The sequence below is a fragment of the Symploca atlantica LB2515 genome, assembly GCF_052546295.1.
Genome location: NZ_JBQWMT010000001.1, coordinates 461,374 through 519,044, shown reverse-complemented (window position 1 = coordinate 519,044; position 57,671 = coordinate 461,374). Strand labels below are relative to the sequence as shown.

Sequence of the window (57,671 nt, the reverse complement as noted above, 5' to 3'; positions counted from 1 at the left end):
CTCAGGAGCCAAACCTCTACGTGCTACCCGAAACAGATTTGGAAGAAGTTCTCCGGGAGTTGGAGTCCCTCAAACCTCAAGTAGCGGTCATTGACAGTATCCAAACACTCTACTTTGCCGCCCTAACTTCGGCTCCCGGTTCTGTGGCGCAGGTTCGAGAATGTACCTCAGCTCTGATGCAGGTGGCAAAGCGGGCCAACATTACCCTGTTAATTGTCGGACACGTTACCAAAGAAGGTGCGATCGCAGGGCCAAGAGTACTAGAACACCTAGTAGATACCGTACTCTATTTTGAAGGCGATCGCTTTGCTTCTCACAGACTGCTGCGCTCGGTAAAAAATCGCTTTGGTGCCACTCATGAAATTGGTATTTTTGAGATGGTGGACAAAGGCTTGCAGGAGGTGGCAAATCCTTCCGAGCTGTTTTTAGGTAGTCGGGACGAAATGAGTCCTGGTACTGCGACTGTCGTTGCTTGTGAAGGCACTCGCCCCATTCTTGTGGAGTTACAAGCACTAGTTGCTCCTGCTAGTTATGGCTCACCTCGCCGCTCAACTACAGGTGTAGATTACAGCCGTTTGCAGCAAATTTTGGCGGTACTAGAGAAGCGGGTGGGTATTCCGCTATCGAAACTAGATGCTTATGTGGCTACCGCTGGTGGTTTGGGTGTAGAGGAACCGGCCGCAGACTTGGGTGTGGCGGTTGCAGTTGTAGCCTCTTTTCGCGATCGCATTGTTGATCCGCGCACTGTCCTGATTGGAGAAGTGGGCTTAGGAGGGCAAGTAAGACTGGTTTCTCAGATGGAACTACGCCTCAAAGAAGCTGCTAAACTTGGTTTTAAGCGAGCAATTATTCCCAAGGGTCAAACTTTACCTGATCTGGGACTAGAAATCATACCAGTATCGAGAGTTTTAGACGCAATTATTGCTGCCTTACCTGGTGGCCTGCGTCAGCAGCTAGTAGATAATTTTGATGAAGATGGGATGACGGAGAACTAAGAGACATCAAGCACTAGAGCTAGGGATTGGGGGAAAGGCAGTGGGAGAATTAAGAGTAACTGGCAGCAATTTCTACCTACTCCCCACCCTTAGCGTCTAATTCTCGGTTAACTTACTGAGCAGCTACCATACTCATCAGGGAAAGGGGTTCTACTTCCTTAACCTTTGCCATGGGAACGCAAATCACAATAAAATTGCGTCTGGGTCGGGAAATAATTCCTTCTCGCTCAAACTGGTTAAGTATCCGCGTAACTGTGACTCGTCTAGTGCCAATTGCTTCTGCTAGTCCTTGATGGGTCAGTCGCAGGTCAATTAGTCTTCCGGAGTTAACGTCGCGACCAAACTTGTTACCTAACCAAATGAGAAGTTGATGCAAACGGTAAGGCATCCGTTCGTGGCGAATAATATTCAACATCTCCTCTGATTGTTGAATATTGGACATAATGGCATCTAAGGCTTGGTAATACTGATGAGAAGGGATATAGCTAACTTCTACACTAGTTAAGCATTCCACTTGGTAAGGCTGGATCTTAGATAGAGGTTGGCCAACTACATCTCCTGGTCCCCAATATCCCAGAGTGATTAGTGTTCCTTCCTGATTCCAAGTCAAGGTTCTCACTGCTCCTCTGGCAATTTGCCATAAACCGTCTGGTCGCAGAGGTAGTGAGTCACGACGGCTGAAGGTGCGCTGTCTTAAATTAGTGGGTGAGCCAAAAGCGTAAGTGCGAGTAGTCATAGTAGTTGAGTCTCAAAAGAATTAAAACTAAGTGAAAATTAAAACTAAATTCTTAACAGCCTTTTCTAATTGGCTTCGTATCTGGGCTGTTTAAATTTAGTGGTGGTAGATGCTTGCCCAGCGATGGTGTCCTTTTCTGTTAACACCGAGGTTAAGGATGATCAGTGCAGCCTTTAGTAGTCAGTACTAGCTGTTCTCTCACTCTCCGGCAACAAACTCTAAGTAGTAATTGCTCAGTTCCTTAACCGCTAGTTCATAGAACTGCTTGCCGTGTTCTGGCTTCGCTAGTGCTGGGTTAGAACCCATGCGTCCATCTGGATAACGCCGCCGAAAGTCAGCTGCGCTGTAGATTTTGTTCTCAGAGCAAACCTCAGCTGAGAGGTGGACTTCCTTAATGGCCTCTGGATAAAAGTACTGAGTAAATGCCACCTCACTAGGGGTTGCATGGTCACCTTCTTGGTCGCCATACAAATCTTTAGCTAGTTGGTAAACTGAGCTACAGGTGAACCAGTTGGCTAACCGGCACTTAACCAGGGAAGCGTTAGGTAACCTTAAATCAGCTAAGTGACCATAAGTTTCTGCAAAAGCTGCTTTAAGAGTCGCTATATTGCCGCCGTGACCGTTAATAAAGAAAAACTTAGTGAATCCAGCTGTAGTCAGACAGGTGAGATAGTCTTTAATCACCTGAATCAATGTAGTCGGTCGCAAGCTAATTGTGCCGGGAAAATCACAATGGTGTAGCGCCATTCCTACATGAATTGTCGGTCCGACTAGAGCACCAGTAGCATCGCCGACTCCCCTAGCACTCTCTTGTGCACAAATCGCATCAGTGCCAATTAATCCCATTGGGCTATGTTGTTCCGTTGAACCAATGGGGAGAATGATCGCTTGCGAGTGCTTCAGGTACGCCTCAACTTCTGTCCAAGTACTCAAATGTAGCAGCATGGTCTTTTCATCCGGGTCACTATTTGTTTATCTATCTCTGTGTGCTCTACTTGCTCTTTCTAAAATTGCTTGAGCCAACTAGGCAAACGGTTAAACACTGACTGTTTTTAGATTGACGATATTTGTCAGACAGTAAGTCTTAGTCGCAGCCATGGCTCAAAGCCAGAACAGGAATAGAGACTAATGAAATGGATTGGTAAACGGTGGATGACCCTGGTGTAATTCACTAAATCCGGCAGATTTTTTTCAACCTATCTCCTCTAGAGATGAGGGTTAACGCTGGTCACTAAAGCCAACATGCTAGGTTTTTTTTTGAGTTAAATAGCCGGAAGGCTCAAGTACTAATTAATTGCTCCTTTGCTACTGTTCATAACCAGATTTCTTGTCTGTAAATACCTCTGGGCTTTGGCAGCGCCTTTGGTGTTAAGAGATGCCAGAGGCTGGTGTGTCTCATCTGAGTCAGAAAAAACAGCATCAGCACGTCAAGCCCCTTGAAGGAAAGTTGCTAGTTAGGGATTCCTGAGCCGTAGAACTTACCCTCGATACTTGACCAAAGTCAGTCCCTTTCTCAATTGAGCGGATTGATTGGTCTTGTAGGTCAGGTTGGGCGGCAGGAACGTGGTTGCTAACCCACTAGTGCAATTTGGTGAGTTATTTCACCTGTCATACTAGCGTACGACATGTATTACACAATACGAGCATAATATTTCCCAGGCTTAACAGCAACTCTGTTGAGCAAATTGTGATCAAATCTTTAAAATTTTTAACTAGCTATGGGCTGAAACGAGGATTTAGCTGAGTGAACACACCATGAGGAACATTTGCCTCAACTCAAAGAGACAATAATGGTGTATACCTTGGCTTATAGCCTCTAATAAATGAGTACCCAGTTTTTAATTTATGCTTTCTCTAGATCAACAGCAAAGCTCTTCTAGTACGGGGCTGACGCAAATGAAACGTATCCTGGTGGTAGAGGATGAAGATTTAATTCGAGAAATGCTTACCTTCGCTTTAGAAGGGGAAGGGTATGAAGTAATTACTGCAGCTGACGGACGCGCCGCCCTAGAGATCCTCCAAGATGCTGAGGGGAGGGAAGGGGATGACCCTTTCAATTTACTAGTTCTAGACTTAATGTTGCCCCAAATTAATGGTCTAGATCTGTGTCGGCTGCTACGCTACCAAGGTAACTTGGTGCCAATTTTGATCCTCAGCGCCAAGTCTAGTGAAACTGACCGCGTTTTAGGTTTGGAAATTGGTGCAGATGACTACCTCACCAAGCCCTTCAGTATGCCAGAGTTGATTGCTCGTTGCCGTGCTCTACTGCGTCGCCAACACTTTAGCTCTTTGCCTCAAATGCCAGTGTTGCAATCTCGAGATATCAAGCTTTATCCTCAAGAGTGCCGAGTCACTGTTCGAGGAGATGAGGTGAACCTTTCTCCAAAAGAATTCCGACTTTTGGAATTATTTATCAGTAATCCCCGCCGGGTTTGGTCTCGTGAACAGTTAATTGATCAAGTCTGGGGACCAGATTTTGTGGGAGATACCAAAACAGTAGATGTTCATATTCGCTGGCTACGGGAAAAATTAGAGAAAGACCCTAGCCAGCCAGAGTACTTGATTACAGTACGGGGTTTTGGCTACCGATTTAACTGAAAATCAACACAAGCTAATCAAATAGGGTTATGTTTACGCAGGGTGTGCCTATTTTTTTGCCAAATTTAAAGCTTTGCCAGTCATAGAAGAATATTTGACCCCAGGCTCAACCCCACAGCTTCTAATTTCCCCAAAAACTAGACCACAGTAAAAGCCAGACTACACATCAGAAATTGATAGGATGTGTAATGCTTAGTTAAGATTGAGTTTGCCAGCAGGTTGGGTGGATTGCTCTAATTTGCGCCGCCTAAGTTAGCCTAAACATCTCATTAAAAGGCGATTACACTTATAGCAGAGCACATAGCTTGAGGTGGGGTAGAGTTAAATGACCCTCCTGATGTTTTTATTGGGTTTGGCTTTAGGGACTGGGATTGGGTTGTGGCAGCGGCATCTATTACAGAGACAACTGCTCAAAATATTGGGTTCGCTGCACACAGATCCCATTAGCAGTTCCATGCGGGTAGTTTCTCGCTTACGCCAAGAGATTAATCTAGCCAACCAGTACCGTGAAGCACAAGAATCGGCACTGCAAACCAGAAAACAGTTGCTGGATATCATGCCAGTTGGTTATTTGCTCTTGGATGCCGAAAATCAGCTTCTAGAGTGCAATCAGCAAGCGCGACAACTGTTAAACATCCATCGCTGGGAGCCAGAGAAAGTGCGTTTGCTGCTGGAAGTAGTACGTTCTTACGAACTCGATCAGCTCATAGAAAATACTCGTATGACTCAACAACAGGAAATCTACGAGTGGGTATTTCATCCTGTCTGCATGGATGGGGCTGCGATGGGCGAGTTGCGACCACTAATCTTGAGAGCTTCTAGTTGGCCTCTTGCTGACGGAGAAGTAGGCGTCTTTCTAGAAAACCTACAACCTTTTATGGAACTTAAGCAATCCCGTAACCAATGGTTTTCTAACTTAGCCCACGAACTGAAAACACCTCTTACATCGGTTCGTTTAGTAGCAGAAGCCCTGGGGGGAAGTCTCGAACCCACTGCTAAACGCTGGGTTGAGCAAATGCTGCGGGAAACTGATAGACTAATAAACTTAGTAGAAGACTGGCTGGAACTCAGCCAAATGGAAAAAGACCCTAGCACAATTTTGCGATATCAAACGGTAGAACTAGGTTCTCTAGTACAGTTAGTTTGGCAAACTTTGGCACCTTTGGCAGAGCAAAAGCAAATCAGTCTTTCCTATTATGAACCTGAGGTTATTTGCCTAGAGGCAGATCAATCCCGCCTGATTCAAGTATTTCTCAATTTATTTGACAACAGTATTAAACACAGTCTGTCCACATCGGCAGTTCGTGTAGAGGCACACCGCATTACCACCACAAGTATGGATGTTAACTCATGGTCTCCCACCTCTAGTGAACTTATGGTCAACAGCCTGGATCAGGCAGGAGTTCTGGCGAGTAACAGTATAATCAATGAAGTGGTCAAGACCCCTTGTATTCAAATCGATATCATTGATTCAGGATCCGGCTTCTCACCATCAGACTTGCCCCATGTTTTCGAGAGACTCTACAAAGGAGACGCTTCTCGGCAAAAGGTGAAAACAGACTCGGAGGCTTCAGGAGCCTTCTTACCAAGTCGAGGTAGTGGTTTAGGCCTATCCATCGTGCAACAGATTATCCAGGCTCATGGTGGCACGATTGAAGCTAGAAATCATCCCGAAATTGGTGGTGCCTGGTTACAAATTAAACTGCCTGAGCGCCAGATTTAACCCTTGTTTAACTTCTACTTGCTAATTTATTTATAAACGTTATTGTTATTGATAGTGAATGCGAGGTGAAACTGTACTCTCCCAAGAAAAACTCCGAACTTTCTCATTTCCAGCGATGTGTGAGGCGTCTTGAGCAAGATGTCTTGCGAATGGGGGCATTAGTAGAAAAATCTTTCCGGCTCAGTCATCAATCACTATTTGCCCGCAACTTAGAGGCAGCTTCACAAATAAGCTTAATCGATAAGCGAATTGATCGCTACTATCGTCAAATTGAGTCCGAGTGCAGCATACTGCTAACTTTGCAAGCTCCAGTTGCCCAAGACTTACGTCTTGTGAGTGCCTTGATGCAGTTGGTGAGAGACTTGGAGCGTATTGGGGATTACGCCGAAAATTTAGCCGAGATTGCTGTCAAACTTTTTCCTTACCCACCTCCTGATTGTTTACCTGAAATTGAGGTGATGTCTCATCATGCCCAAGCGATGCTAGCGACAAGTTTAGAGGCTCTGGTTGATTTAGATGCCAATGCTGGAAAAGCAGTTAGGGATCTCGATGAGCAGGTAGACAATGCCTACGAAAAAGTTTATCAAACCCTAGCCCAGCAGCGTGATATAAAAGGGGTTATTGAACCAATTCTGCTTTTAGTGTTGGTCATTCGTCATCTAGAGCGGATGGCTGATCACGCTACTAATATTGGTCAAAGAGTAACGTACATTGTCACTGGTCAACGTTGGTAATTGTCAAGCTTGACGAAGCAAGCAAAAACCACCGAAAGTTAATCTGGCTTGCCCTTGCTTAGGGGCATAACCTGCCAAGATTATGCCTGATGCTACTTACTTTTTGTTTGACCACAAATGTATAGCTTGTAAATCAAGATACTGTAGGGGCTAGTCTGTCCTAAGATCTAGATTTCTTGTTAATCAGCAAGATTACGATAAGGAACTTTGATGTCCCTGAAAAAAATAAAAAAAAATAGTGTATAGTCTACTCGAAAGTACCGTTGCTGACAAAATCAACTTTCGTGTTTTACTAGTAGATTGGCTCAGGTGTGAGGATTCTTAAGCGATATGTCAAAATTTTTTTGGAATACTTTGAAAGTCAGTCCAGCGCTTCTGGGTGCTATCTTCGCAGCTAGCAGCGCCTACGCTACCCCAAGCGTCTCTGACCAAAAGGCGGTAACTGTGGAAAACACCACGGAACCCTCAGTTAAACTGCCGGAAAACACAGTCCTCGAGGAAGACTTTGTTTCTCAGTCGAATCAGCCCCAAAACAATGCTGGCTTTGATCTTGCTCAACAGATGCCAGTTGTAGATAGTACAGATGGCAATGCCAATTCTGAAGTTTTAGAGCAAATCGAACTCTACAATAGCAACGAAATTAACGGTGATCCCCTTGGTCAAGTCACCAACATCAATCAGTTAAGAGATGTCTCTCCGGGAGACTGGGCCTATGAAGCCCTACGCTCACTAGTTGAACGCTACAACTGTATTGTTGGATATCCTGATGGCACTTACCGGGGTCAGTCGCCAACGACACGCTATGAATTTGCTGCTGGTTTAAATTCCTGTTTAGACCAGATTGTACGCATTATCGAGCAACAGGGTGGTGGGGTAAGCCGTGAGGACTTAGAAACCCTGCAACGGCTGGTTCAAGAGTTTGAGGCTGAACTGGCAACTCTGGGTACGCGAGTAGATAATCTTGAAGGTCGTGTATCTTTCTTAGAAGACCATCAGTTCTCGACAACCACCAAGCTCAATGGGGAAGTTATCTTCAGTGTAGCCAGTGCCTTCGGTGAAGATACCAAGGTTGATGGTAGTGGTGAAGACGTTGATGATAACGTCACCCTAAGCAACCGGGTACGTCTCAACCTGGACAGCAGCTTCACGGGTAAAGACCGCCTCAGGGTTCGTCTAGAGTCGGGTAACATCACCCGCTTTGATCGTGCTACTGGCACAGATATGGCTCGTTTGGGCTACGACGCCAATAACGGTAACGATATCGAAATCAACGACTTAATTTATCGCACTCCCGTAGGTGATAACCTTCGGTTCTGGATTGGCGCTAGTGGCTTTGAATTTGAAGACATGGCAGATGTCTACAACCCCTTATTGGAAAGTAGCGGTACGGGTGCCTTGAGTCGCTTCAATCGGCGCAACCCTGCTGTCTACCGCAACGGTTCAGACATGGGAGCTGGTTTGAACATCAAGTTCAGCGACTCTCTAGGTTTAGATGTAGCTTATCTGACCAGCAGCAATGGTAGTGACCCTAGTGACAAAAATGGGCTTTTCGATGGCACCTATACTGCCCTAGCTCAGCTGAACTTGGGACTAGGTGAAGCTTTGGGTCTAGGCTTAACCTACGCCTACTCCTACTATCCTGGCGGAGAAGTTGATTTCTCCGGTAGTGTTGGTAGTCCTCTTGCAGAAGATCCCTTCGATGGTGTCGCTGCTTCAGCCCATCGCTTCGGTGTACAAGGCGACTTGAAGCTCGGTTCTAAAGTTAGCCTTGGCGGTTGGGGCGGTCTGGTACTAGCAGAAGCTGAAGCCGGAGCTAGAGAAGGTGATAACGCCGATATCTGGAACTGGGAAGCACGTGTAGCCTTCTCTGATTTTGGTAAAGAAGGTGCCGTACTAGCCTTCGCTGGAGGTCAGCCACCTAAAGCGACCAATGTCGATGGAGGACCGGAGGATGAAGACACCTCTTACCTAGTGGAAGCTCTGTACAAATTCCCTATCACCGATAACATCTTGCTGACACCGGGAGCCTATGTGATTTTTAATCCTAATCACGACGACGGCAACGATGAAATTTGGGTGGGAGTACTCCGTACCACATTCAAGTTCTAGGTACTCTTCCCGGCTTCAGTTGTCTGACGCTCAAATTCTCAATTAATCTAGGGACGTAGCTTGCTGCGTCCTTTTTAAGCTGAGTAGTTATGTTTTCCCCATCAAAGGTTTCTAAGTCTAGACTTCGTACCAAGCATTGAGATATGATGGGAGGCTGTGATTTTTATTAAAAAAAATGAGTGCTCAAGGGATTATTAGCTCAATTGAAGCCGAACAGCTAAAATCTGACTTGCCAACTATCTACGTAGGCGATACTGTTCGGGTGGGAGTCCGCATTCGAGAAGGCGGCAAAGAAAGGATACAGCCTTACGAAGGTACCGTAATTGCCATGCGCAATGGCAGCATCAACGAAACAATTACAGTAAGACGCGTTTTTCAAGGAATCGGTGTTGAGCGGGTTTTTCTCGTACACTCCCCCAGAATCGCCGAGATTAAAATTGTGCGCCGTGGTAAAGTCCGTCGAGCCAAGCTTTACTATCTGCGCGATCGTGTCGGTAAAGCTACCCGTGTCAAACAACGCTTTGACCGGAGTATCTAGTCTAAAAAGCGAAAAGCCACACTTGGTATTAATACGCTCATTGCGTTAGAATAAGAAAGTTGGGGGTTAGAGCTGCTCACCCTAACCAATATGTGCGCTCTTAGTTCAGTTGGTAGAACGCAGGTCTCCAAAACCTGATGTCGGGGGTTCAAGTCCTCCAGGGCGCGCTCTCAACTAATATGGTGTGCTAATTGGGAACTGCGGGGCTGCCCGGAGACTGTATTGCACTTGTCCCTCACAAAAGACCCAAAATTTTGTGTATAATTGCCATGTAAACGGCTGTAGGATCCACCCTTAGCAGATGAGCGACGCCTGTATTCAATAGCCTGACGAAGTTAGGGTATTTGACACAGTAAAGTTTCAAGACTAGCTATTGCCTAACGCTTCCCAATTCCTCTCGTGGCATGTACTGTCGATAGCGGAATTGAGTCTGCTAGCGCCCAATGCCTCTCTGGCTCAGATTAGGCAAAACGCCTTCTGGCTGTGTTAGCGCAAAGGACTTGCCCGAGGCGAGGTAGCGCTTGCACAAAAGGTATCTAGTGTAGGGACAAGAAAGAAATAACTTAAATGCAGCTTTAGCTTCCCTGTTAATAAGCTACTCAAAAACCAAGCATACTTCCCTGCTGAAAAAGTAGCATCCGGGTCTTTCCTAGCTAGAGAGTGAGGAAAATCCTACCAGGTTTAGTTGAAGGGGGAAATGAAAAGTTGTGGCGAAGAAAACTAAGAGTGAAGCAGAGATCAAAGAAACCACCTCTGGGTTTAGTCTAGTAAAGTTTCTACAGGAAACTAAAGAAGAACTCAGTAAAGTGGTTTGGCCTAGTCGGCAGCAGTTAATTAGTGAATCCGCTGCTGTGCTGCTAATGGTGATCCTCTCTGCCACCACAATTTACTTTGTGGATGGCTTTTTTGCGTGGATATCACAGAAGGTATTCTGATGAGTTTTGCGGCAGACGAATCCTACGATGATTCAGAGCAACAGTCGGAATCTATTCCGAAACCCCGCTGGTACGCAGTTCAGGTAGCGTCTGGCTGTGAAAAGCGAGTGAAAACAAACCTGGAACAGCGCGTCCAAACTTTGGATGTGGCTGACCGGATTTTGAGAGTGCAAATTCCTCAAACGCCGACCGTGAAAATCCGTAAGGATGGTTCTCGGCAACATACAGAAGAAAAAGTCTTCCCTGGCTATGTACTAGTCCAAATGCTAATGGACGATGAAGCATGGCAGGTTGTCAAAAACACCCCTAACGTGATCAATTTCGTTGGGGCAGAACAAAAGCGTCGCTATGGAAGGGGACGTGGACACGTTAAACCAATGCCCTTGAGTCCTGGAGAAGTCGAACGGATCTTCAAACAATCCCAGGAACAAGAACCAGTTGTCAAAGTTGATATGGCAACCGGCGACAAAATCATCGTTCTATCTGGCCCGTTCAAAGACTTTGAAGGCGAAGTCATTGAACTTAGCCCCGAAAGGAGTAAACTCAAAGCTCTACTCTCCATTTTTGGGCGGGATACGCCAGTGGAATTAGAATTCACTCAAGTTGAAAAAACAAGCTAGAAATGGCAAAAAAAGTCGTGGCAATGATTAAGTTAGCTCTCCCTGCGGGGAAAGCTAACCCTGCCCCGCCAGTTGGACCGGCGTTGGGTCAGCATGGCGTGAACATCATGGCGTTCTGTAAAGAGTACAACGCCAGAACCGCTGAAAAAACAGGCATGGTAATACCGGTAGAAATATCGGTTTTTGAGGATCGTAGCTTTACGTTTATCCTCAAAACCCCACCTGCATCGGTTCTGATTAAGAAGGCAGCTGGTATTGACAAAGGAGCTAGTGAACCCAACAAACAAAAAATTGGGTCGATTAGCCGTGCACAACTTCAAGAAATAGCCCAGACAAAGATGCCTGACCTCAACGCTAATGATATTGAGGCAGCAATGAAAATTGTTGAAGGCACCGCCAAAAACATGGGTGTGGCAATTACAGAGTAATGATTGGGAGTCGGTCGTTTATCAAAGATGACTCACACCTCCCAAAGAGCAACCAGTAAACAGTTCAGTAACAACCTAACAGGGGGAGAAGCACTAGCTTCGCTAGTTACCCCAGGAGATATAGATGGCAAAAAAAGTATCGCGCAGACTACACGAGCTGCAAAAGCAGGTCGAACCTCGGCCCTACGAACCATTAGAGGCTCTTAATCTCTTAAAAGAGACAGCCACAGCCAAGTTCCCTGAGTCAGCAGAAGTACATATCCGCTTGGGAATTGACCCGAAATACACAGACCAACAGTTACGGACAACTGTGGCACTCCCCAAGGGAACTGGTCAAACAGTTCGTATTGCTGTAATTGCCAGGGGCGAAAAGGTCACAGAGGCTACTAGTGCCGGTGCAGACATAGTTGGTTCTGAGGAGTTGATTGAAGAAATCCAAAAAGGCATGATGGATTTCGACCGACTGATTGCAACACCAGACATGATGCCACAGGTAGCGAAGCTGGGACGTCTTTTGGGGCCAAGGGGTCTAATGCCCTCGCCAAAAGGTGGAACAGTTACCTTTGACGTCGCTCAGGCGATTGAGGAAGTTAAAGCTGGTAAACAAGAGTTTCGGGCTGACCGTACTGGCATTGTTCATATTTTGTTTGGCAAGGCTTCCTTCGCGGCAGAAGATCTACTCGTGAACCTCAAAGCCCTACAGGAAACGATTGATCGTAACCGTCCTTCTGGCGCAAAGGGTCGCTATTGGCGTAGTATGTACGTATCTGCGACCATGGGTCCATCGATCGAGGTAAATATTAGTACCTTGCGGGACATGAAAGTCGGTGAAGCTGCCTAACTGGAGATTTTAAAACTCAGAGAAATTCAAACACCCCACACTAAAAAACTGAATTGGCTCGTGCCCAAGACAGCAGGTGCAAATCGCTTAATACCCTGCCGAGGTCAATGCCCTGAGTATCTGTCCTGCCACTGGCAATAAAGTTGAGTGGCTTGGCGCTAAAGATGCGAAGTGCAACCCCGGCATAGCGACCGGGGTTTTGCTTTGAAGAGTTGAAAGCTTTTGAACAAAGGAGGTGAGATAAAAGATGGGTAGAACGCTTGAAAACAAAAAGCAAGTGGTTGCTGACCTCAAGGAACTCTTGAGTGATGCTCAGCTAGCTATTGTCATTGACTACCAAGGGCTAACTGTTGCCGAAATTACAGACTTACGGAATCGTCTGCGCGCGACAGGCACCACTTGCAAGGTGACAAAAAACACACTGATGCGGCATGCGATCCAGGAAGATGAAAACTGGCAACCGATGACAGAATTCCTCTCCGGCGCGTCAGCATTCATGCTGGTGAAAGATGACATTGGTGGTGCGATCCGGGCTTACCAAGAGTTCCAGAAGGTCACTAAGAAGACGGATTTTCGCGGCGGCGTGATGCAAGGTCGCGCCTTAAGTCAAGAACAGGTTAAAGCGATCGCTGACTTGCCGTCGAAGGAAGAACTAATTGCCCAAATTGCGGGTGCAATTAATTCCTTGGCAACCAAACTTGCCGTCGGCATCAACGAAGTACCAACTTCACTGGGTCGCAGTATCAACGAAGTACCAGCTTCCCTTGGTCGCTGTATCCAGGCGGTTGCTCAACAGAAAGAAGGCAACGACTAACACGATGCTCCTAGTTTCTTTACCAGCTGGCAAAAGAAAAAGTTAGGCATCTAGTTTCTTCCGTCCGCCCTAGCGTGGACTAACTAACCAATTAACCTCAAAGGAGTTTATCAATGTCTGCTACAACCGACGAAATTCTCGAAAAACTCAAATCACTGACCTTACTCGAAGCCTCTGAGCTAGTTACGCAAATTGAAGAAACCTTCGGCGTTAGTGCTGCGGCTCCTGCTGGCGGTATGATGATGATGGCTCCTGGCGCTGCTGCCGGTGGCGCTCCCGCTGAAGAAGTAGAAGAAAAAACTGAATTTGACCTCGTGTTGGAAGATGTTCCTGCCGATAAGAAGATTGCCATCCTTAAAGTAGTGCGGACACTGACAGGATTGGGTCTCAAGGAAGCCAAAGATTTGGTGGAATCTGCTCCTAAGCCAGTTAAAGAAGCTATCTCTAAAGAGGCGGCAGAAGAAGCTAAGAAGCAAATTGAAGAAGCTGGTGGTAAAGCTAGCGTGAAGTAAGAGGAATACTCTGAGTAACTGACAGTTCCCCTCTGATAAACCCCTATTCCCTACAAGGAAGAGGGGTTTATTGCTAATCCGTTGCTCTAAGAAGTTGAGTTTATTTCAAATCAGCTTCCCAAACGGCAATGTAGATGCGATTTTGGTCATTGCGTTGAATTACGCCTCGGAGACGACCGCCTCGACCACTAGTAAACTCGTACTTCCTAGCTTGACCCTGATATACGGCTTCTAGTCCCTGCTCAATGTCTTCCGAGGCATTATTATTGAGCATCTGATCCAGAGTCTGTGATATTGTCTCAAGCCCGACAGATGGGGAAAAGGTCGCTTCACTTTGGCGCAAACGCCCGGAACTAGGGTCAAACAGATATCCTAGACTTACCTGATTTGGTACGTACTCCTCGTAAAGTAGGGCGCGGGTATTCCATAAGCCTCTGGAGGCTTTCGTGGGATTGCCTAAAGCATATTCCACAGAATCTTTCTGTGTTCCCGGTGCAAAGCCAGGAATTTTTTGAGAAGGATTAGAATTTGGGTTGTTTCTTGGCGGTGTTGGAATCAGAGAAGGCTCTGATGAAGATGATTGCTCTGGGATCGTTTGTGGTCTTCGGTCGAAGGAATCGCTTGGAGATTGGGAGATATTCGGCAAAGAGGCTTGATCTGTGGATTCTTCTGGCAGTTGTGAGCTATCCGGCGCGGGGAATTGGTTTGTAGGTTCTTCAGTCGGTTGTGAGCTATCCGGCAAAGAGGCTTGATCTGCGGGTTCTTCAGGTTCACTGGGAAGTGTGGGGGAAGAGGATGGTACAGCAAGAGGTGCTTCCGAGATTGGCTCAGAAGAGGCAGAAATTGGACTAGAAGTTTCAGGAGAACGACTTAACCCCAAGACAACTGCCACCGCTGTGATCAACAAACCAGCTGCGAGCAGAGAGCCGATAATTATTGGCTGACGCCCACTTTCTTTCTTGTTGGGACTTGTGTTCAGGGGAACGGTGCGCCCAGAACCAGAAATGGGTTTTTGGGCTGGTGGAGTGGAAGGGTTTCTCAAGGGTAGTGAACCTTTGGGGGAAACCGCCACAGTATCTATCTGGGAAACAGAAGCGTCCGACTGTAGAGCATTCAGCATTGCTTGAGCAGTGGCAAAGCGATCGCTCTGATGGGAGCGAATCGACTGATCTAAGACCATTGCTAAGTTAGAGTGAAGGTTTGGGGCATGCTGACGCCACAAAATTTCGCCCGTGCGGAGATCTGTTTCCAACTCTTGAGGCAATTTGCCTGTGAGCAAAAACACTGCTGTGAGCCCTAAACTGTATAAATCGCTAGCATATGTTGGGCGTCCTGCTGCTTGCTCACTGGGCATAAATCCGGGCGTGCCAATCACCATTGATTGGGTGGAGTTGCCTTGGGAGTTCACTACCGTACTCATCGCTTCTTTCACGGCACCAAAGTCAATTAGTATTGGTAATTTATCCCGTTGCCGGATAATAATGTTGTCTGGCTTGAGGTCTCGATGAACTATACGGCGACTGTGGACATAATCGAGTACTGGCAACAGACTGAGGAGTATCTCTCTCACCTCACCCTCAGAAACTCTGGCCTTGTTCTCTACCTTTTTGGTCAAAGTTTCACCTTCAATCCACTCCTGCACCAGGTAGAATTGCCCTCCTTCGGAAAAGTAGGCATATAACCGAGGAATTTGAGAGTTTCCTTCCCCCAACTCTTCTAGAACAGCCGCTTCTCGTTGGAATCGCTCTTGCACCTTTTGGTAAACTTCTGGGTTATGGGTTAAGGGCTTAAGTTGCTTGATCACGCATCGGCGTCTCGAAGGCATGTAACTATCTTCGGCAAGAAAGGTATTACCGAAACCACCAGAAGCGAGCGTCTGGAGTACACAATAACGGTTATTTAGTAGCGTTGGTGTCATCAGCAATTTGGCAATAGATCTCTAGCCGCCTCCAAGTCACAACCACTCAAACTTAGTTAGGCTTAAGTGGCACTGAACGGTTGTTGGGCTTTTAGTCGGCAGCCACTGGCACTGAAGTTTTCTGTCCATTGAAACCTAGTGCCTCCGTCCTGGTTTGGGGATGCTCCAAATGATTGATATAGTTAGTATCTATAACATTAACAATTTTTTATATCAAACCCCTTAGAGACAAGAGTCAGTTATTCTTTGGTAATCAAATAGAAATCAACCCCTGTTTTAGTTTAAATGTCCTAGCTAGGTGAGAATTAGTAATGTCAGATTCATCTTCCGACCAGCAAAAAACTCGAAAAGCATCTTTAGATTTTGATGAATGGATTGCAGTTATTGTCGCCTTTACAACTATTGGGATGATTCTCTATTGGGCGATGGGCAAAAAAAATGACTGGCTTAACCTCCCCAATTGGCAACGGCTATCATCTCCATCAACCTCTGCACCGATACAACCGCTAGTTGTCCAACCAACTACTCCCACAGGCACCGTGATCTCACCTGAGACTGTTACCACTCCGACACGTACAACTAGCGAATTCTCATCACCAAGAGTCCCGGCTAGCCCTAGCCCAAATACGAGGATCTTGCCATTACCTCTAATTAAAACCAGTCCTAACCTCACAGCGGGTCAACTTTCATCACCTGAGGCTACTACTGGCACTTTAGAGCTGCCCAAAACACAAGTTGTACCAGAAAAGACTCCTTTGCCTTTAACACCTCCCACAGCTACCCCTACTTCAGCTGTGAAATTTTCTGATGTTCCTGATAGTTACTGGGCAAGTCCTTTTATTCAATCTCTTGCCGCTACCTACATGGTAGCTGGTTTTCCTGATGGCACCTTTAAGCCTAACCAACCACTAACACGAGCACAATTAGCAGTTCAACTGGAAAAAGTATTTGACCAAGAAAGTAAGCTCAACGCAACAAATTTTCAGGACGTCACTAATGATTTTTGGGCTTCCAATTCCATTAAAGAAGTCTCCAAGAGTGGATTTTTAAGAGGGTATCCGGGAGATGTTTTTCGCCCCGAACAACCAGTCTCTCGCTTACAAGTCTTAATTGCTCTCGCTAGTGGTTTAGAACTCAAACCACCAGCAACGCCCGCCAAAACCATAGAGATTTTCCAAGACAGAGAGCAAGTTCCTCAGTGGGCAATTCCTAAGATAGCAGCAGCCACGGAAGCTGGTATTGTGGTCAACCATCCTAACCGAGAATTGCTTAACCCAAATCAAACTGCGACTCGTGCTGAGGTAGCTGCAATGGTTTATCAAGCTTTAGTAAAATTAGGCAAGGCAGAAAATCGCTCTTCTGAGTATGTCGTTTCTCCTCCCAAAAATAACTGAATAATTACTTCAAATCCAGTAAACCTTTTTCTTTCAATTTAGGATTGAAGCGAATTTCTGTGTTCACCCCGCGAGATTTTAGTTGCTCTAAGATTTGAGTTTCGACTCTTCTGGATATTTTTTTCAGTAGTTTAATTTGTGTTATCTCATCGATTCTTTCGTAACTAGATTTTTCTTCCTCAGTCATCGTCAATTTAGCATCTATTGGCTGATTCCAGGCAGTTTCTTCTGAACTATTGCCAGGGGGTGTCGCACCATTTTCTTCAATCCAGGCTTCTCGAATGTTCTCTAATCGGCTACGGTTAGGGCGATCAATGGTTTCTACCTTTAGCCAATAACAAGATTGAGGCTGACGGATTAGGTATTGCTTGAGACTCAAATAAACGTCGCGAGAATAGCCTACTAGTTGCAGTTTCTTATCTTGATTAAAAATTGCGTATACGCCGATTTTGCCTTGCAGATTTTCAGGTAAATTGCCAGATTTATCAATATAAGAAATATTCTCTAAATCAGCGAGAGAGGGAATTTCTGTTTGAGTTGTCATCAGTTAATTGGTCAAGAATTTTATAGCAATTGACGATAGATGGCGCAGAGGCGGCTTGGTTTAAAGATTTTAGCTTGGAACATGAAGTTAGGCGGCACGTTAATAATTACGTACTCGTCAGATGTGTGATATTGCTCATACTCAACTGGCATACCTTTAGGGGTAGAAGTTGTGTAAGGAACCGGCTGAAAAAGTAATTCTGTAAACTCAACTTCCTGGCAGGGTACTTGTCTAGCTACTTGATTGAGGAAGTTTTCACTAGTTAACAAGCTAAATAACTGCTGGCGGGCTTCCGGATCAAGAAAAAAACTGCTGTCGAAATTGTTAATTATCTTTAATCGAGCCATTTTCAAGGACAGTTTTTACTTATTCACAACTGAAGGTGATTATACCTGAGGATAAGTTCGTTTAATCAGTTCGTTGATAATCTGTAGTTTTTGTTCTTAATAGTAGATGACTTATCATATCTGTTAGTCTCTAGAGTTCAAGTATATGATAAGCCAATTAAAAATATTGCCGTGCCTTGCTGCCTAGATGATACGGCTCAACGACACAGTTTAATTCTGTCTTTCTCTAATTTTATCCCTTTCTCCATGACAATCTCGATCAACACTGTCAACCTTTTCTTGAGCTTTACATTGCTCATAGACCATTTGCGCCACTGAATAATTGGGAAGTTGAGCCTCTTTTTCTAAAGCTTTTTGAAAAAAATCTAGACCTTCTTGTGGTTTGTCCTGCTTGACAAAAATTTGCGCTTTCAGGTATAGAAGCTCTGGGTTATTTGGCGTCAAAGCTAAAGCTCGATTGACAAATTCCATTGCTTCTGGATATTTTTTTAAATCCCGATAGCCAACGGCAATACCTCGATAAGCCAAGTAAGAAGGTGAACCATACGTTTCTAATTTTTTAACTGCTTGGGTTGGGTCAGAAAAAGGTAAATTAACAGCCAACATCAAATCCATATAGCCTGAAATTAAGTTCAATTCCGGGTCGTTAGGATCAATTTTTTTCGCTTCGTCTAGATTTTGGAAAACTTTTTGCAATTTGCTCAGGGTGCTGAGGGGTCCTTGCTTTTCAAAGTCGTAAGCGCCTTCTAAAAAATGACCAACTGCTGTGTAAAGATGACCACGCAATGGGTCAGTATCTATCATTTGCTCGGCAGTTTTTCGAGTTTTGGAGGCATATTTGTTAAGGTTTTCCCAATTATTTTCAGTGTAAGCCAGAGATGCCAGCATCGCGTAAACGAGAGGTTCACTTGCCTCGGCTGATTCTGCTTCCTTAAGGTAGAGCTTGGCTTGTTGGTAGTTTCCCTCCTTAAAGATAGACTCGAAAGCGGCTTGGGTGTTATCGCCGATTTGGTGAGGTTCCGTGGTGCGAAAGGGATCTGCTCCGAAGGTGGGCGTTGTCCACACACCAAGGAGCAAAGTAGCTATACTGGCGAAAGCTTTTGCTGTTCGTTTTGCTGAAGGAAACCAAGTTATCATTGTCATCCTTACCAAAAATTATGCTCCCTAAAGTCTGACGTTGCAGTTGATTTCAGGTTCCAAGGCTTGACACTCCCATAAACCAACCTGGAGAATCAATGTTTATTTTGTCAGAATTGAGGGAAATTAATCGAGTACTTTAGTGGCTTCTACCAAGCTAGGTTAACCAAGCCCTTTTCTTTATCTAGACCTTGATGTTGTATCTTAAAGACCTGACCTATCACCCGCCTGCAACTCCCATCCCGATTTTAAAAAATATCAAGCTGGAAATTGCTCCCCAACAAATAGGGCTAGTGATTGGTCCTTCTGGCTCTGGCAAAACCACCCTACTGGAAATTTTAGCAGGGTTAGCACAGCCGACAAGTGGTAACATCTACTGGGGAGAGCAAGAACTGACCAGCGAACAACTGCAACAGTTGGGGGGGTTAGTGTTTCAGTTCCCAGAAAGGCATTTTTGTGGCGGTACGATTTTGGAAGAGTTGCGCTTAGGACATCCAGAGTTAGGTTCCGGGAAGGTTCACGAAGCTTTGAATGAAGTTGGACTCTCTAGTCTTTCCCTCCATCAAGCACCCCAATCCCTCAGTGGTGGCCAGCAGCGACGCCTTGCTCTGGCAGTGCAACTGATTCGGCAACCTAGTATTCTGATGTTGGATGAACCGACGGCAGGTCTAGATTGGTCAATGCGACGACAGTTAGTAAGTCTTCTAGGAAAGCTTAAGGCTCATTGGACTTTGTTGGTTGTCACTCACGATGCTGGCGATTTATTGGAAATTGCTGATCAGTGTTGGACCATTAACCACGGACAACTACAAACTGTCGAAGCCGCTACGCTGGGAAAAAAAGCAGTCCTGTCACAATTGGGTTGAAGGGAAAGCAGGTTGAAAATTGAAATCCCATCGAAAATCCAAAACCTGTCATGAGGGGAGCGAACGGAGCCAAAATTGAGTGACCAATGAATGACCAATAAGCAAAAATTTTTAATGCTGCCAGAAATGAACCAGTTTTGGCAGCAAACACTTAACTGGCAACCAGATACAGCACAACAGGAACTTTTTCAGCGTCTTTATGAAGGGGTTTTGTGGGGTAACGACCAGTTTAATTTAACTCGAATCACTGCACCAGAGGATTTTTGGGAAAAGCATTTGTGGGATTCTTTGCGGGGAGTAATGCCAAGATTGCCATCTTTGAGTTCACAGCAGAGGGTAATTGATATTGGTACTGGTGCAGGATTTCCCGGATTACCAGTTGCGATCGCATTTCCTGAAAGTCAGCTTATCTTACTCGATGCTACCCGCAAAAAAATCAATTTTTTGGAAACATTAGTAACCCAGTTGGGTATTGAGAACGCTACTCCTATTGTGGGTAGAGCAGAAGCAATTGGGCAAAAACCACAGCATCGAGGAACGTATGATATTGCTTTAGTTCGCGCCGTTGGGTCAGCATCTGTTTGTGCAGAATACGCTTTGCCACTGCTGAAAACCGGGGGTTTAGCTGTACTTTATCGAGGTCATTGGACACAAGAAGAAACAGACTCTTTGCAACTAGAAGTCGAACATTTAGGTGGAGTAATTGAATCAATTGAGCAATTTACAACACCATTGAGCAATAGCGTACGTCATTGCCTTTATTTGCGGAATAGTTAATGGTTGATTGCCGCTACGCGTGTTACTAGAAAATCGAAAATTGAGCTTTTACATCAAGAGTTGACTAATAGCATCTATTTTTCATTTTCAATTTACAATTTGCAATACCTATCTTTATCAGCAATCATTTTAGCTGGAGGGCAGAGTTCCCGCATGGGTAGGGATAAAGCCTTGATTGCTTTCCAAGGTATAACTTTACTAGGACGGGTTGCTCAAGTTGCTCTCAATTGCACTGAGGAAGTCTATGTTGTCACCCCCTGGCCAGAACGCTACCAGGACATCTTACCGGATGCCTGCCATTTAATTGAGGAAGTCTCTTTACCAGGGCAAGGCCCCTTGATAGGATTTGCTCAAGGACTAGCTTACATGAAAACAGATTGGGTGCTCCTACTGGCATGTGATCTTCCGCAACTACAGGTTGAAGTTTTGCAAACTTGGGTAACTAGATTGGAGGAGACTACAGAAGAGTATATTGCCTTGCTACCCCGACAAACTAAAGGTTGGGAACCTCTGTGCGGTTTCTATCGACGCCGATGTTTGCCGATACTTAATGAGTTTATCAACCAGGGGGGACGGTCTTTTCAGCGCTGGTTAGCAGAACAGCCTGTGCAGGAATTGCCCGTAAATGATGCCCAAGTATTATTTAATTGCAATACTCCAGCAGAATTGGATTTATTGAACAGGGAAAATTGAGCTTTAACACCATAATCTGGCTTATATCCTCAATTTCTAAGAGCAGTTTTAAATGATTCATGAAAAAGTTTAACTACAAATGGACACAGATACACACAGACGAAATAGTTAGCTCTCACGATTCATCGAGGATTGCTATATCATCTAATATCGATTACCCATTTTTATTACTTATTCAACCGCTAAGGCGGTTAGCATACCAGATTCAGGACACACTCCATCGCATCCCGTAGACAATTAAACTGGTCAAGTTGCTTGCGAATCCGAACAGAATACTGAGGTAATTTCAGGGTCAAGAAAATTAATAAAGGTTAGAGTTTTTTAGGTAGAGTTTTTTCCTAGACAGCCGATTTTGCTAAGAACTGTTCAAAAATTTGTATAAATCCAATCGCTCCTTGAATTAGAGGCCAACCTACTAAACAAATTAATACTGCTGTACGATTCCTGATATCTAAGCCTTCTTGCACCGCCACAATTACTGTTAGCAAACTCCAAATAGCTAAAACCAATTCTATGGGTCGCCCTAGCAAGGGAATCAGTGTCAAAAAATTTAGCACCTGGGGAGCATAAGCAAAACCAATTGGACTCAATAAATCTCTGTAAGTTGGGTCAATTTGCTTTAACCGCTGCCCAATTTTGAAAATAGTGAAAGTCCAAAAATAATAGCCTGTCACTACACTAAGAGTATCAATTATAAGTGCCAATATCAGGATAGGAAAAGGTGCTCGATTAAGTAATAAGATGAGTCCACTACCTAAAGCATGAGATAAAGCTGCCAAGATGACAATGGTCAAGGCTCTCTGATGCGTTTTAGGAGTATTACAAGCATCTTCATAAAAATTGCTATTCAAACTGAGTGCCTTACAAAGCGTTGTCTGCAGTTTTCTTGGTTGATTTTTCGCCACTCAGACTGCTCCCCTAATGCTTCAGGTAGGTGACAGCTCCTCTAGGAGATGATTCTATAGAACAAGCCACAACAACTACAACCAAATGTTATACCTATCCGAGCAGAAAAATCTGCAATGATGTTTAAATGCTTCAGTTAATCCAGCGGATACTCTTGTGGTTCCGGGGTGGAACCTTAAATCTGTTACTTTTGGCAGGATTAATACTCCTGGCTTGGGGAGTCTTCGCGCCGGTAGGAACTCTCATCTGGTGGCTGAGTCAAGATTCTGAGAGTCTTAATTTGAGGAGAAGTCGCTCCCATAGCTTACCTTCTGACGAAAACTCTCATTCTGTTACTCAATCCTCAGAGATCAATTGCTACGTTGTCTTTCTGACAGGAGTAGGGGATTTTTCAGCTAATCAATTAGCTCCTGGAGAGGAAATATTTGTAGACCGTTTAGTTGAACAACATCCCAACTGTGTGGCAGTTAGAGACGTTTTTCCTTACTCGGCAGCAAATGAGAGTTTGGGGGGTCGGCGATTGCTGGCTCCCCTGTGGCGTGCCGCAGAAGAGGCTAGTGGTTGGCTAGAAAACGCCGATATTCTGATCAAAATTCGTAATCTCTGGCGATTTGCCATCTCTGTAGACAGTCGCTACGGCCCTGTTTATAACGAAGGAATTGCGATCGCTATTGTGGATCGGATGAATGCCGCACAGCCAATGTCAAACTCTCAAGATTCACCTCTCAAGCTGATTCTGATTGGCACTAGTGGTGGTGCACAGGTGGCTCTCGGTGCAGCGCCGTATCTTAATAGCTGGCTGGATGTTGAGCTAATTGTAGTTTCTATCGGGGGTGATTTTGCCGGCACGAATGGTTTTAAGGCAGCAGATCACATCTACCACCTACAAGGTCGTCGAGACTGGATTGAAGATATCAGCAGGATGATATTTCCAGGACGCTGGCCCTGGACGATTGGTTCGCCATTTAATCAAGCTCGTCAGCAAGGTCGCTATACCGTTCTCGTCAGTGGCCCTCATGGCCATGATGGATCTACAGGCTATTTTGGGAGAGATTCAGTGGGTAATAATGGCACTACTTATGTAGATCTAACGCTGCAAAAAGTTAATCAACTGCCAATTTGGTCGAATCAAAAATAGCTGGATAGACCTGAATATTAGCAATCAATTTTGCTGTGAGAGGTAAGGAAGAAAACTTCAGCGGGCAAAGTATTGAGCAGTACAACCTATCGCGCACTTATGAATAGAGTATTTTTCCTGGTATTTAGGCTTTAAATACTAGGAAAAATCAGTAAAAATACTGTTTTAAACTTATTTTTTGCTGACTATAACTAAAAGGTAGATAAACCAACAGACATAAATTCTTATTTATGGCTTTTAAGTTAAGTTAGTAAGCCACCATGAAACAGGATAATTGTTTCTCATTTGCTAGATATATTTAGTTGAATTTATATTAGAAAAATATGGTGTTTATTCCAGGTTTGCATCAGCAAAAACTTGGTTTGAGTTTTGCTGTAATTTTTTCTTCAACTTGTCTATCTAAGTACAAAAAATATCAGTTATTTATTTATAGCCTGGTTTTTTTTTGATGCTGCCCATGGGTGCAGTAAAGGCGATGAGTAATGATTTAAAGTTTCCTGAACAATTTCAACACTGTACTTCAAACTGCTTAGAATTAAATAAAGCAATTTCTTCTCTTGTAAATCATGAAAAAAATCAAGCTGATAGCAGTACTGAAGACTCCTCATCTCAGCTATACCATCCTTCAGAATCATCACCTATTTTGATAGCTGCCCCAGAAAACTTTAATCCAGGGCTTAGGCTACCTCCAGAACCACCACCGTTACCAGACTCTCAAGAACCTGTTAGCCCAGTATTTTTCCTAGAAAGTACTACAACAGAGTTCCGCAATGATCACAACAACTTTGACCAAAGCAATCTATTTATTGAACAAACAGCTCAATTCCGCTTACGCAATAACAGCATAATTAGACTAAAAACAGGCTTCAATTTTTTTGAGAACTCAGAAGTAGATTCCGTTACTAATATTCCAGTTCAAATTGGCTGGGAAGGAAAACTTGACAAAGTGACCCTAGAATTAGCAGGTGGAGTTGATATCTTTGATCGTTTACCAACTGCTCTCAATTTGAAAGCTAGGGCAGAGGTTCCTCTGGCAGTAAATCTTACTCCAGAGGGTGAATTGCAATCAGGAGTTATTGTTTCAGCTACAGTAGAACAAAGACCTTACAAATTTAATGCTGAAACCTTAGACAATCAGATTACAGCTTGGCGGTTCGGACCAAATATCTATTGGCAAATTGACCGAAATACTAGTCTGTTTTCCTTTGTAAGATTAGGTCTTTACAATGACGGTAATCAAGAGTGGCAGTCTTTTAGTAGAGTAGAGCGTAAATTGGGTCAGTTTTCCGTAGCTGCTAACTTATTTACTTGGAACTATCAAGAAGACTTAGAGACAGAAAGCGGTTATTTTTCGCCATCAGATTTCCTTGTTTACAATGCTGAAGTTGCTTGGCAGGGGAATGTCTTTGAGTTTCTTAGTTGTCGCTTAGCAGCAACATTGGGAAGACAGCGACTAGAAGGAGAAGTTGATAATGCTAATAGTTATCAAGCTCTCTGTACAGCTAAGTTATCACCCAAGGTAGAGGCAGACTTGGGATATACCTACACTAATGTCCTCAACCAAGATAGTAGGGACATTGAATACAACAATCAATCGCTTACAGGGCGGCTGCGATTCAAATTTTAGAACTTTTTTAGTTGTTGGCGTTAGCCGGAGAACAAATGTGGGAATTCTAAGATTGAGCTGTTCAGTCATCCCCTCTGCGGCAAACATGCACTGGGACGACTAAACCGGATTAGAGATGCCACGGGATATTTACTCATCAGGAGTTGCGGCAATGCATTTTAACTTTGAGCCACCCCCGAAAAAATTATCTATTTTAGTCTGTGTGGGAGGACTAGCTACTGCAGCTTTAGCGATCGCAGGTTTGGAATATTGGTCAAATCACCTTGCTCGAACTACTGCTTTACCTAAGTCTAAGATCTCTACTACCCAGACAATTACTTCCAAACCAGAAGCTGAGTCAAAGACTACAGCTAAAACACTCCAGCAAGAAGCCTATTTCCAGCGCTTGGCTAAACTAGACGGACAATCTGTACAGTTGCCAGGTTTAAGAGTTACTCAACAAGAACTCCAAGCTAGTAAGACTCCTTATCTTCCCTCTAAAGCCACAAAGTTAACTACTGCAGAATTAGCAGTTGCTCGTCAAGCTTGGCAATACTTTAGACCTCTTGCAAAAGTCCAGTAAAAAAGAGATAAATAGGTCAGTATGAGGGAAAATAATGACCTATGAAAAGGTGAAAGACCTAAAACCCCAAGAGTTCAAACGCCTTTGTGGAGTTAGAAAAGAGACGTTTGCTAAGATGGTTGAGTTAGTGGAAACAAATGAAAAACAGAAGATAAAAACCGGAAGACCGTCCAAATTAAGTCCAGAAAATCAAGTATTGATGACGCTCGAATACTTACGAGAGTACAGAACTTACTTTCATATCGGTCAACATTGGGGACTTAACGAATCAACAGTATATCGAATAATTCGTAAAATAGAAAATATTTTAATCAAGTCAAAAGAATTAAGGATTCCGGGAAAGAAACAACTATTGAAATCGGGAAACCCAATAGAGATAGCAGTTATCGATGTAACTGAAACTCCCCTGGAGCGTCCTCAAAAAAACAGAAAAAGTTCTACAGTGGCAAGAAAAAAAAGCACACTTTAAAATCTCAACTTATCGTTGAAAAAAACAGCAAAGAGATTATCTGTATTGCATGCGGCAAGGGTAAAGAACACGACTTTAAGTTGTTTAAACGGAGTAAAACCAATCTAAAGACAGAGATACAGTGTCTCGGAGATCGAGGATATCAGGGAATAGCGAAAATCCACAAACAAAGTCGGATACCCCATAAAAAACCCAAGAAGAGCAAACTATCAAAAGAACAAAAAAAAGAGAATCATAAATTAGCTTCAGAGAGGATAGTGATTGAACATGTTTACCGTCGCCTCAAAATATTTAGAATTTTATCCGAGCGATATCGCAACAGAAGAAAAAGGTTTGGTTTACGCTTTAATTTAATTGCAGGCATCTATAATTACGAACTTCGTTTGAACTCAAATTAGTTAGCTGCCGCTACTTTTGCAAGAGGTCTTTTGAGAAAAACTGGAATAATCAAACTGGCTTGGTAAACTCTGTTGATGATTTTGCCTCAGTAACACTCTGGGATCAGGGTGCTGCGATCGCGGCCCTAGTTAGTGCTAAAGAACTAGGAATTATACCAGCAGCGGAATTTCAAACTAAGATGAGCCAAACATTAAAAACTTTGGCAAAACTTCCTCTCTACAAAGGAGAATTACCCAATAAAGTTTACAATTCTCAAACCTTAATTCCGGTTGACTATGGACAACTCAATGAAAAGAAAGAAATTGGTTGGTCAGCCATTGATTTAGGAAGATTAGTGCTATGGCTTAAGATTGTTGGCACTCGCTATCCTGAGTTTAAGGAACAGACAGAAGCCGTTTGGGAAAGTTGGGATGTAGAGCGTTTGACCAAAAATGGTCAGATGTACGGCACGGCTGTAGTTAATGGCAAGGAGCAATATAATCAAGAAGGGCGCTTAGGCTACGAAAATTATGCAGCTTTTGGACTAAAACTATGGGGCTTGGAAGTTAAACAAGCACTAGATTTTCAAGATAAAGTAGCTTTTGTCAATCTTTACGACGTAGGCGTTCCCTATGATATCCGTGACTATCATAATTCTGAGGCTAATAATTATGTCCTCAGCGAACCATATTTTTTAGATGGCATTGAAACTGGATTTCAATCCTTACCCAAAGCCTATGCAGATCGTATTCTAGCAGCCCAGGAAGCCCGTTACCAAGCAACTAAACAACTAACTGCCATTACAGAAGATAATCTAGATCGTCCTCCCTACTTCGTTTACAACACGTTATTTGCCAATGGTAAACCTTGGGCAACAATTACAGACACGCGCGATAATCATAACAACTTGCGGTTTATTAGCACTAAAGCAGCAATTGGTTGGCATGTAATCTACGACACTGATTACACTCGAAAATTGTTTGATTTTGTTACTAATAATTTGAAAACAGATGATGGTTGGTACAACGGGTTTTATGAAGTCTTAAAAGAACCCAATAAATCATTAACTGCTAATAATAATGGTGTCATTCTAGAAAGTTTATTTTATAAGCAAATTGGTAAACCTCTCACTGTCTGGGCAGGGGTAAAACTGCCACAATCTTAACTCCTGATTTCTCAAAATCATGTATCAACAATACACACCTAAGTATTTAAGGCTAATTGCCTTATCACTTGCTGGGGCAGTCTTGCCATTATTCTTTTATTTACCAGAGCAGACTCTTGCTCAAGTACCAATTAATCTAGCAACAACTTGTGCCAAAATCACTGCACCTTTAACATCAGAAGAGAAAGCCTACGCTAGCACTGCTTGGCAATATTTTGTCAATAATTATCAGTCAGAAACAGGCTTCACTAATTCCGTTGGTGGCTATCCTTCCGGCACCCTCTGGGATATGGGCAATTACTTGATGGCCCTCAACACAGCGCGGCAGCTCAACTTAATTGATCAAGGAGAATTTGACTCCCGACTCAACTTATTTTTAACCAGTCTAATGGGACTTAGACAGATTTCAAGCCCAAACAAAGCCCAAAGCAGCTTTGTGAGCAAAGAATACGTCCCGATTGTGGTTCAACCACTCCATAAAACGGAAAGACATCGCTGTCCGAAACGCCTCTAATGCTTCAGTAAAGGTGTTTAAAGGTTTCGATGCCCAACGCCGTCTTAATCCTCCGGTTAAAGTGTGCCATAAAATAAATGTATAGGCACAAAACACAAGCATGAAATGTCTTATCAGGCTTCTATAATCTCTGACTTGATATTCAGATAAACCCAACCAGCCTTTGGCTTCCCGATAGAAAACTTCTACCCAATTTCTTTGAGAGTAGGTAGTTACTATCCAATCGGCTGTGGCTTTTGTTGATTCAACATTGGTAATAAAATAGTCAACATCACTAGCTTGGTCGAAGGTTGAGGCATTCATGACGATAGCAATTGTTCTCTTTCCTTCAAGCTGTGAGAGTTCAACTTCTACAGGAGCCACCCAAACGGTTTTCAGTTTATCTAGATTGATTTGAACAGGGGTAAAATCTTTTGGCGACAAGGATTCGGCTAACTTATCTAGGCGAATCTCTTCTCGTTGACTTATCCCTATTTCAATTATCACCTTACGGTTTTTGGCTAATCCTCCTATATACTTGAGTTTCCTTTTTTCCAGTTCCAGCAAAAACGTTGTGTTATTTCCATACCCAGCATCAATTAATACGATACCCGGTCGATATCCTCTGTTCATGCTGCGGTCAATTAATGCTAAGCCTAACTCCGGCTTTTTCTGGAATTCAATATCTTTTTTTCCTTCAGCTAAAGAACTAGCGTGTTGAGATAACTCTATATCTAACGGTAGGCTTTTTTTCCCATCATATAGATGAGTTGTTACCACTACTATTCCGTTGTCTGTCTTCCCGATTTCTCCAATGTACTGTCGTCCTACTCCCGCCGTGAAATTGCCACTTTTCCTATGTCCTGAGTCATCTACAATTAACGTGAATCCTCTACTTATTCGGGTTGGGCTACACTGATTCATCACCAGTAGACGCCGCTCATTTACCTGTTGAGCATTCCAGGGGGCTTCCGTTAAAAAATGATGTAATCGGTGGTAAGTCACTCCCACCGCGTTATCCGCCATTTGAGACAGGTTTTTTCCTTCACTTTCCCCTAATAATCCCCCAATATAGTTCCTAAACTCCCTTTTTTGCGCTTGATGTCTCCAGACATCATCAAAGCGTTTGCACCATCTATCGAAGCAAGGAGGCATGGCGGCGGGGGTTGTCTCTTTCCTGTCTTACACTCTAATGTCAAATGGCTGCCATGCCTAAATTATACCTTTATTAACTCTTTATTTTCGTTTAAGTCCCGCTAAGTAAGTTGGAGTTGTTTGAGGATGCCCTGCCCAATAAAGTTTACAACACCGCCACCGGAGAAATGGTGGATTATGGCAATAATCCTATTGAGCGGGGGATTGGTTGGTCTGCCCTTGATATTGGTCGTATCCTAGCTGCTTTTCATGTGATTCGTACTTGTCATCCTCAATATGGTGATTGGCTCAAAGGAATAGTTGATCGCTGGGATGTGGCGCGATCGCTCCAAGACGAAAAACTTTATGGTGCTACAGTTCTACCAGATGGTAATACTCTACTAGTACAAGAAGGACGCCTTGGTTATGAAGAATATGCCGTCAGAGGTTATGAACTTTGGGGCTTTACTGCACCGAAAGCGGTCTCTTTTGAACCATTTAAGTTCGTAGAAATCAATGGTGTTCAGATTCCAGTTGATACCCGTCAATATCAAGAAACTAATGCTAACAATTATGTAGTTAGTGAGTCTTATATTCTCGATGGTATTGAGTTTGGTTTTCAAGGAGATATCGCCGATTATGCTGCCAGGATTTTAGAAGTACAGAAGCGTCGCTATGATCAAACGGGGCAATTAACGGCAGTAACAGAAGATAATCTTGACCAAGCACCCTATTTTCTTTACAACACAATTTACGCTAATGGTGTTGCCTGGGCAGCGATTACCGAAAACAACGAACTTCATCCAGAGTTACGCAGCATTAGTACTAAAGCGGCTTTCGGTTGGCGCTATCTTTATCCTGAAAATGACTATGGTCAAAAGTTGTTTGAAGCAGTTAAAGATTTACGTAGTCCTGATGGAGGCGGTTTTTTTGCTGGTCTTTATGAAGAAACAAATCAAGCAAATAAAGCTCTAACTGGTAATACCAACGGCTTAATTTTGGAGATTTTGTACTACAAAGCTCGGGGAAATCGCCCCTTAATTGGCATGAGTGGTGTCAGTGTTTCTACTGGAGAGCCTAGTGATGGGGAAGTAGCAACAACCACCACACCTGCAATCCATACACCCCAACTCCTTACTGTCTCGCCCATTGAGCCTGTGGACAAACCACGCTCCTTCTCCCGTCCCACGCTGACCCGTTCCTTGACAGAACCAGAACGGCGCTATGCCAAGGCGGCCTGGCGCTACTTCGAGGCGAACTATCAATCTAACACTGGGCTAGTGAATGACCGTCATGACCTCAACGGTGCAACCTTGTGGGGCATGGGAGATTATCTGGCAGCACTGATTGCAGTCCAAACTCTTGAGATTATCTCAGACGCAGAATTTGACCAGCGTACTAGGCATCTGTTGGGAGCCTTGAAGCAACTACCCTTGTTTGCTGGTCAATTGCCCCATCGAGGTTACGATACCCAATCCTTGAAACCCATAGACTACGGCGGTAACCCTAGTTTAGAAGGTAGTAAAAATCCGACCGCAGAGGGAACAGGTTGGTCAGCCCTTGATTTAGGTAGAATTCTGGCCGCCTTGTACACCTTAAAAAACTACTATCCCCAATACGCAACAGCTATCGAGCAAATTGTCTTGGATTGGTCTTATTCACAAGTGGTGCGGGATGGTGTTCTCTTCAGTGGCACCGTCAAGAAAGATGAAAATGGACGACTCCGAACCATTGTCAATCCGGAAACTCGCCTGGGTTACGAAGAATACGCGGCCCGTGCCTTTCAGTTATGGGGTTTTGATGTAGAGGGTTCTGCCGTCGGAGGTGAGTATCAAATGAACTCAGTCGAAGGTGTTCAGGTGCCTCTGAGAAGAAGTGGGCACAGGGACAAGGGCAGTAGGAAAGAAATTTCCTATACAGTTAGCAACCCCTTTTTACTTTATGGCTTGGAATTTGGCTTTGACCCGCAAATGCGCCAACTAGTGGAACCGATTTTGCAGGCTCAAGCTAAACGCTACCAGCGTACTGGCACTCTCACTGCTGCGGCGACTACTCTAATTGACCAGCGACCTTATGTTATCCACAGCACAATTGTGGGTCAAGGAGAAGTTTGGGCAACTCTGACAGATCAGGGGAATTCTGTGCCAAAGGAGCGTATCGTTAGTACGGCTGCTGCCTTTGCCTTTCATGCCCTTTTTCCAGACAACCCATACACTAGCCAGTTATGGACGGCCACTACAGACAGACATAACTCTGAACAGGGCTATTACGAAGGATTTTACGAGCAAACAGGTGAAACAGCACAGGGTTTCAGTGGCAGTACCAATAGCCTAGTTTTGCAGTCTCTTTTGTATCTAGCAACCAATCATCAACCCTTGATTCGTCCCGAAACAGCGACTAATTCTCTTTGGTGGCAGGAACTGGCAGAAGGAAAGATGGGACAAGGATTGCCCCGTGCTACATCTCCGACAGCACAGTGGGTTGCTAATGGGGCTTATTGGGTTTCGACGGGGAGTAACCCTCTTGCAACTGGCTTAGTAAGCACAATGCAAGATCCAGAAAACTCAAATTGTGCCTGTAGCTTGTCCAGCACGACCAAATCGCCTCAACCACAAGCTGTATCAGCTATCGCGGCTTCTTCTAACAGTACTCAACTAACTTTAACCGAAGCCGATAAAATGGCCGCGCAACAAGCTTGGCAATATTTTGAGCGGAACTGGAATCCTCAAACTGGTTTGGTCAATGCTGTTGAAAATTATCCCTGGACAACACTATGGGATCAGGGTAGCGCTATTCTAGCTATTCACGCGGCACGGCAGTTGGGGCTAATTGAGCCAGAGGAATTTGACCGCATGATTGACCGTCTGTTGCTGACTCTAGAAAACCTACCCCTGCCAGCGACGGGCTTACCAAATAAGGCTTACAGCACTACTACAGCAGAAATGCGTCGCTTAGACAATACTCCTGATCCCAGGGGAAGCAGTGGTTGGTCAGCCTTAGATACGGCTAGATTTTTAATGGCGTTGCATGTTTTACGGACGCATTATCCTGAACATCGCGATTCGCCTCATGGCGATAGCTTCGCTTCACGTATCAACCAGATTGTCGAAAATTGGAATATCTCAAAACTGGAGAAAGATGGTTGGCTTTACGGCAATATTCCTGATGCCAATGGCCAAACCCGCTTATTTCAGGAAGGCCGACTGGGTTATGAGCAATACGCCGCCCATAGCCTGCAACTGTGGGGCATTGAAGCAGAAAATGCCTTGCACAATCCTCCCGTGCGTACCATTGAAGTTGACGGTATACCTTTACAAATTGACCAACGTGATTGGGAAACTTCAGGGGCGACAAACTATCTCACCAATGACCCCTATCTGCTTTGGGGATTGGAATTAGGCTGGCCAGATTCTGTTAAGTCTCAAGTTGAGAATTTACTGAGAGTCCAAGCAAAGCGCTATGAACGTACAGGCATCTTAACCGCTGTTAACGAAGATTCCCTTGATCGTTCTCCCTACTTTTTATACTACAGCGTATATGCCAATGGCCAACCTTGGCATGCCGTTAATAGTAGGGGAAAAACTTATCCTCAATATCGGTTCTTGAGTACTAAAGCGGCTTTTGCCTGGGACGCTTTAATGCCTAATGACTCTTATGCCACCACTTTGCGGGCAGGTGTCGAGAACCTTGCCAAGCCAAATCGAGGTTACCCTGCCGGACGCTATGAAAATTCACAGCTAGGTGTAAATGCCTTGTTCAATGTCAATACCAATGCTGTAATTCTCGAAAGTTTGCTTTATCAAATAAGGGGCAATCGTCCGTTGGGATTTTAATCATCAGGATCTCAATAATTATGAGTAACTCAATTTCCGTTGTCGAAAATTCTCCAAGTTTTTCTGGTAACATTCGCTCTCGCCTAAAAGATAGAACACTACTATTTCGTTACCTAGCAATCATCAATTTCATCTTCGGTGCTTGGTATCTGCAATGGCGTATTACTAATTCAATCAATTTCTCTGCCCTCTGGCTCTCTATTCCCCTATTGTTAGCAGAAATTTACAGCTACTTAGGTGGTTTAATGTTCTTGATTGGATTGTGGCGACCGATAGTGCGCTGGGTCAAATCTCTCAATCAAATGACACCGCCATTTCCTAGTTCTGAATGTCCAACTGTCGATGTTTTTATTACTTGCTACAGCGAACCAGCCGAGATGGTCGAAAAAACTGCTAGGGCAGCTTTAGACATTGATTATCCGACAACTAAGCTGTGCATTTACATCCTCGATGATGGCAACTCACCAGAAATGCGAAGTATGGCAGAAAAACTTGCTTTGGAAGATTTACAATCAGCCAAGTTACAAAAGGAAGCTGAACGAATTAACCGAGATAGAATAAAGTTAGTAGCGCGTCTTCATCAACTGGAGTTTTTGGCACCAGAAATTCCCAAAGCAGAAAAATTACTCCAGTCTTTCCAGTTGCAAGTTCAGACAGACTGTAATGCCTTGTCTCAAGTTTTGTCCTGGCTTGAGCAACTAAAGCGGCCATCAATTCCTCAAAAAATATGGCTGGAGTTCCAAACTGTAATAGCTGAGGGTTTAGATAATGCCATTTCCCATGCTCACAAAAAACTGCCATCAACAACTCCCATTGAGGTTGAAGTTACGATTTTTAGCCAATCATTAGAACTTCGGATTTGGGATTACGGCTCTGCCTTTGATTTTGAAGAATATCTGCAAAAATTGTCGGATAAAGTAGATGAAACTGCTGAAAGGGGTCGCGGTTTAGTAATCATGCGGCGCGTTGCCGATCACCTGAGTTATACAAGAATAGAAGATGATCGCAATTGTTTATTAATTGTCAAGTATTACTCTCCCATCCAGGAAGATTACAGCCAAGGAATTATTGACACTATAGCTGGATATTTACAAGGTTTTCAGCAATTGATACTCTTGTTGAACCCTAATCATCGTCAAATCAGTGATTATTTGATTAATGAAAGACGCTCTTTAGAAAAAAAAATTTACCAAAAAGAGTTGGGGTTAAGTGAGCTAACTCGCTGTCGCTATATTGCTCGTCCTAAACCAAAAGACAAGCCTCATCACGCCAAAGCTGGTAATATCAATTATGCTATTTTTTCAGGTGAAACCTCTGGAGATTTCATTCTCACCTTAGACGCAGACCATATTCCTCAGCCAAGATTTTTGCAACGAGTTTTGCCCTACTTCTACACCTACAATCTCCAAATTGGAAAGTATGAAAGTAATCAAATTGCTTTTGTGCAAACGCCCCAAGCCTTCTACAATCTTCCTGATGGCGACCCCTTTGGACATCAAGCACATTTATTTTATGGTCCGATTCAGCAAGGTAAAGATGGCATGAATGCTGCTTTTTATACAGGAACAAATGCTGTATTAAGGCGTGAGGCATTAATTAGTGTTGGTTTGCAAAACTTTTCTGATGAATTTACCAAGGATGAAAAACGACTAGACGAATTTGACTTGGTAGGTGGTGTATCGAGCAACAGTATTACCGAAGATATGAATACTGCTATGCGCTTGCACGCTGCTGGCTGGCGCTCCGCATACCACCACGAAGAGTTAGCCGAAGGATTAGCACCGGATGACCTTAGCTCTACACTAAAACAAAAGCTACGCTGGGCTCAAGGAACGATTCAAGTGCTACTAAGAGAAAATCCTTTCACCAAGTCAGGGTTGAGTTTTTGGCAACAGCTGCAATATTTTCAGACAATGTACAGCTATTTCTCTGGTTTCTTTACCTTGATTTTTGTCATCTGTCCGATTATATATTTCTTCACAGGTATTATTCCTGTACGTGCCTATGGAGCTGATTTTGCCCTACACTTTATTCCAGCTTTTATCCTCAATCGCCTTACATTTCTAGCAGCAAGTTGGGGAATTCCTGCCAGAGAACTTTGGCGAGCTGAACAATACGCTATTGCTCTATTTCCACTATTTATTCAAGCAATTTGGAGTGTTTTTACGGGGCATTCACTTAAGTTCCAGGTAACTCCTAAACAACGGCAAGCTGGAGTTTACTTACAGTTGGTTTGGCCACAGGTGACTATTTTTGTACTCACAATTTTAGGAATGCTGTGGTGTATTTATCGCTTCGCAGTAGGAGATTTAGGGAATTCTTGGCTTTATCTGCTCAATGGAGCTTGGGCAGTCTATAACCTTTCTCTGTTGTGGGTGATTATCAGTGCTGCTGTTTGGCAACCAAAATCAGTTTTATAAAGTGATAGAGCGTGCATACGGAAAGAGCATGTTGGTAAAGAGTCAAAATTTATCAGTACTTTCAACAATTAAATGTGCTGGCAACCAGTTTTAGCTTCATGGTTAGCTGCATATCTGTGCATGATTTACGCCTTGGATTTTTCTTAGGTAACAAGGTGTCAGTTAAATTAAGATTGCAGCACAAATTTTAGACAGTTTAAACACAAGGAGTTACAGCAATGAATTCTAGCGTTAAAGTTGTTCAACCTTCCGGAATTTTAGACGGCACTAATGCTAATCAATTGCGTCGCGAGATTAGTGATGTTATCGAAAGTGGTGTGAATATTGTATTAGTTGATTTTCAGGATATTACCTTCATGAATAGTACAGGCTTAGGCGCTTTAGTTGCCTCATTTAAAACTGTTCGAGGTGCTGGAAAAGAACTCTTTCTTTGCTCGCTTACTGAACAGGTTAAATTGATTTTTGAACTAACCAAAATGGATCGTGTTTTTAGCACTTTTGCTGATCGAGAAGAATTTGAACAGAAAGTTGCTGTCCTTGGTTAAGATAGCTGTCAAGTTGTGCCCATATTCTATAACTACAGGCAGCTAAAATCACCAACGATTCTAAGACAGTTTTAAAGTTTTAGAATGTTCAAATAAAGTATACGTTACCCAGCCAAACAAGACCCCCTGTTCGCTATCTATCTGAATCAGAATAACTAACGGGACTTAAACGAAAATAAAGAGTTAATAAAGGTATAATTTAGGCATGGCAGCCATTTGACATTAGAGTGTAAGACATGAAAGAGACAACCCCCGCCGCCATGCCTCCTTGCTTCGATAGATGGTGCAAACGCTTTGATGATGTCTGGAGACATCAAGCGCAAAAAAGGGAGTTTAGGAACTATATTGGGGGATTATTAGGGGAAAGTGAAGGAAAAAACCTGTCTCAAATGGCGGATAACGCGGTGGGAGTGACTTACCACCGATTACATCATTTTTTAACGGAAGCCCCCTGGAATGCTCAACAGGTAAATGAGCGGCGTCTACTGGTGATGAATCAGTGTAGCCCAACCCGAATAAGTAGAGGATTCACGTTAATTGTAGATGACTCAGGACATAGGAAAAGTGGCAATTTCACGGCGGGAGTAGGACGACAGTACATTGGAGAAATCGGGAAGACAGACAACGGAATAGTAGTGGTAACAACTCATCTATATGATGGGAAAAAAAGCCTACCGTTAGATATAGAGTTATCTCAACACGCTAGTTCTTTAGCTGAAGGAAAAAAAGATATTGAATTCCAGAAAAAGCCGGAGTTAGGCTTAGCATTAATTGACCGCAGCATGAACAGAGGATATCGACCGGGTATCGTATTAATTGATGCTGGGTATGGAAATAACACAACGTTTTTGCTGGAACTGGAAAAAAGGAAACTCAAGTATATAGGAGGATTAGCCAAAAACCGTAAGGTGATAATTGAAATAGGGATAAGTCAACGAGAAGAGATTCGCCTAGATAAGTTAGCCGAATCCTTGTCGCCAAAAGATTTTACCCCTGTTCAAATCAATCTAGATAAACTGAAAACCGTTTGGGTGGCTCCTGTAGAAGTTGAACTCTCACAGCTTGAAGGAAAGAGAACAATTGCTATCGTCATGAATGCCTCAACCTTCGACCAAGCTAGTGATGTTGACTATTTTATTACCAATGTTGAATCAACAAAAGCCACAGCCGATTGGATAGTAACTACCTACTCTCAAAGAAATTGGGTAGAAGTTTTCTATCGGGAAGCCAAAGGCTGGTTGGGTTTATCTGAATATCAAGTCAGAGATTATAGAAGCCTGATAAGACATTTCATGCTTGTGTTTTGTGCCTATACATTTATTTTATGGCACACTTTAACCGGAGGATTAAGACGGCGTTGGGCATCGAAACCTTTAAACACCTTTACTGAAGCATTAGAGGCGTTTCGGACAGCGATGTCTTTCCGTTTTATGGAGTGGTTGAACCACAATCGGGACGTATTCTTTGCTCACAAAGCTGCTTTGGGCTTTGTTTGGGCTTGAAATCTGTCTAAGTCCCACTAACAACAGGGGGTTTTAATTCGAGGCTTTTTAAATCTTGCACCAAGATAATTTCTTCTATTTTAATCAAGATTTACTTGTAATAGAGAGAAATCATCATCTAAGGGTTTTTTACTATTCAAAGCCTGAACCTGATGGCATAGGTCATCTAAATCAATGAAGTTATTTTTTCTGTGATTAGTTAATAAATTAATTAGCGAATTAAGTCCCCAAATACTGCCATCTGGTTGGTATATTTCGTAAACTCCATCACTGAAGATATACAGAATGCTATCTGAGGGAATTTCACAGCAATTGTCCTCGAATTCGGCTTCAGGCAGCATGCCAATCGGGATGCTCATTGCTCCTAGTTTCTGCACAGAGGTAGTACCAAAAGTTTCCGAAAGTAAAATTGCAGGTGGATGTCCAGCACAAGCATAAATTAGTTGACGTTCATTTCGGTTATAAACGCCGTACCAAATTGTGAAATAGTCATCCCCGTTTTCGCTCATCTGGAAAACTTGATTGAGTGCAGTTAAAACAGTGCTAGGTTGATAAAAATTGGTATTGGTTAGGGACTGTGATCGCAAAATATTCAGCACGGAAACAGATAAAAGTGCTGATTTCACTCCGTGGCCGGCGACGTCCAATAGATAAATTACTAAATGGTCATCATCGAGCCAGAAATAATCAAAAACATCGCCTCCTAGCTGTAAAGAGGGAATAAATTGCTGCTGGGTAGAAATACTACCCGTCAGAACAGAGGGTAAGAGCGATCGCACATAGGTAGCTGCCTGTTTTAATTCGGATTGCAAAAGTAAATTTTGACGTTGTACTTCCTTCTCTGCCTGTTTTCGCTTGATAAACTGACCAAACTGGCCGCCAATTGTTGTCATCATTTTGAGTAAATTGACATCAAGTTGCTTACTTTCACGGCTGAAGAAGCAAATCACTCCCAGTTGTTCGTTCCCACCTAAGACTGGGAAAGCAAAAGCTGAATGTAGCCCAAATCGAACAGCCAAGGAAGAACGACGAAAGTTACTATCTTCTCTAATATCAGCTACCCAACTAGGTTGATTATTATTCCAGACAAAACCATGCAATCCCTCTCCAGGAAAGAAGGAGATTTGCCGAGAGTAGGTTTCAAATTCAATGAGTTCTGGCCGGGGCAAATGCCAGGTTTTAACAGCACACAAGACATCAGTCTGCTGATCTACCATCCAGAGTTCACCGAGATCCCACTCTAAGTTTTCGCCGATCGCCTGCAAAATCTTCGAGGTAGCTTCCTCAATGCTAGTTGACTCTGCTAAAACGTGAGTTGTGGCGTTTTCCGCGCTTAGATGTTGTTCCCGGTGCTTACGCAGAGTAATATCATTGAGAGTACCATTTGTACCTATCAAAGTGTTGTCTGAAGCCAATCTTTGGCAAGCATAAACTTCAATCCACCCTACACCACAACTTTTGGTTAAGATGCGAATTTGGTAGTGGTCATCTTTTTTTTTACCTTCAATTAAGGGTTGGAATGTTGTCACCTGGAGTTGTTGATCATCGGGATGAATAAATTCTAAAAAGCTCCTGCTTAGGCTCTCCTCTGTAGAAAATCCAGTAATTTCTCTCCAGGCTGGATTGAGAAATGTCAGTCTTCCTGCTATATCCGTTTGGAAAATTACTTCCTGTAGATTTTCTACAACTGAGCGATACTTTTCTTCACTCTCTCGTAGCGCCTTTTGGGCCCAACTGGCTTCCAGGATACGACGTAAGCGCCGACGCAGCACTGCTGGATGGATGGGTTTTGTCACGTAATCAGTTGCCCCGGCTTCAAATGCCCGATCAACAGATGCCTGGTCATCAAGACCAGTAATCATCAACACAGGAGCAAAATCACCTTCTGTGAGTGCTTGCAGTTTGCTACAACAAGCAAAACCATCCATCACGGGCATCATCGCATCAAGCAAAACCATGTCTGGCTGCAAGTGTTGGTAAGCGCTCAGACACTGCTCTCCATTCTCAACTTCTTCAACTCGGTATCTATCTTGTTGCAAGATCTGACGGAGCAGCATTCTGATAAACCTGTCGTCATCTGCTATTAAGATTAGAGGAGAATACTTTCTGAGATGAGTATTGGTTTGCTCTGCACTCAGATCTGAAGCCACATAATTTTTTGACAATTCCAGCATAGAGCCTACTTGATCTGCTTGATTACTACTAAAAGAAATAAATGCTTTAGTAACGGATACCCTTCTTTTCTTAATACTTGGCAAGACAGGAGTCAAACGAGCCCGTCCTCTGCTCACATAATAATTAAAGAGTAATTTTTCCGGGCGTTGATATTTTAAGTTATTGAATGGCGCATCAAATAGTCGCAGGGTTTACCTATTCAGTCAATCTTAACCAGTTAGTGTTGTCATTGGTAGTTATACTGATTTTCTTGAAGCAAAATTAGTAATATCAGCGGAATTACGGAACAATTACTAAACACTTATCGCAGGCAATACTGCTTTAATTGTAGGTATTCATGCTCTTGGAAATTCATGACTTCTTTTTTAGAAAGATATTTTTATTCTATTAAAAGAACAAGTTCCACGGAAATCCGTATAAACACGGTAATACAAACTCTTGAATGCTTGTAAAATAATTATTTATAAAGGTGCTTTATGTTTAGTTATTAAATTAACCATTTGTATAGTTTTGATTGTTAGTAGTAATTTAATCTAATTCTAAAAATGGCTTACTATTTGCTTGCTTACTTCAAAATATATATTTGCTTTATTCCTGTCAACAGACAAGTTTAATGATGGACAAAATCAGCAGATTTCAATATAAAATAACTTGTTTTTTGATAGGTATTTCCCTTGCCTTTCTCTGGCAACTTACTGCTTGTAGTAAGCAGCAAACTGAAATTACACCAGCCATGACACCCCGGAAAACTACACCAGATCAAGTTTCAGTTACTCCTGTGCGGGTGGGAATTCTTGCTATTGATAGCGCTGTGTCCGTCAATGAACGCTACAGTTCCCTCTTAAACTACCTGTCTGAAGTTATTGATCGTCCCTTTGAATTAGTGCCACTTACCCAGGAAAGTCAATTCACGGAAGTTGCCCAGAGTAATCTAGACTTCACTCTCAATAATCCTTTAGCAGCAGTGCAAATACGCAGGCTCTACAATACCAAATTTTTGACAACCCAGTCTCTACCTCAAACTGGCTCAGAATTTGGCGGTCTCATTATTGTTAAAAGTGACAGTAATCTTCAGAAGTTAGAAGATCTTAAGGGTAAGAAGGGTGCCTGCATTAACTTCCAAACTGCTGCTGCTGGCTGTGTTTTTCAGATCTATCATTTGCTACAAAACGGCATCGACCCTTTTACCGACTTCAGTAGCTTTGTGGAAAACGAATCACAAGACAATATCGTGCTAGGGGTACTCAATGGCACTATCGATGTTGGCTTTATCCGTACTGGTCAATTAGAAAAAATGGTGGCTAAAGGACTGATTAAGAGCGTGGATCAACTACGGGTTCTAGATCCAGTTGGGGATAAGTTTCTCTACAAACATACCACTCGGCTCTATCCAGAATGGCCCTTTGCTGCTCTGCCTGACACTGACCCGCAATTAATAGTAGCCGTGAAGGAAGCACTACTCAATATCCCGGTAAATCATCCAGCGCTAGTAGCAGCTAAGTTAGAGGGCTTTGTTCCGGCGGCAGACTACAGCTCTCTTGATGAGCTAATTAAAAGTTTAAAGCTCAAAAGCTGGGATACCCAGTAGAGACTTAGTTAATTAAGTCTGTTTAGGAAATACTCGTTGCACTGGAGCCGAAAATGACTGCTCAAGGAAATAATTTAGGCATTTTTAGGAATAGTATTACCTTTCGTTATCTGGGAATTGCGAGTACATTCTTAGTAATTATTCAGTTACTGTTCGGATTGTTGCAAGTTCGCGGCCGTTTTCTTCGGCAGTTGACAGCGCTCGAACATAAGGCAGAAGGTCAAGCCAAATTCTTAAGTGCTGTTAGTCCGGAAGCAGTTTTGGGGTCAGATTTTTTGGCATTGGAAAGGCTGATGAGACAGACGAGCGTGGATGCTGATATTGTCTACAGCGCAGTCATTGACCCGAAAGGAAATTCTTTAACACGCTTCCTAGATCAAGACAATCCGCTAATTGTTCAGGCTTTGAAGTCCGGTGAATTTGAAAACAACCTCGTACCTCTAGTTGACAGAGTTCTACAAGAGCCAGTAGTGCGTGAAGTCCGCACTCCGATTATTTCCGGCGGCAGAACTCTAGGGGAAGTTCGATTAGGCTATTCCCTAGAAAATGTTCAACAGGAGTTACGCCAAGCAGTAACCAACACGCTGATTGCTTCTCTTTTGGTCAGTGCTTTGGTGGTAAGCTTAACGCTAATCCTCTTTAATCGGGAAGTTGGCACTCCTCTACAAGAGCTAGCTGATCTCGCTCAAGCATTAGCAAATGGTGATCTAGACCGACGCGCTGACATCAGTCAAGACGACGAAGTGGGCAAGTTAAAAGCGGCCTTTAATCATATGGCAGCACAATTGCAACAAACTTTACAGGGTTTGCAAGAGCGTATAGCGGAGCGTGATCAGACCCAAAAGCAGTTGCATCAAGCTGCGGCCGAATTAGAGCAGACTCGTGATCAAGCTTTGGCAGCAGTTCGTGCCAAAAGTGATTTCTTGGCCACGATGAGCCATGAGATCCGTACTCCGATGAACGGAGTAATTGGCATGACTGGACTGCTTTTGGACACAGAGTTGACCCCTCAGCAACGGGAATTTACTGAAACCATCCGTAGCTGTGGAGATGCCTTATTAGTGATCATCAACGACATCCTCGACTTCTCTAAGATCGAATCCGGCAAGCTGGAGTTAGAAGAACAACCTTTTGATTTACGAACTTGCATTGAAGAATGCCTCGACTTGCTCGCGACCAAAGCAGCAGAGAAAAAACTGGAGTTAGCTTATCTCCTCCATTTGCAAACCCCAAGTACACTGATCGGCGATATTACTAGGTTACGCCAGATATTAGTGAATTTATTGGGCAATGCCATTAAATTCACTAATGAGGGGGAAGTTACGGTTGAGGTAGAAGCTCGACTCATTTTGGACTGTGAAACGCCACGAGGAAATGCGACTGCAGTTAGTAAAAAATCAGAAGCCTTTGCTATTAATCAAACGAGCGATTATTCCCAATCCGATACGCTCAGCCATGAAATCCAATTCGCAGTCAAAGATACTGGTATTGGCATTCCTCAAGACCGAGTAGACCGCCTGTTCCGGTCTTTTTCTCAAGTAGATTCCTCCACCTCTCGGAAATATGGTGGCACTGGTCTGGGGCTGGCAATTAGCAAACGGCTGTGCGAAATGATGGGAGGTAAGATGTGGCTGAAAAGTCAAGTAGGAGTCGGCTCCACATTTTATTTCACGATAGTTACACAATCATCTTCTCAATCATTGCTCAATAACCATCCGAGCGACCAAATCCAGCCAACACTAGCTGATAAACGGTTGCTAATTGTCGATGATAATGCAACTAATCGTGAAATACTGACCCTACAAGCTCGGTCTTGGGGAATGATTCCGGTGACTGCACACTCAGGTTATGAAGCAATTGGTCTGATTGACCAAGGTCTATCTTTTGACCTCGCTATTTTAGATATGCAAATGCCGGAAATGGATGGTCTGGTCTTAGCAAAGGCAATTCAAAAACGACCTGAATGTCGTCAATTGCCCTTAGTGATGTTGACTTCCATTGGTAAACCAGAAATTGAATTTGAAGCTGCTCAGGTTGGTTTTGCTGCCTTTCTCAACAAGCCAGTGAAGCAATCTCAGCTTTACAATACTTTGGCCCAAATCTTCGGCGGATTACCCCTCAAGGTCAAGCCTAACAGCTCTCAAAAACCGCAACTTGATCCCCAAATGGCCGAAAAACTACCGTTGCGAATTTTGGTAGCTGAAGACAATATGGTGAACCAGAAACTAGCTCTACAGATATTACAAAAAATGGGGTATCGAGCTGATACCGCAGGTAACGGACTAGAGGTACTCCAAGCTTTGCAACGTCAGCAATATGATCTCGTATTCATGGATGTACATATGCCAGAAATGGACGGATTGACAGCTACACGACGCATCTGCAATCAATGGCCCCCAGAAAAGCGCCCCAGAATTATTGCGATGACTGCTAATACTATGCAAGGTGACAGAGAAAAGTGCCTTCGTGCTGGGATGGACGATTATGTGAGCAAGCCAATTCGAGTAGAAGAGTTGGTGGAGTCTCTTAAACAATGTTGGCCTCGTTTAGAAAACGCAGCTCCAATTCGAGTCATTGAAGAGGCTATCGACACAGAAGTATTAGCCAACTTTAGAGCAATGATGGGGGAGAGTGCTAGTGAAATCCTGGCTACCTTAATTGATACTTACTTGGAAGATACTCCCTCTTTGCTGCAAACAATGAAAAAGGCGATCGCTCAACAACAGCCGCAAGTAATGCAAAGTGCAGCTCATACCTTGAAATCGAGCAGTGCTTCCTTAGGAGCAATCAGTCTGTCTCAACTGTGCCAGCAGCTAGAAAATCTGGGCAGCCACACAACAACGGTGGCAAAACCAGTGATGTCACAGATGGAAACTGAATACGAACGAGTAAAAATAGCACTGCAAAAAGAGTGTCACAGAGTGTAGATCAAGCCTCTGGCAAAACCTGATTTCATCTGTTGTCCATCTGTGGTTCCCAATTCTTATTTTGAATTTTTGCCAGAAATCTCTTAAGCCATGTCCTCTAGCTAGGAAAATTGCAATATGACTACCTATGGTAATAACTCTTCTCCTCTGATCCTGGTTGTAGACGACGACCGATTCACAAGGCTAATGCTACGTCAAGTGATGGAACAAGAGGGATATACAGTAGAAGAAGCCGAAGATGGTCAGCAGTGTCTAGCTGCCTATCAGTCCCACGAGCCTGATATGGTATTGTTAGATGCCATGATGCCCGTAATGGATGGTTTTATTTGCTGTAGCAAATTACAAGCACTCAGAGAAGGTAATTGTGCTCCTGTGTTGATGATCACTGGCCTGAATGACCAGGCATCTGTTGATTGGGCATTTGAATCGGGTGCGATAGATTTCGTCACTAAACCAGTCCACCCACCCGTGCTGCGTCGGCGTGTCCGTCGTCTTCTCGAAGCTAGTTGGGCTCAGAAGGCTTTGCTCAATAGCGAGAAACAATATCGTTCTGTTGTAGAAAACGTCAGGGAAGTAATCTTTGAAACCGACGCGGATGGCCAATGGACATTTCTGAATACGGCTTGGACAAACCTCACTGGATTTAAGGTAGTCGAGAGTTTAGGAAAAAATTTCCTAGACTACATCCATCCTCAGGATCAAGAACTTCATCGAGAGCTGTGGCGATCGCTGATTGAAGGGCAAAAAGGCTCTATTCGGCAAGAATTAAGATGCTTAACTAAGGCGGAAGAGTCTCGTTGGATCGAAATTCGCGCCCATGCGCAGTTGCTAATTAACGGTTCTATTCTGGGCATTTCTGGCACTCTTCAAGACATCACTGAGCGTCTTTATACTGAAGCTTTAGAAAAAGAAAAAGTAAGGCTAGAAACGGAAATTGTTGAACGAGAGCAACGCTCCGAAATGATGCGCGCAGCGCTGGATAAAGAAAAAGAACTGGGTGAACTAAAATCTCGTGTGATCACGACAATCTCCCACGAGTTCCGTACCCCACTAACTACAATTCAATCTTCTAGCGAATTGCTCGAAAATTATGCTGATAAATTAGTCCAGGAGAAAAAACGCAAACATTTCCAGAAGATTGGAAAATCAGTAGCCCACATGACCAAACTGCTTGAGGAGGTAACTCTTTTCGACGAAGCGGAGGCTGGACAATTAGTATTTAATCCAATCCCTCTGAATTTGGAGAACTTATGCCTAGAAATTGTTGAGGAGTTGCAAGTAGATGTGGATGACCAACATACAATCGCGTTGTGGTCTCAAGGTGATAACACTAAAGCCATTGTAGATCAGAAGTTACTGCGACAAATTTTGACCAATTTACTGTCTAATGGAGTCAAATATTCTCCCCAAGGAGGCACAGTGAATCTTGAGTTAATTTGCCAAGATGATCAAGCCATTTTCCGCGTTGAGGATCATGGAATTGGTATTCCCTCAGAAGATCAGCCCAGAATATTTGAATCTTTCTATCGGGCGGGCAATGCTGGCACCATTAGAGGAACGGGACTGGGGTTAGCAATTGTCAAAAAATGCGTGGATTTGCATCAAGGCCGGATTAAACTAGAGAGCGAAGTGGGAATAGGGACAACTTTTACCCTGATTTTGCCGTTAAATGCCAGCTCAACCTCGGCTTTTTGAATATCTCGACTTTTGGCTCAGACTTAATCAGATAATTCGAGTTATCTAATTCGTTTTGAGGAAGTGTTTATCGCAGGCATGGTTCTGCTTAGTTAAGCTAATTTAGCTATCTGTGTCCATCTCTAGCAAGACTTTCAAGACACCCCGTTGCTGAGCATGTTCAAAGGCTGCTAGTCCTTCACTGACGGGGTAATGGGCTTGAATTAGTGAATTAACCTCTACTTTATGTTGGGATAATAGCTCAAGAGCTGGTTCAAAAGAACCGCAGCGAGAACCAATCAGGGTAATTTCGTCTACGACGAGGGAAGAGGCGTCAAAAGTAAGCTTCCCAGCATAGGTACTCTTGAGGACGAGAGTACCTCTAGCACGTAAAGCTCTCCGTGCGATCGCAAATCCTTCTGGGTTGCCAGTACACTCGACTGAAATATCGAAAGATCTCTGGGTTACTGCATCGGCAAAGCCAGTCTTAATACCCCGCGCTTCTAGGTTAGCCAGCTTCTCTTGATGGCGACCAATTGCCAACAAATCGCAGCCAGTCAGCGCTAGGGTTTGCGCTACCAATTGCCCTAATTTACCATCTCCCACTACCAGCACTCGGTGATCTGGTCGCACTGATACCTGTTGTTGGATTTCTAAAGCAGCGGCTAAGGGTTCGGTAAAGGTGGCGGCGTCTGTAGAAATCTCATCCGGTATTGGGTGTAAGTTTTTAACCGGTAAGGTGAGATATTCGGCAAAGGCTCCGTTACGGTTAACAATCCCCAGAACGGAGCGGTTTTCGCAGTGAGTCGGCTGTCCGCTAAGACAAAAACGGCATTGACCACAAGCTGCGTTGATTTCCCCGACGACTCTTTGGTTAAATAAATTTTCTGGCCCTTGCTCTACCACACCGACAAATTCATGACCGAGGATACCAGTGTAGGGATAGTAGCCTCTGAGGAGTTCTAAGTCAGTATTGCAGATGCCAGCGCGCAGGACGCGCACCAGTGCTTCACCGGGAGGGGGTGTCGGTATGGGGAGATTGGTACACAGTTGCAGTTGCTGGTTTTCTAGCCAGATTCCTTTCATGTTTAGTCCTGAGAATATCAGACAAATCGGAGCTTGTTTCTACTCTGAGACATTTTGATTATTTGACTCTAGTTGTTTAAATTGCGATCGCAATTCTAATTGCCCACTAGCAGCAATTGTTTCTAAGTTAGCAAGGCGTTCTTCTATCTGTTGTAGCTTACTGGCAGGTAAAGCATTCTGAGCTTTTTGATCAGATCGCCAAACAAAAGCGGTGCCTGCTGCTGCACCTGTAACAACTGCTAAAGGGAGAATTGCGCCGCTCCTGGTAATTGGAGAAAGTGGTATGCAAAGTGCTAGCATGCCGATGGCATAAGACCAAATTTTTGTAGTGGTCGTCATGCGGATATCTTCAGCATGTTCTGAGTCTTTGTGCAGTGGATCAGCCATGAGTCTTGAGTTTTTTGAGACCGGTCATACTCTTGTACCTCTATACTGACACGCTTGTCCCCAATGTTGCTTCCTGCCACTGGGTTGCTGTGAGTGGGTTAAGTATTAATACCAGGGACTCGATCTTGTCCCGCACTTGGTAGAATGCTTTTAATGAGGTAAGCGGTTACTAATATTCAGGATACGCTCTAGTAATATTTGTAGACCTCCAACAATTTTATACAATTTTTCCGAACCAGTTTTCATCGTTGTTAATGTTTTGGGAAAATCTTTGACAATAAAATTTAGGCTGCCTTCTTCTGCAAGCCCAACAATAGTTGTCGGGTTTTGAGTCAAATTAACTTCACAATTTAACAGTACTTCTCTAATTTGTTGACAATAAACGAAGAGGAATTCCAAATTATCAGCCCAAAAAGCAGGGTTTTTCATCTCCGAAGCAATAATAGGAGCTATTTTTCCTAAACTGACCATTCTTTCTGCAGTACTCAGACTGCTCATTTTTTCTATTTGGTTACTTAGAGCTTTAACTTGTTCATCCATTTGCTCATTAAGTAACTGGCAAGTTAACTGATGAATTTGTGAATCAGCTAGAAGTAACTGATGCATATCTAGTAATCGGTAAACTGCCCGGTTAATCTCTACTACAATTGGTTCATATACTAACTCTTCTGAGCGTCGTAGACAGCAACGAGCCGCTTCTACTATCTGCGTGTCGCCCTTGAGTATTAAGACTTCTGGAGCCACAAAGTTATACAAAGAATCAAGAGAGCGCCGAGAAAACAGTTCTATGCCATAGGGACGGCTCATCATCTCTAAAAAGCGATGCCGTGAAATCATACCTGAAAATGTACCTTTCTTGGTGAGAATCACTCCTGGGAGTAGTGGATTGTCTTGGAATTTTTGAGCAACTTCCTTACCTGAGCAAGAGTATTCAACTTGAAAATCGTATAGGGGTAGTTTATAAAGCCTTGACTCCAAACCCACGTCAAGATTTTTCGATGAAGGAATTACAGAAGAAATCGAGGAATCTGTGTAAAGCTCTTTGATAATAGACATCAGTCAAATTAATTATTCAGATTAGCAATTTTCACCTTAATCTTAAATCAAAAAAAGTTATTTATAGTTAAAAGTTAGATAACTTCCCAGTTTTTTATGCTAAGTTAGCTTTACTTTTTTAAGCAATAAACTAAGCTTAATGCTTATTTAATTCGCAGTTAATTTTTTTTGTCAAAATATTTGATTTTGTCTATTGAGAAACAAAAGTGAATTAAATTAAATGCCTATAAAAAATTCCCTTACAGAAATATTATATATCTTGACAAGAGCAATTAATCGCGTTGTGTAGTAACAGTTAAATTACAGTACTTGAAGCTGAGCGTCAGGTATTGGCACCTTTACTTTAATCCTTTGTATAGCAACAAAGTATTTGTCTAAGCGGCATCCACTACAATCTCAGAGTACTGTATTATCTGAGTAACTAAGCATCATGGAGTGGCTAGGCAATTACTCGCTTCTAGCAGTCCCCAATGTCGTAGGCAGTTCTGGTCAGAGCGATGTTGCTGAATTAGTAACGGTTCTGATTATCTTATTACTGGTTGCCACGGGGGTTGCCCTGATCTCGCGACGATTTCAGATTCCCTATATTACTGGTTTGGTGCTAGCCGGTTTAGCGATTACAGAGCTTTTGCCCCATCGGATCGGTTTGGACTCATCTCTAATTTTCAATCTCTTTTTGCCAATTCTGTTATTTGAAGCGGCAATTAATACAGATATCAGTCGCTTACGCAGTACTATTAAACCGATTGCCCTACTCGCTGGACCTGGAGTAGTAATTTGTGCTGGTACAACCTCAGCCTTGCTGAAACTTGAATTAGGTCTAGATTGGATACCTGCTTTACTGGTTGGCGTGATTTTATCAATTACCGATACAGCCCTAGTAATTGCAGTTTTTAAAGAAGTTTCAGTTCCTTCCCGATTAACTACCTTGGTTGAGGGTGAAAGCCTTCTCAATGACGACGTTGCTTTAGTTTTATTTAGCCTAATTTTGACATTTTACTCTACTGGTTCTTTATCGCCCTTAGATGCAGTCCAAGAGTTTTTGTTGGTCATTATTGGCGGAGCGTTAGTCGGATTAGCATTAGGTTATCTTAGTGTGGGTTGGTTTAGCCAAACTGATGACCCCTTAAGCGCCATTCTTCTTACCCTTGCGGTTGCTTTGGGCGCTTTCCAAGTAGGTCAGTTGTTAGGAGTATCCGGCGTAGTCGCTGTTGTGGTTGCAGGACTAATTGTGGGCAATTTGGGGCTCTCTCAGAGTATCTCGCCCTCCACACAGGTGACTTTGTTCAGCTTCTGGGAATTTGCCGGATTTGGGGTGAATACCTTCATTTTTTTGTTAATTGGCCTAGAAATTAATCTGATCACCCTTTGGCAGACTTTGCCAGCAGTTTTTCTGGCATTAATCGCCTTTCAGGTGGGACGCGCCGTCACTGTTTATCCCCTCTTAGACTTAGTGCGTTTTTTTGATAGACCCATCCCTTGGCGCTGGCGGCATGTTATGTTTGTGGGCAATATTAAGGGCTCTCTCTCGACTGCCTTAGCCTTGAGCTTACCAGCAGCATTGCCAGAACGAGAGAGACTGATTGCGGTTGTTTTGGGCGTAGTTCTGGTGTCTCTGGTGGGACAGGGACTCAGCTTACCCTGGTTTGTACGGCGCTTGAGGTTAGCTCATCATTCGGGGAGTAGCAAAGTAGTTGAGGAATTACAAGCCCAACTGATGACTGCTAAAGCCGCCCAAGATGAGTTAGAAAGTTTGTTGAGTTCAGGAATTTTGCCCAAAGCTGTCTATGAAGAAATGCGGTCGGCTTATCAGGTGCGGGTAGCTTCTTCTGAGAAAACCTTGCGGGAGATTTATAACCAGCGTTCCGAGCAATCCACAATATTTAACGGGGGTAGCAAAAAACTAGATGCAATCCGGCGACAATTGCTTATTGCAGAAAAGAGAGCTTTGAATGAAGCCCTGCGCCGCAATATTCTTTCAGAGGAAATAGTTCAAGAACGTAGCAAAATACTCAATGAGCAACTTCTGAAGTTACAGGATGATTAGAACGTAGACCCAAATAATCAACCACCTGATGCAATAATGCCGATTTAGTCACCACTAGAATAGTCGAGCCTGCCTCTAGCTTGGTATTGGCATTGGGAATGACTAAATCGGCATGGGGGTGAGATTGATAGCCGATAATTAAAGAACCCTCTGGAAAACGAGAATCCCTAGAGACAAGAGCCAAGCCACGGCCAGCAACGTGGGAATCTTCTGGAATTGCTATTTTGAAGACTTCTACTTGTCCCTGTTCGTAGTGCATCACTGATTCAACTTGGGGGTATTCAATTGCCGTTACCATTGTATTGACAGCAAGGTCAACGGTACTGATTATGTGATGAGCTCCGGCAAGACGAAGGGGGCCTTCAAAATCGCGTTGGCGCATCCGAGTCACAATGTGGGGCACGCCATAGTGCTTAGCCAGGGTAATCATTGCCAGATTGAGAGCATCATTACGAAGGGCAGCAACTATGGCATCTGCCTTGCGAATTCCTGCTTCAAACAATAACTGCATGCTGACCGCACTGCCTTCAAAAGCCATTACTCCCACTTGGTCGCGAGCATAACGGCAGGCTGTGGTGTCAATGTCGATCATTGCGATCGTATGGTCTAATTCTACTAGCTTTTGCGCCAAACTTATTCCTACTAAACCAGCTCCACCAATCAAAACGTACATGGCTAATTTTGCTCAGTAATTGCTTTACAAACAGCTTTGTCTATTGTCTATTTTGTAATATGTACCAGTTCAGAAAATGTTCGCGATAAACAATGCTTAACTCCTTTTTTTGTCTCTTTTTGTCATTTAACAACTCACTGATCATTCTTATTCAGATTTTCTCAATTTGTGTCATTCTCCAATGCCGAACACAGGGAGCTAGAGTAATTAAATCTTCGATATTACGTTCCATTGTTTGGCAAATAGCATCTAACGGCAAATCATTGGGATCGTAACCGAAAGGATTTTCAATTTCAATGCCAATTGCTTCGACACCCAGCAAAGTAAAACTAATCAAAGCAACTACTAAACCAGTCCACCAATGCAATTGACCAACCAAGACAAACGGCAGTGATAAACAATAGATTAATAAGATTTGCTTCAGGTGAATTGCATAGGCTAAAGGTATCGGGGTTTTGACAATTCGTTCACAAGCACCTAAAACATCCACCATTGTATCAAGCAATTTTAGCATGGCGGTTAGTTGATAGGTATTGAGGCAGTTATGCTCATGCTGTTGCTGAAGATAATCTGCTATCCAAAAAGCAATTTCTAAAGGAGGATGATTCATCGTTTGCAGCTTTTTATACATTTCTAGTGGCATTAAAGCCTCTAGTTCTGCATTCAGTGGCTCTGATCTAAGATGTAACTTCGTAGCAACGGCAAAAGCCACTAAGAGGCGCATGGTTTCCACTTTATCTTTTCTATCGGCTGGGTGGTTTTCCGCGATCGCTCCCCAGATTTGCCGAGCTAAGTTGCGGACAGTATTGACTAAAACTCCCCAGACTCGACGACCTTCCCAAAACCGCTCATAAGCCGTATTTGTCCGAAAAACTAATAGTAAACCTAAGACGATGCTAGGAACGAGGTCACTCTGAATCGTCCAGGAAACAGAGAAGCCAAGATGGTAAAAAAATGAAATCAATAAACCAAATAAACCACAGCCAATTACCTTGGGTAAAATACTGGGAACGACTGATGATTGCCATTGTAAAGCAACTCGAAACCAATGGCGTTTCTTCCAGTCGTTGCCCACACTAAGTTTTTCTTTAACCACGTTGTTCATAACGCATATCGTACCCAAACAAACTGGGGTCAACTTCTCCTAAATTTAAATCGGCTAAACCATATTCTTTCCAGCGCCGTTCTACCATTGCTGCCACATCTGGATCAGATTCCAGAGGTGCCCCCCATTCATGTTCTGTTTCCGGCGGAATCTTAGTAGTTGCATCAATTCCCATACGCCCGCCTAAGCCAATTTTCTGACTGGCAAAATCTAAAGTATCAAAAGGCGTATTTGGTAGAATAAACACATCCCGCGAGGGGTCAACCTTAGAACTAATTGCCCAGACTACTTGACGCGGATCGCGAATATTAATGTTTTTATCTACCACAATGACAAACTTTGTATAAGTAAATTGAGGTAGAGCACTCCAGAAAGCTAGGGCTGCCCTCCGTGCTTGACCAGGATAAGCTTTGTCAATGGAAATAATAGCTGCTTTGTAACTAAGGGCTTCCATAGGCAAGAAGAAGTCCACAATTTCTGAGACTTGCTGCCGTAAAATTGGAGTGTAAATCCGATTAAGTGCGATCGCTAGCATCGCTTCTTCCTTTGGTGGACGTCCACTAAAAGTAGTTAGATAAATTGGATCTTTGCGGTGTGTCATACAGTGGAAGCGAATCAAAGGCGAATCCTCTACACCGCCGTAATAACCCATGTGGTCACCAAAAGGGCCGTCTGGCATCACTTCACCCGGCGTAATTGTCCCTTCCAGGACAATTTCTGAGTCTGCTGGTACTTCCAAATCCAGCGTCTTACATTTTGCCAACTTCACTCCAGAACCGCCATAGAGTCCGGCAAACAGCCATTCTGAGAGGTCTACAGGAATCGGTGTGGCAGCTGCCATGATCAGCAGAGGGTCAATACCTAGAGCAATGGCAATCTCTAATTTCTTGCCTTGTTCTGCTGCCTTGCGTAGGTGTCTGGCACCACCACGCACCGATAACCAATGCACTGTCATGGTGTTGTGGGATTGCAGTTGCAGTCGGTACACGCCTATATTGGGGGTGCCAGTCTCACAATCTTTAGTAATGACTAGTCCCATTGTGATAATTTTTCCAGCATCACCTGGATAGGGCCGTATCAAAGGTAACTTGCTTAAATCTACCGCCTCTCCCTCCACAACTACCTGCTGACAAGCTGGGAAAAAGTCACGACCTGGTTTAGCCTTGAGTACATCAAACAGAATCTTGCCAAACTCCACCGCTTGGGAAATCTTTTTCGGCGGTTTCGGCTGTTGCAGCATTCCCAGCTTTTTGCCGAGAGTCTCCAATTCCTGGGGATGTTCCATATTCATTGACCAGCAAACCCGTTCCTCCGTCCCCATGAGGTTGATTGCTACCGGAAAAGAGGCACCTTTGACGTTTTCAAATAACAGACCAGGGCCACCCTGTTGCAGCATCCGGTTGGCAATTTCAGCAATTTCTAGATCTGGGTCAACGAGGGCTGTAATCCTCTTTAACTGGCCTCGTTCTTCCAGTAGCTTGATAAATCCCCGCAAATCTCTTGCCATCGTTAATTAAGATATATGAAGTACCACCTTTTATTATGGGATCAATCCTCAAAAGTACGAGTACTTCTTGTAACCTGAGGGAAGCGCATTTGCCCAAAGATTAGGCGGCACTCCTGATTGGCTAGAGCGCATTTAAATTGCACAAAAGCTTAGAAGCTATAGACCAAGCAATGTCTTGCCTTGAGGAGACGTCTATAACTTCGGGGTTATTTCCGTGGGCAAGTTGCTCGTGGAGTTGGCATCATGGCAAGTATGAAATGTCCTCGATGTCAATCCTCCCGACTAGGTAAAAATGGTCGTGCTAATGCCAAGCAGCGATATCTTTGTAAAGCATGGGGTCGGCAATTCCTGAGACCATTATCGACTGAAACACCCTCTTATGCTGAGATTCAGGCAGAAAAGGTGAACAACAACGGGCATGCTCAGCCCACTCTAACCCAAAAACTGACCCTACTGCAAAATTATCCCCAAGCATTAACGCAACAGCTAAGTGCGGTAACGCTGCCAATTCAAAAAGCACGAAGAATAGCTATTTTGTTGCTAGATGCAGAAAATTTGAACATCGAGATTAAGACTGAAAAATTCTTAGCTAAGCTGTGTAATTGCCATCTCCAGGCCCAATCTTTATGCCATCTTAAATCTGATTTGTGTGCCGCCACCTCAGAAATTTTGTTGAATCTTGCAGTTGTTTTAAGGTGCAGAAAAAGGGCAAAAGCTATCAAGTAGCAATACGCTAATATAGCAGTTTTCAAATAGTTGACTTCTCTTCTATTTAGAAGTTGGGGAATTACCTAGAAATAGAAACTTGTCCTTTCACTATGTTGAAGGGTATACCTCGAACATGGCGAACGAATGGTTAATTTAAAATTACTATTTTAACCACAAGTTATCCAAGTGATCACCAAAAATTAACCCAATATGCAAGCAATTCCGATAGGCTGGCTTAGAAAAGACCTAGTATTGTTACCTCAACTTGAAGTGTAACGATCATCAAGGAGCAAAGCCAACTCTATATGATGCGAGTATATGATTTTTTGCTCAAAGGCGGCCCGGTGATGTGGCCTCTTTTAGGCTTGTCAGTTTTTACAATATCTTGTGCTTTGGAGAGAGCTTGGTTTTGGTTTCAGTTATTAAGACAAGAAGACCGTATTGTGCATGATGTATTGGAAGCTGCGCGTTATGATTTGACTGCAGCTACATCTGTCGCTCAACAAGCTCAAGCTTTACCAATTGGCCGTTTTTTGCTGGCTCCTCTGAGGTTAAGAAACCCAACTCCTGAAACCTTCCGTCTGGCAATGGAGGCAGCAGGAGATAAAGAATTTATTCAAATGCGCAAAGGTGATAAATTACTAGAAACTATTATTGCTGTGGCTCCTCTGTTAGGTCTATTAGGTACGGTAACTGGTTTAATTGGCACATTTAGTAACCTCAATATTGGCGGTGGTGGTTCGGCTGCTGATGCCTCAAAAGCCGCTTCTGGTATTGGTGAAGCACTCCTTACTACTGCTGCTGGTATGATTGTTGCTATTCTCGCCTTATTAATCTTTCGGATTCTTGTAACTTTGCAATCTCGGCAGATAGACTATTTTGCTGAAGTCGGTAATGAACTAGAACTAATTTATCGCCAAATTTGGTACGAACCTTCTTTTGCTGAGCCAACTCCCTATGATGTTTCCTCTACACGCAAAACTACTGGTTCTCTTCCTGTAGAAGGATAGTCAAGAAAAGGTAAATTTATGGGATTTAAAAATCAGCACAAGGGCTCATCAATGCCGGAAGTAAATTTAGTGCCCATGATGGACGTTTTGATGTCAGTTTTGACATTTTTCATCATTACTTCTATGACTTTAACCAGTCAAAAATTGGGAAATATTAGCCTGCCAGGTGCTGAGGCTGGAGTCAGTGAACAAAAAGCCCCAAAGCAATTAGTTGTTGGTCTGAATAAGCAAGATCAGCTCATATTAGAAAATAAAAAGGTTACTTCCGTTGAGTTGGCTCTAAAAATGCGTTCCTTTTTAACAGAAAATCCTGAAGGAGCTGTAGTTTTGAAAGCTGATCGCGAGTTACCCTACCAAGAAGTAATGGAAGTTTTGCAAGAAATGGGTAATATTGGAGGCGATCGCGTTTCTCTGTCAATTAATAAAAATTAAGAATTAGTTGACTTGTCATGAATAGTTGACTACTGACAACTAATAAGTTTTCAAAACACTGACCTCTATCTTCTCTACTTTTCAAATTTATCCATGCGATTTAAAAATCGACAACAAAGCTCACTAATGCCGGGAGTTGACTTGATTCCCATGCTGAATGTGATGATGGCAGTTCTAGCATTCTTTGTCATGATTTCTGCTACGATGACAACTGAGCAAGGAGTTAATGTTCAGTTACCTAGCGGTGAAGCAGAAAGTGTTAATCAACCAGATCAACCAGAACCTTTACTCATAGATTTAAACCCACAAGGACAAATTTTGCTGGGTAACCAACCGATTAATCAAGAGCAACTGGCGGAGCAAATGAAAGCTTATTTAGGAGAGAACACTAAAGGAGCTGTATTGCTCAAAGCAAACCCTAAAGCACCCTACGAGAAGGTTGTCCAGTTACTAGGAGAAATGCAGGATTTAGGAGGCAACCGTGTTTCTTTGGCAATAGAAGCTGATTGACTTGTCTCCTGGTTAGGGTAACCGGAGACAAGTTGCAAATATAAAATTGAGCTTCTGACAGCAGAATCTGGTTTATAGTCTCAATGCAGCCTCACCTTAAAGAGGAGAACCTTTTAAGAGGAAAATTGCCGTTCCAGGTATCCCAGTTTCAACAGGTACCAGAGATAGATAGCCTGTAAAAGAGTTTTTAGTTACTTGATAAACAGAGCCGCCTGCATGGTTACCCAGTTGAGTAACAACAAACCCACTACCTCCTAATACACTCTCAAATTGAGTGTGGAGTTCTTCAGGAGTTACCCCGGAAAGTTTTCCTAAATCTGTCTTATAAACACCCTCAAATTGGTTTCTCAGTTCATCGGTGAGTTGTACTGTTAAATCTAAATCAATAGCTCCTTCAAGAATTGCTCTAAATTCTCTTTCCTCGGCAGTTTCTACTCCGATACTCTTCAAGGAAGCTAAATCTACCACCTTAGGAGCCAGAAAAATCACTGTATTTCCCTCTCGCGCAATCAAGTGTAGAACTTGAGACTCACTATTCTTAGATATTTTATAAACTCTCAAATCGTCTCTATCGTTAAGCGACTGAGGAGACTCAAACCCCTCTTCCGGTAATTTTGTGCTGAAAAAACTAAATACTTTATCTAGTCCATCCGCCGTGTTATAAGCAGCCCCATCAACCTCTTCTGGGAATAAGCCCAACGAACCTTGTCCAGCTCCTGGATAAATAGGAAAATTGGCAAAGGGATCTTGTTCTACAGGAGCTTGCACTGGTGAAATTGATGGCTCTGGTGTTGGTGAAGCAGAGGCTTCTGGCGTTGGTGAAATTGATGGCTCCGGCGTTGGTGAAGCAGAGGCTTCCGGCGTTGGTGAAATTGATGGCTCTGGTGTTGGTGTTAAAGTTGGTCTTGGTTGGGCAACCACACTTGGCTTGGGTTGAGGTATTGGTGGTATAACCAAGTTTGTGCGAAAGTTTGGCTGAATCGTTCTGGGAGTTGATTTTGTCTGAGGGGTAGGAGTGAGTTTGGGAGTAGTTTTAGGGGTTAATTTAGGACTTGCTTGAGGAGAAGGTGCTAGCTTGGTAATTTTGACTTGTTCCTCTTCTTCTTTGGGTGGCTGTGGTTTTTCTGACTCTGATGGTAGCGGTAGCAGTAAAAACATGCCATGCAAACCCAAGGAAATCAGTAGCATTGGCTGAATCAACATCCGCAGGGGAGCAGGCGTGTTTTTGAGTAAGTAAGGCTGGTTCATAAATACACTTGCGGAATTTGTCTTAACAAAACCTTCAAAAGAATGGATATTTGTCTCGTGTTTTTATATCTATTTTCAGGATAAATGCGTTGTCAATTTTTAACTTT

At 43.4% G+C, this 57,671-nt stretch carries 48 protein-coding genes, 1 tRNA gene, 2 pseudogenes and 1 other annotated feature (1 of these 52 running past the window's edge); of the genes and pseudogenes, 35 read left to right on the top strand and 16 right to left on the bottom strand.

What is annotated here, in order from left to right; translation table 11 throughout:
- Positions 1–995, top strand: partial view of a DNA repair protein RadA gene (gene radA / locus ACT7WV_RS02195; RefSeq protein ID WP_445101328.1) — the 3' portion only. Its footprint begins 529 nt before the window's first position; 995 of the gene's 1,524 nt are visible here — the last part of the coding sequence; the start codon falls outside the window, past its left edge; it ends in the stop codon at positions 993–995.
- 112 nt (positions 996–1,107) lie between these two features.
- Here the strand turns inward: radA and ACT7WV_RS02190 are convergent, their stop codons facing one another.
- Positions 1,108–1,731, bottom strand: coding sequence for a Crp/Fnr family transcriptional regulator (locus ACT7WV_RS02190; RefSeq protein ID WP_445101327.1), 624 nt, complete (start codon positions 1,729–1,731; stop codon positions 1,108–1,110).
- Between the two features lie 198 nt (positions 1,732–1,929).
- A complete protein-coding gene (locus ACT7WV_RS02185; protein ID WP_445101326.1) occupies positions 1,930–2,676 on the bottom strand; it encodes a creatininase family protein in 747 nt (248 codons plus the stop codon).
- Positions 2,677–3,576: 900 nt separating this feature from the next.
- Between ACT7WV_RS02185 and ACT7WV_RS02180 the strand changes: the two genes are divergently transcribed.
- The 12 genes from ACT7WV_RS02180 to rplL all read left to right on the top strand — a co-directional run bounded on the left by ACT7WV_RS02180 (position 3,577) and on the right by rplL (position 13,583).
- On the top strand, positions 3,577–4,329 hold the full coding sequence (locus ACT7WV_RS02180; RefSeq protein WP_445101325.1) for a response regulator transcription factor: 753 nt from the start codon (positions 3,577–3,579) through the stop codon (positions 4,327–4,329).
- A gap of 325 nt (positions 4,330–4,654) precedes the next feature.
- Positions 4,655–6,052, top strand: coding sequence for a sensor histidine kinase (locus tag ACT7WV_RS02175; protein WP_445101324.1), 1,398 nt, complete (start codon positions 4,655–4,657; stop codon positions 6,050–6,052).
- A gap of 65 nt (positions 6,053–6,117) precedes the next feature.
- A complete protein-coding gene (phoU, locus tag ACT7WV_RS02170; RefSeq protein WP_445101323.1) occupies positions 6,118–6,786 on the top strand; it encodes a phosphate signaling complex protein PhoU in 669 nt (222 codons plus the stop codon).
- A 330-nt stretch (positions 6,787–7,116) separates the two neighbouring features.
- Positions 7,117–8,895 carry an iron uptake porin gene (locus tag ACT7WV_RS02165; RefSeq protein WP_445101322.1) on the top strand — a complete coding sequence of 593 codons (1,779 nt, stop codon included), beginning with the start codon at positions 7,117–7,119 and terminating at the stop codon, positions 8,893–8,895.
- Positions 8,896–9,070: 175 nt separating this feature from the next.
- On the top strand, positions 9,071–9,433 hold the full coding sequence (rplS, locus tag ACT7WV_RS02160) for a 50S ribosomal protein L19 (protein WP_445101321.1): 363 nt from the start codon (positions 9,071–9,073) through the stop codon (positions 9,431–9,433).
- Positions 9,434–9,527: 94 nt separating this feature from the next.
- Positions 9,528–9,600, top strand: a tRNA-Trp gene (locus ACT7WV_RS02155).
- A gap of 540 nt (positions 9,601–10,140) precedes the next feature.
- Positions 10,141–10,368 carry a preprotein translocase subunit SecE gene (secE, locus tag ACT7WV_RS02150; protein WP_445101320.1) on the top strand — a complete coding sequence of 76 codons (228 nt, stop codon included), beginning with the start codon at positions 10,141–10,143 and terminating at the stop codon, positions 10,366–10,368.
- A complete protein-coding gene (gene nusG / locus ACT7WV_RS02145) occupies positions 10,368–10,988 on the top strand; it encodes a transcription termination/antitermination protein NusG (protein ID WP_445101319.1) in 621 nt (206 codons plus the stop codon). The genes secE and nusG overlap by 1 nt, the downstream gene beginning before the upstream one ends.
- Before the next feature lie 2 nt (positions 10,989–10,990).
- Positions 10,991–11,416, top strand: a complete 426-nt coding sequence (gene rplK / locus ACT7WV_RS02140) for a 50S ribosomal protein L11 (RefSeq protein WP_445101318.1) — start codon at positions 10,991–10,993, stop codon at positions 11,414–11,416.
- 124 nt (positions 11,417–11,540) lie between these two features.
- Positions 11,541–12,257: a 50S ribosomal protein L1 gene (gene rplA / locus ACT7WV_RS02135; RefSeq protein ID WP_445101317.1), complete on the top strand. Its 717-nt coding sequence runs from the start codon at positions 11,541–11,543 to the stop codon at positions 12,255–12,257.
- Positions 12,258–12,302: 45 nt separating this feature from the next.
- Positions 12,303–12,469: a sequence feature (ribosomal protein L10 leader region), on the top strand.
- 35 nt (positions 12,470–12,504) lie between these two features.
- Positions 12,505–13,071 (top strand): 50S ribosomal protein L10, encoded by a 567-nt coding sequence (rplJ, locus tag ACT7WV_RS02130; protein ID WP_445101316.1) that lies wholly within the window; start codon positions 12,505–12,507, stop codon positions 13,069–13,071.
- A gap of 113 nt (positions 13,072–13,184) precedes the next feature.
- Positions 13,185–13,583 (top strand): 50S ribosomal protein L7/L12, encoded by a 399-nt coding sequence (gene rplL, locus ACT7WV_RS02125; protein ID WP_445101315.1) that lies wholly within the window; start codon positions 13,185–13,187, stop codon positions 13,581–13,583.
- Positions 13,584–13,683: 100 nt separating this feature from the next.
- On the opposite strand, the gene ACT7WV_RS02120 is transcribed toward rplL, so the two are convergent.
- A complete protein-coding gene (locus ACT7WV_RS02120; protein ID WP_445101314.1) occupies positions 13,684–15,501 on the bottom strand; it encodes a protein kinase domain-containing protein in 1,818 nt (605 codons plus the stop codon).
- A 311-nt stretch (positions 15,502–15,812) separates the two neighbouring features.
- Between ACT7WV_RS02120 and ACT7WV_RS02115 the strand changes: the two genes are divergently transcribed.
- A complete protein-coding gene (locus ACT7WV_RS02115; protein ID WP_445101313.1) occupies positions 15,813–16,895 on the top strand; it encodes an S-layer homology domain-containing protein in 1,083 nt (360 codons plus the stop codon).
- 4 nt (positions 16,896–16,899) lie between these two features.
- Here ACT7WV_RS02115 and ACT7WV_RS02110 read toward each other — a convergent pair whose 3' ends face one another.
- The 3 genes from ACT7WV_RS02110 to ACT7WV_RS02100 form a co-directional block, all read right to left on the bottom strand.
- Entirely contained in the window at positions 16,900–17,439 is a 540-nt protein-coding gene (locus tag ACT7WV_RS02110) for a GIY-YIG nuclease family protein (protein WP_445101312.1), read from the bottom strand.
- A gap of 20 nt (positions 17,440–17,459) precedes the next feature.
- Complete coding sequence (locus ACT7WV_RS02105; RefSeq protein ID WP_445101311.1) at positions 17,460–17,786, bottom strand: hypothetical protein; 327 nt, start codon at positions 17,784–17,786, stop codon at positions 17,460–17,462.
- 210 nt (positions 17,787–17,996) lie between these two features.
- Positions 17,997–18,929 carry a Sll0314/Alr1548 family TPR repeat-containing protein gene (locus ACT7WV_RS02100; RefSeq protein WP_445101310.1) on the bottom strand — a complete coding sequence of 311 codons (933 nt, stop codon included), beginning with the start codon at positions 18,927–18,929 and terminating at the stop codon, positions 17,997–17,999.
- A gap of 188 nt (positions 18,930–19,117) precedes the next feature.
- On the opposite strand from ACT7WV_RS02100, the gene ACT7WV_RS02095 reads away from it, so the two are divergent.
- The 3 genes from ACT7WV_RS02095 to ACT7WV_RS02085 all read left to right on the top strand — a co-directional run bounded on the left by ACT7WV_RS02095 (position 19,118) and on the right by ACT7WV_RS02085 (position 21,259).
- Positions 19,118–19,789: an ABC transporter ATP-binding protein gene (locus ACT7WV_RS02095; protein ID WP_445101309.1), complete on the top strand. Its 672-nt coding sequence runs from the start codon at positions 19,118–19,120 to the stop codon at positions 19,787–19,789.
- 90 nt (positions 19,790–19,879) lie between these two features.
- Positions 19,880–20,566, top strand: a complete 687-nt coding sequence (rsmG, locus tag ACT7WV_RS02090) for a 16S rRNA (guanine(527)-N(7))-methyltransferase RsmG (protein WP_445101308.1) — start codon at positions 19,880–19,882, stop codon at positions 20,564–20,566.
- Between the two features lie 99 nt (positions 20,567–20,665).
- Positions 20,666–21,259 carry a molybdenum cofactor guanylyltransferase gene (locus tag ACT7WV_RS02085; protein WP_445101307.1) on the top strand — a complete coding sequence of 198 codons (594 nt, stop codon included), beginning with the start codon at positions 20,666–20,668 and terminating at the stop codon, positions 21,257–21,259.
- 338 nt (positions 21,260–21,597) lie between these two features.
- On the opposite strand, the gene ACT7WV_RS02080 is transcribed toward ACT7WV_RS02085, so the two are convergent.
- Positions 21,598–22,164 carry a hypothetical protein gene (locus tag ACT7WV_RS02080; protein WP_463424138.1) on the bottom strand — a complete coding sequence of 189 codons (567 nt, stop codon included), beginning with the start codon at positions 22,162–22,164 and terminating at the stop codon, positions 21,598–21,600.
- A 128-nt stretch (positions 22,165–22,292) separates the two neighbouring features.
- Here ACT7WV_RS02080 and ACT7WV_RS02075 point away from each other — a divergent pair, with 128 nt between their 5' ends.
- The 6 genes and pseudogenes from ACT7WV_RS02075 (at position 22,293) to ACT7WV_RS02050 (ending at position 28,018) form a co-directional block, all read left to right on the top strand.
- Positions 22,293–23,303, top strand: coding sequence for a hypothetical protein (locus tag ACT7WV_RS02075; RefSeq protein WP_445101305.1), 1,011 nt, complete (start codon positions 22,293–22,295; stop codon positions 23,301–23,303).
- Between the two features lie 475 nt (positions 23,304–23,778).
- Positions 23,779–24,930, top strand: coding sequence for a hypothetical protein (locus ACT7WV_RS02070; protein ID WP_445101304.1), 1,152 nt, complete (start codon positions 23,779–23,781; stop codon positions 24,928–24,930).
- A gap of 115 nt (positions 24,931–25,045) precedes the next feature.
- Complete coding sequence (locus ACT7WV_RS02065; RefSeq protein ID WP_445101303.1) at positions 25,046–25,492, top strand: hypothetical protein; 447 nt, start codon at positions 25,046–25,048, stop codon at positions 25,490–25,492.
- A gap of 34 nt (positions 25,493–25,526) precedes the next feature.
- Positions 25,527–26,359 (top strand): IS5 family transposase gene (locus ACT7WV_RS02060; protein ID WP_445101302.1). Its coding sequence is split into 2 segments (ribosomal slippage): positions 25,527–25,911 and positions 25,911–26,359, totalling 834 coding nucleotides; the frame shifts between segments, so codons are not numbered across the junction.
- 29 nt (positions 26,360–26,388) lie between these two features.
- A pseudogene (locus tag ACT7WV_RS02055) lies at positions 26,389–27,504 on the top strand (DUF3131 domain-containing protein); the annotation flags it as partial.
- A gap of 19 nt (positions 27,505–27,523) precedes the next feature.
- Entirely contained in the window at positions 27,524–28,018 is a 495-nt protein-coding gene (locus ACT7WV_RS02050; RefSeq protein WP_445101301.1) for a DUF3131 domain-containing protein, read from the top strand.
- Here ACT7WV_RS02050 and ACT7WV_RS02045 read toward each other — a convergent pair.
- Positions 27,911–29,152, bottom strand: a complete 1,242-nt coding sequence (locus ACT7WV_RS02045; protein WP_445101212.1) for an IS701 family transposase — start codon at positions 29,150–29,152, stop codon at positions 27,911–27,913. The two genes, ACT7WV_RS02050 and ACT7WV_RS02045, sit on opposite strands and share 108 nt — an antisense overlap.
- Positions 29,153–29,253: 101 nt before the next feature.
- Between ACT7WV_RS02045 and ACT7WV_RS02040 the strand changes: the two are divergent.
- From ACT7WV_RS02040 to ACT7WV_RS02025, 4 genes and pseudogenes are all read left to right on the top strand, one after another.
- Positions 29,254–32,964 (top strand): annotated as a pseudogene (locus ACT7WV_RS02040) (DUF3131 domain-containing protein); the annotation flags it as partial.
- A gap of 20 nt (positions 32,965–32,984) precedes the next feature.
- Positions 32,985–35,384 carry an ATP-binding protein gene (locus ACT7WV_RS02035; RefSeq protein ID WP_445101299.1) on the top strand — a complete coding sequence of 800 codons (2,400 nt, stop codon included), beginning with the start codon at positions 32,985–32,987 and terminating at the stop codon, positions 35,382–35,384.
- A 218-nt stretch (positions 35,385–35,602) separates the two neighbouring features.
- The gene (locus ACT7WV_RS02030) at positions 35,603–35,929 is read left to right on the top strand and encodes an STAS domain-containing protein (protein ID WP_445101298.1); all 327 of its coding nucleotides are present in this window, start codon (positions 35,603–35,605) and stop codon (positions 35,927–35,929) included.
- Positions 35,930–36,165: 236 nt separating this feature from the next.
- Positions 36,166–37,431 carry an IS701 family transposase gene (locus tag ACT7WV_RS02025; protein WP_445101297.1) on the top strand — a complete coding sequence of 422 codons (1,266 nt, stop codon included), beginning with the start codon at positions 36,166–36,168 and terminating at the stop codon, positions 37,429–37,431.
- 80 nt (positions 37,432–37,511) lie between these two features.
- Here the strand turns inward: ACT7WV_RS02025 and ACT7WV_RS02020 are convergent, their stop codons facing one another.
- Entirely contained in the window at positions 37,512–39,722 is a 2,211-nt protein-coding gene (locus ACT7WV_RS02020) for a SpoIIE family protein phosphatase (protein WP_445101296.1), read from the bottom strand.
- A 497-nt stretch (positions 39,723–40,219) separates the two neighbouring features.
- Between ACT7WV_RS02020 and ACT7WV_RS02015 the strand changes: the two genes are divergently transcribed.
- The 3 genes from ACT7WV_RS02015 to ACT7WV_RS02005 all read left to right on the top strand — a co-directional run bounded on the left by ACT7WV_RS02015 (position 40,220) and on the right by ACT7WV_RS02005 (position 45,816).
- Positions 40,220–41,194: a phosphate/phosphite/phosphonate ABC transporter substrate-binding protein gene (locus ACT7WV_RS02015; protein WP_445101295.1), complete on the top strand. Its 975-nt coding sequence runs from the start codon at positions 40,220–40,222 to the stop codon at positions 41,192–41,194.
- 53 nt (positions 41,195–41,247) lie between these two features.
- A complete protein-coding gene (locus ACT7WV_RS02010) occupies positions 41,248–44,121 on the top strand; it encodes a response regulator (protein WP_445101294.1) in 2,874 nt (957 codons plus the stop codon).
- Between the two features lie 117 nt (positions 44,122–44,238).
- Entirely contained in the window at positions 44,239–45,816 is a 1,578-nt protein-coding gene (locus ACT7WV_RS02005; RefSeq protein WP_445101293.1) for a sensor histidine kinase, read from the top strand.
- A gap of 102 nt (positions 45,817–45,918) precedes the next feature.
- On the opposite strand, the gene ACT7WV_RS02000 is transcribed toward ACT7WV_RS02005, so the two are convergent.
- From ACT7WV_RS02000 to ACT7WV_RS01990, 3 genes are all read right to left on the bottom strand, one after another.
- The gene (locus tag ACT7WV_RS02000) at positions 45,919–46,881 is read right to left on the bottom strand and encodes an MDR/zinc-dependent alcohol dehydrogenase-like family protein (protein ID WP_445101292.1); all 963 of its coding nucleotides are present in this window, start codon (positions 46,879–46,881) and stop codon (positions 45,919–45,921) included.
- Between the two features lie 39 nt (positions 46,882–46,920).
- Positions 46,921–47,268 carry a hypothetical protein gene (locus ACT7WV_RS01995; RefSeq protein WP_445101291.1) on the bottom strand — a complete coding sequence of 116 codons (348 nt, stop codon included), beginning with the start codon at positions 47,266–47,268 and terminating at the stop codon, positions 46,921–46,923.
- A 150-nt stretch (positions 47,269–47,418) separates the two neighbouring features.
- Positions 47,419–48,324 (bottom strand): CBS domain-containing protein, encoded by a 906-nt coding sequence (locus tag ACT7WV_RS01990; RefSeq protein ID WP_445101290.1) that lies wholly within the window; start codon positions 48,322–48,324, stop codon positions 47,419–47,421.
- A gap of 430 nt (positions 48,325–48,754) precedes the next feature.
- On the opposite strand from ACT7WV_RS01990, the gene ACT7WV_RS01985 reads away from it, so the two are divergent.
- The gene (locus ACT7WV_RS01985; protein WP_445101289.1) at positions 48,755–50,371 is read left to right on the top strand and encodes a Na+/H+ antiporter; all 1,617 of its coding nucleotides are present in this window, start codon (positions 48,755–48,757) and stop codon (positions 50,369–50,371) included.
- On the opposite strand, the gene ACT7WV_RS01980 is transcribed toward ACT7WV_RS01985, so the two are convergent.
- The 3 genes from ACT7WV_RS01980 to ACT7WV_RS01970 all read right to left on the bottom strand — a co-directional run bounded on the left by ACT7WV_RS01980 (position 50,337) and on the right by ACT7WV_RS01970 (position 53,656).
- Complete coding sequence (locus tag ACT7WV_RS01980) at positions 50,337–51,044, bottom strand: potassium channel family protein (RefSeq protein ID WP_445101288.1); 708 nt, start codon at positions 51,042–51,044, stop codon at positions 50,337–50,339. The genes ACT7WV_RS01985 and ACT7WV_RS01980 overlap by 35 nt on opposite strands.
- A gap of 151 nt (positions 51,045–51,195) precedes the next feature.
- Entirely contained in the window at positions 51,196–52,149 is a 954-nt protein-coding gene (locus ACT7WV_RS01975; RefSeq protein ID WP_445101287.1) for a bestrophin family protein, read from the bottom strand.
- Positions 52,133–53,656, bottom strand: coding sequence for a UbiD family decarboxylase (locus ACT7WV_RS01970; RefSeq protein WP_445101286.1), 1,524 nt, complete (start codon positions 53,654–53,656; stop codon positions 52,133–52,135). The genes ACT7WV_RS01975 and ACT7WV_RS01970 overlap by 17 nt, the downstream gene beginning before the upstream one ends.
- A gap of 243 nt (positions 53,657–53,899) precedes the next feature.
- On the opposite strand from ACT7WV_RS01970, the gene ACT7WV_RS01965 reads away from it, so the two are divergent.
- The 4 genes from ACT7WV_RS01965 to ACT7WV_RS01950 all read left to right on the top strand — a co-directional run bounded on the left by ACT7WV_RS01965 (position 53,900) and on the right by ACT7WV_RS01950 (position 56,316).
- Positions 53,900–54,382 (top strand): IS1/IS1595 family N-terminal zinc-binding domain-containing protein, encoded by a 483-nt coding sequence (locus tag ACT7WV_RS01965; protein ID WP_445101285.1) that lies wholly within the window; start codon positions 53,900–53,902, stop codon positions 54,380–54,382.
- A 287-nt stretch (positions 54,383–54,669) separates the two neighbouring features.
- A complete protein-coding gene (locus ACT7WV_RS01960; RefSeq protein WP_445101284.1) occupies positions 54,670–55,374 on the top strand; it encodes a MotA/TolQ/ExbB proton channel family protein in 705 nt (234 codons plus the stop codon).
- Positions 55,375–55,392: 18 nt separating this feature from the next.
- Positions 55,393–55,806, top strand: a complete 414-nt coding sequence (locus ACT7WV_RS01955) for an ExbD/TolR family protein (RefSeq protein ID WP_445101283.1) — start codon at positions 55,393–55,395, stop codon at positions 55,804–55,806.
- 93 nt (positions 55,807–55,899) lie between these two features.
- Positions 55,900–56,316 carry an ExbD/TolR family protein gene (locus tag ACT7WV_RS01950; protein WP_445101282.1) on the top strand — a complete coding sequence of 139 codons (417 nt, stop codon included), beginning with the start codon at positions 55,900–55,902 and terminating at the stop codon, positions 56,314–56,316.
- Positions 56,317–56,412: 96 nt separating this feature from the next.
- Here ACT7WV_RS01950 and ACT7WV_RS01945 read toward each other — a convergent pair whose 3' ends face one another.
- Complete coding sequence (locus ACT7WV_RS01945; protein ID WP_445101281.1) at positions 56,413–57,564, bottom strand: hypothetical protein; 1,152 nt, start codon at positions 57,562–57,564, stop codon at positions 56,413–56,415.
- Between the last annotated feature and the right edge of the window lie 107 nt (positions 57,565–57,671).

What these genes read in the sequence shown, in the direction of transcription:
- ACT7WV_RS02050 (WP_445101301.1), top strand. Translation starts at nt 27,524, where the DNA reads ATGTATCAACAATACACACCTAAGTATTTAAGGCTAATTGCCTTATCA.
- ACT7WV_RS02010 (WP_445101294.1), top strand. Translation starts at nt 41,248, where the DNA reads ATGACTGCTCAAGGAAATAATTTAGGCATTTTTAGGAATAGTATTACC.
- ACT7WV_RS02070 (WP_445101304.1), top strand. Translation starts at nt 23,779, where the DNA reads ATGAGTAATGATTTAAAGTTTCCTGAACAATTTCAACACTGTACTTCA.
- ACT7WV_RS02185 (WP_445101326.1), bottom strand. Translation starts at nt 2,676, where the DNA reads ATGCTGCTACATTTGAGTACTTGGACAGAAGTTGAGGCGTACCTGAAG.
- ACT7WV_RS02045 (WP_445101212.1), bottom strand. Translation starts at nt 29,152, where the DNA reads ATGCCTCCTTGCTTCGATAGATGGTGCAAACGCTTTGATGATGTCTGG.
- ACT7WV_RS01960 (WP_445101284.1), top strand. Translation starts at nt 54,670, where the DNA reads ATGATGCGAGTATATGATTTTTTGCTCAAAGGCGGCCCGGTGATGTGG.
- ACT7WV_RS01950 (WP_445101282.1), top strand. Translation starts at nt 55,900, where the DNA reads ATGCGATTTAAAAATCGACAACAAAGCTCACTAATGCCGGGAGTTGAC.
- ACT7WV_RS01955 (WP_445101283.1), top strand. Translation starts at nt 55,393, where the DNA reads ATGGGATTTAAAAATCAGCACAAGGGCTCATCAATGCCGGAAGTAAAT.
- nusG (WP_445101319.1), top strand. Translation starts at nt 10,368, where the DNA reads ATGAGTTTTGCGGCAGACGAATCCTACGATGATTCAGAGCAACAGTCG.
- ACT7WV_RS01965 (WP_445101285.1), top strand. Translation starts at nt 53,900, where the DNA reads ATGGCAAGTATGAAATGTCCTCGATGTCAATCCTCCCGACTAGGTAAA.
- ACT7WV_RS01945 (WP_445101281.1), bottom strand. Translation starts at nt 57,564, where the DNA reads ATGAACCAGCCTTACTTACTCAAAAACACGCCTGCTCCCCTGCGGATG.
- rsmG (WP_445101308.1), top strand. Translation starts at nt 19,880, where the DNA reads ATGACCAATAAGCAAAAATTTTTAATGCTGCCAGAAATGAACCAGTTT.
- ACT7WV_RS02120 (WP_445101314.1), bottom strand. Translation starts at nt 15,501, where the DNA reads ATGACACCAACGCTACTAAATAACCGTTATTGTGTACTCCAGACGCTC.
- ACT7WV_RS01975 (WP_445101287.1), bottom strand. Translation starts at nt 52,149, where the DNA reads ATGAACAACGTGGTTAAAGAAAAACTTAGTGTGGGCAACGACTGGAAG.
- ACT7WV_RS02005 (WP_445101293.1), top strand. Translation starts at nt 44,239, where the DNA reads ATGACTACCTATGGTAATAACTCTTCTCCTCTGATCCTGGTTGTAGAC.
- ACT7WV_RS02105 (WP_445101311.1), bottom strand. Translation starts at nt 17,786, where the DNA reads ATGGCTCGATTAAAGATAATTAACAATTTCGACAGCAGTTTTTTTCTT.
- ACT7WV_RS02110 (WP_445101312.1), bottom strand. Translation starts at nt 17,439, where the DNA reads ATGACAACTCAAACAGAAATTCCCTCTCTCGCTGATTTAGAGAATATT.
- ACT7WV_RS02025 (WP_445101297.1), top strand. Translation starts at nt 36,166, where the DNA reads ATGAAAGAGACAACCCCCGCCGCCATGCCTCCTTGCTTCGATAGATGG.
- rplS (WP_445101321.1), top strand. Translation starts at nt 9,071, where the DNA reads ATGAGTGCTCAAGGGATTATTAGCTCAATTGAAGCCGAACAGCTAAAA.
- ACT7WV_RS01985 (WP_445101289.1), top strand. Translation starts at nt 48,755, where the DNA reads ATGGAGTGGCTAGGCAATTACTCGCTTCTAGCAGTCCCCAATGTCGTA.
- ACT7WV_RS02015 (WP_445101295.1), top strand. Translation starts at nt 40,220, where the DNA reads ATGATGGACAAAATCAGCAGATTTCAATATAAAATAACTTGTTTTTTG.
- ACT7WV_RS02100 (WP_445101310.1), bottom strand. Translation starts at nt 18,929, where the DNA reads ATGACAATGATAACTTGGTTTCCTTCAGCAAAACGAACAGCAAAAGCT.
- ACT7WV_RS02115 (WP_445101313.1), top strand. Translation starts at nt 15,813, where the DNA reads ATGTCAGATTCATCTTCCGACCAGCAAAAAACTCGAAAAGCATCTTTA.
- ACT7WV_RS02165 (WP_445101322.1), top strand. Translation starts at nt 7,117, where the DNA reads ATGTCAAAATTTTTTTGGAATACTTTGAAAGTCAGTCCAGCGCTTCTG.
- rplK (WP_445101318.1), top strand. Translation starts at nt 10,991, where the DNA reads ATGGCAAAAAAAGTCGTGGCAATGATTAAGTTAGCTCTCCCTGCGGGG.
- ACT7WV_RS02175 (WP_445101324.1), top strand. Translation starts at nt 4,655, where the DNA reads ATGACCCTCCTGATGTTTTTATTGGGTTTGGCTTTAGGGACTGGGATT.
- ACT7WV_RS01970 (WP_445101286.1), bottom strand. Translation starts at nt 53,656, where the DNA reads ATGGCAAGAGATTTGCGGGGATTTATCAAGCTACTGGAAGAACGAGGC.
- ACT7WV_RS01990 (WP_445101290.1), bottom strand. Translation starts at nt 48,324, where the DNA reads ATGTCTATTATCAAAGAGCTTTACACAGATTCCTCGATTTCTTCTGTA.
- ACT7WV_RS02035 (WP_445101299.1), top strand. Translation starts at nt 32,985, where the DNA reads ATGAGTAACTCAATTTCCGTTGTCGAAAATTCTCCAAGTTTTTCTGGT.
- ACT7WV_RS02000 (WP_445101292.1), bottom strand. Translation starts at nt 46,881, where the DNA reads ATGAAAGGAATCTGGCTAGAAAACCAGCAACTGCAACTGTGTACCAAT.
- ACT7WV_RS02030 (WP_445101298.1), top strand. Translation starts at nt 35,603, where the DNA reads ATGAATTCTAGCGTTAAAGTTGTTCAACCTTCCGGAATTTTAGACGGC.
- ACT7WV_RS01980 (WP_445101288.1), bottom strand. Translation starts at nt 51,044, where the DNA reads ATGTACGTTTTGATTGGTGGAGCTGGTTTAGTAGGAATAAGTTTGGCG.
- rplA (WP_445101317.1), top strand. Translation starts at nt 11,541, where the DNA reads ATGGCAAAAAAAGTATCGCGCAGACTACACGAGCTGCAAAAGCAGGTC.
- ACT7WV_RS02190 (WP_445101327.1), bottom strand. Translation starts at nt 1,731, where the DNA reads ATGACTACTCGCACTTACGCTTTTGGCTCACCCACTAATTTAAGACAG.
- ACT7WV_RS02075 (WP_445101305.1), top strand. Translation starts at nt 22,293, where the DNA reads ATGCTTCAGTTAATCCAGCGGATACTCTTGTGGTTCCGGGGTGGAACC.
- ACT7WV_RS02180 (WP_445101325.1), top strand. Translation starts at nt 3,577, where the DNA reads ATGCTTTCTCTAGATCAACAGCAAAGCTCTTCTAGTACGGGGCTGACG.
- ACT7WV_RS02095 (WP_445101309.1), top strand. Translation starts at nt 19,118, where the DNA reads ATGTTGTATCTTAAAGACCTGACCTATCACCCGCCTGCAACTCCCATC.
- rplL (WP_445101315.1), top strand. Translation starts at nt 13,185, where the DNA reads ATGTCTGCTACAACCGACGAAATTCTCGAAAAACTCAAATCACTGACC.
- ACT7WV_RS02065 (WP_445101303.1), top strand. Translation starts at nt 25,046, where the DNA reads ATGCCACGGGATATTTACTCATCAGGAGTTGCGGCAATGCATTTTAAC.
- ACT7WV_RS01995 (WP_445101291.1), bottom strand. Translation starts at nt 47,268, where the DNA reads ATGGCTGATCCACTGCACAAAGACTCAGAACATGCTGAAGATATCCGC.
- rplJ (WP_445101316.1), top strand. Translation starts at nt 12,505, where the DNA reads ATGGGTAGAACGCTTGAAAACAAAAAGCAAGTGGTTGCTGACCTCAAG.